Genomic DNA, 57,671 nt, shown 5'->3' on the forward strand with positions numbered 1-57,671 from the left:
TACAGCCTGAAGGCGGGAGCGGACGCGGCGCTGTTCAGCATCGATGCCACCACAGGTGCCGTGACCCTGACGGGCAACCCGGACTACGAAACCAAGGAAAGCTACAGCTTCACCGTGGTGGCCACCGATACGGCGGGCAATGCCAGCGAGCAGGTGGTCACCTTGGGTATCAATAACCTGGATGACACAGCCCCGACCATTACCTCCGCTGCTACCGCAACAGCTATCAGCGAGAACAGTGGAGCAGGCCAAGTCGTTTACACCGTCACCAGCACCGACAGCGGTGACGTCTCGACCGGTAGCACCAGCTACAGCCTCAAGACGGGTGCCGATGCTGCGCTATTCAGCATCAACGCCAGCACGGGCGCGGTGACCCTGACGGACAACCCGGACTACGAGACCAAGGCCAGCTACAGCTTCACCGTGGTGGCGACCGATGCGGCGGGCAATGCCAGCGAGCAGGTGGTCACCTTGGGGATCAACAACCTGGATGACACAGCCCCGACCATTACCTCCGCTGCTACCGCAACAGCTATCAGCGAGAACAGTGGGGCAGGCCAAGTCGTTTACACCGTCACGAGCACTGACACCGACGACGTCGTGACCGGCAGTACCAGCTACAGCCTGAAGGCGGGAGCGGACGCGGCGCTGTTCAGCATCAATGCCGCCACGGGTGCCGTGACCCTGACGGGCAATCCGGACTACGAGACCAAGGCCAGCTACAGCTTCACCGTGGTGGCCACCGATGCGGCAGGCAATGCCAGCGAGCAAACCGTCACCCTGGCTATCAACGACTTGGTGGATGAAACCGCACCGACAGTCAGCAGCATCGCCATCAGCGGTGCAAGCGGTGCACAGAGCGGGCGCCTGAATGCAGGCGATGTGGTCAGCGTCACCGTGACCATGGATGAAGCAACCGTGGTCGATACCACTGGCGGCACACCCCGTGTGGCGCTGAATGTCGGTGGTAGCACCGTCTACGCCGATTACGTTTCGGGCAATGGTACGGCCTCATTGCTGTTCCAATACACCATTCTGGCGGGTCAGAACGATGCCAACGGCATCAGTCTGGATGCCAATGCACTGCAAGCAAACGGCGGCACCCTGCGCGATGCGGCGGGCAATGCCGCTACCCTGACTCATGGTGCGGTAGGTGATAACGCCAGCTACCTGGTAGACACCACGGCCCCGGCTGTCAGCAGTGTGGGTATCACCGGGGCCAGCGGTGCACAGAGCAACACCCTGAATGCCGGTGACGTGGTCAGCATCACCGTGACCATGGATGAAGCGACCGTGATCGATACCTCAGGTGGCACACCCCGTGTGGCGCTGAATATCGGGAGCAGCACCGTCTACGCCAATTACGTCTCGGGCAGTGGCACGGCCTCATTGCTCTTCCAATACACCATTCTGGCGGGTCAGGCCGATGCTAACGGCATCTCGATCGTTGCCAATGGCCTGGAGGCCAACGGTGGCACCCTGAGCGATGCCGCGGGTAATGATGCGAACCTGAGCCATTCCCTGGTGGCCGACAACGCCAGCTACCTGGTGGATACCTCGGCGCCTGTGGTGAGCGGGGTCAGCAGCACCACGGCGGCGGGCACCTATGGCGTGGGGAGTGTGATCAGCATCCAGGTCAGTTTCAGCGAGGCGGTCACCGTCTCTGGCACGCCGCAACTGACTCTGGAGACCGGTGCCACGGATCGGACCATCAATTACGTCAGTGGTTCAGGCTCCAATACCCTGACCTTCAACTACACGGTGCAGGCGGGGGACACCAGCGCCGATCTGGATTACCTGAGCGCGGCGGCACTCGGCCTCAATGGCGGCACCATCCGCGACGCCGCTGGCAACAACGCCACGCTGACCTTGCCGACCCCGGGCGGGGCCGGTTCACTCGGGGCAAATGAAGCCATCGTGATCGACACATCCGGGCCTGTGGTCGACACCAGCATAGTGGTGTTTGACCTGGTGCAGGGGGTCAGTTCCGACCACAGCAGCCGTACTTTTGATGCAAATACCAGCTACACCATTTATGTCCGGGTAAACAGTAACTCATACCAATTGAGTACAGATGGCACATCGACCAACCCCGGTGCGACATGGGACGAGTGGAAAGGGGCCAGCAATTTGGGTGCAGATGACAAGATCGTTCTTGTGGGCACTGGTACTCCTGTGCGTGGAAGTACCTTCTTGAATAATTTTGTCACCCGCCTCCAGGTAGGCGTCAACGCAGGTGGTGGAACTCATTATGTAGGGTGGTACGACGCTACAGCTTTAGGCGCCACTGCGTATGCCAACGGTATCTTTAATCGAGCAATAAATTGGAGCGATCAGGGGCAAGCACGACTGTGGACAAGCGGTTACTGGGCCAACTTGGATGCGGGCAAGGCACTCAATGATGTATATCTGTTACAGATGCCAAACGGTGTCCTGACCTCTCAAGGGCTGGTTTGACCCGGCTTTAATTCTCCACCCTTATCGCCCCTCATGGAGGGGCGATCCAGTCCCAGGATCCCGCGGTTCCCATGAGTTCACTCTCCCTATTGCGCACGCTGGCCTTGCAGCAACAATTTGTGCTGTTGCAGGAGGCCTGCAGCGCCCCACAACACCCCGCCGAACAGGTATTGCTGGCGCTGGCCTGTGCCCAGCTTGGCGAGCTGGATGCCGCACGCCACGCGCTGGCAGGGCTGGATCTTGCCGCTCTTGACGTCGACGGACGTGTCGACCTGGCTGCCGTCCAACTGCTCTTGGGTGATCTTGATATGGCGCAGGCGCTGCTCGAGACAGCCCGGCATGACGCACCGGATCATGCGCTGCTGTTGGCGCGGCTGGCGACCTGCCAGCTCAGGCGCCAGCAGACGGCGGCGGCGCGGCAGCTGTATGAGCGCAGCCTTTTCCTGGCGCCCAATATCCTGTTCTATCAACAACTGCTGCGCCTCTATTTGCAGGACGGCGCCATCGCACTGGGCGAGCAACTGCTGACCCGGGCCGAGGCCTTCTGGGAGGGGGAGCAGGAGCACTGGCCCGAGCCACAGGCGGCCTGGCATGGCCAGCAACTGCGAGGTCTGCGTCTGGAGTTGTGGCTGGCGGCAGAGGAATATGCCGCCGCCGATGCCTGGCTGGACGAGCAGCAACGCTTGCTGGACGAAGAGGATTATTGCGGCCTGGTCAGGGGGTACGCCCAGCGGCTGGCCGAGCAAGGTCGCCATGCCCAGGCCGAGGATGCCTTGTGCCGGGGAGGAAGAGAGTATCCCGACCATCCCGGCTTGCATCAGCATCGCGCCGAGCTGGCTGAGCTGCAAGGGCGCTCGTCCCAGGCCATTGCCTTGCTGCAGCGGGCCATCCATCTGGCGGGCCAGCAGCAACAGCCCGTGCTGGCATTGCGCCTCAAGCTGGTTGCCGTCGCGACCCAGGGGCAGACGGCGCTGGCCAGAGAGATGGCCACTCAGGCTCTCGAAGAGGCGCAGGCATTGCCGCCGTCAGAGCGTCTCGACGGGGCTCCCCGATCCCACTGGCTGGCCGAAGCACAGGTGGCGCTGGCCGGGGTCGAGGCGCAGGAGCAGCAGTATGACGAAGCCGACGCGCGCTACAGCCAGGTGCTGCAAGCGCATCCGCAACAGGTGTCGGCCTTGCTGGGGCTGGGGCAGTTGTACCTGCAACTGGGACGTATTGAGGAGGCGGTGGCGCTGTTTGAACGGGTTAAGGTGCTCGACCCGGTGCGCGGATATGCCTCGCTTATCAATGCGCGGCGCTTCCCGGAGGATGACGCCACCCTGCACCATCTGGAGGCGCTGGCCCGCCGCCCCGGTCCAGAGGGGCTGGTAAAACCCGGTCTGCTGTTGCAGTTGGCGGCCTCCTGGGAGAAACGCCAGAACTATGCCAAGGCCTTTGCCCTGGCCGATGAGGCCAACAGCGCCAGCCGCGCCTTGCTCGGCTATGATCCGGCGGCGCACCGGCAAGCTTGCGCACGCATCCGTCATGCCTTCAGCAGATCGCTCTATGAACATCGCCGGGGTATTGGCAATGACTCGACGCTGCCGGTGTTCGTGCTGGGCATGCCGCGCTCCGGCACCACGTTGATCGAGCAGATGCTGGCCAGCCACAGCCAGGTCCACGGTGCGGGCGAGCTGGGGCTCATCCCCGGCGTGATTGCGGGCCTTGAACGGTGGGAGCGCCGGGTCGGTTCCGGCCGACATTACCCCGACTGTGTGGACGATCTGGACGCCAAGGTGATCGCGGGCATCACGGGCAATCTTCTCAAAGAGCTGCAGGAGTATGCTCCCGGGGCGCGGCATGTGGTGGACAAGCTGCCCCACAACTTCGAGAACATCGGTCTCATCAAGCTGCTCTTCCCCCATGCGCGGATCATCTCGGTGCGGCGGGATCCCCGCGATATCGCCATCTCCAACTACTTTACCGATTACGCGGCCAAACACGGCGGCATGGGCTTTGCCTATGACCTGACCTGGATAGGGGAACAGCTCGCCGACCATAACCTGCTGATGCACCACTGGAACCAGCTCTTCCCCGGGGAGATCCTGGAGGTGAGCTACGAGGATGTGCTGGCGGACCCCGAACGCGAGGCGCGGCGCATGCTGGATTACGTCGGGGTGGTCTGGGAGCCTCAGGTCCTCAATTTCAGCGAGTTGCAACGGCCGGTGAAAACAGCCAGCGTCTGGCAGGTGCGCCAGCCGCTGTACAAGAGCTCCATGGCCAGATGGGCGCGTTACGAGGCCCATCTTGCCCCGCTGCTGCGCGGCACCAATGGGCGCATCCAATGGCAACCGATCGACGACATGGTGGCGCTACCCGTGCCCGGCTTGCTGGAAACGGGCGTGGCGCGCTACCGGGAAGAGAAGCTGGACGAAGCCGAGCACTGCTTCAAGCAGTTGCTGCATCACCTGCCCGAGCACGCTGCCGCCACCTTCATGGTGGGGCTTGTCTATGTGCGCAAGGGCCATCTGGCCGAGGGCATCGCCCTGATGCACAAGGCCCACGAACAGTGCCCCTGGCATGGGCAATGGCGCGAGGATCTGGCGCAGGCATATACGCTATCGGGCGAGCCGGAAAAGGCGGCGCAGCTGATGCGCAAGGCGCCGCCTGTGGCACAGACAGCCTTGCCCCACAACGAACAGGAAATCGACGAAGAATGTTCATGGTAACTAGCTTGCCGCAGTTGAGGCGGCATGGCCTGCTGCTCCTGAGCCTGGCCGTGTTGACCCTGCCCGCGAATGCACAACAGGCCGATGGCTTGCAGGCGGCGTTGCAGGCGGCCCTGAGCCAGCACCCTGCCGTGAGTGGCAAACGGGCACAAATCGAGGCAAGGGAATATTCTGCCGATGCAGCCCGCAGTCAGCGCTACCCCAGCGTGACTGCCCAGGTGCAGCAGGATGCTGAAGCCACCACGGGGGAGGATCGCGCTACGCCGGTGACGTTGCGCGCTCGCCAACCTTTGTGGGCATTCGGGCGCATCGACAACAGCATTGCGTTTGCCGATGCCGACACAGAGGTCGAGCGTGTCGACCTGCTGCGAGTGCGGCGCCAGTTGCTGGAGCAGACCGCGGTGGCTTACTCCAATGTCCTTGGCAGCCGTCAGCGCCTGGAGGTGGTTCAAGCCAGTCTGGCTGCCCATCAGTCGCTGTTCGAGCAGATCAGCCGCCGGGAGCAGGGTCAGCTGGCATCGACGGCCGATGTTCGCCTGGCGGCCACTCGCCTCGCGCAAGCCAGGGCGAGGGTGGAACGATACGAAGGGGAGCTGGCCATTGCGAGAAGCGATCTGCTGGCCCTGACCCAGACGCCCGTGCCTGCCCGACAACCGGTGACACCGGATCTGCTGCAGGTCAGCGAGGGCGAGGCATTGCACCAGGCCGCCCTGCAGGGCAGCGCCGAAGTGCGTTACAAGAAACAGGAGATCGAGCGGGCCAGGGCGAGTGTGGAGCAGGTCAGAACGGCCTCCATGCCCACGCTCTACCTGCAAGCAGAGCAGGATTACGATCAGCCATCCTACCGGGATGATACCCGGGTCAGTTTGGTGCTGGAGGGCACGCTGGAGGGGATGGGCTTTGCGACCCGTGGCAGGACAGACGCTGCGGTGGCGCAGCAGAGCGCGGCCGAAGATGACCTGGCCTATGCCGTCAGCGAGCTGGAGCGCAGCGTGCGTCGCCTGCAACGCAGCCGTGAGCTGCAGGCCGGGCTGGTGCGGGTACAGACTGAGTCGCTGGCGGAGTTGGGGGCCGTGCTGGGATCCTATCAACGCCAGTATGTGGCAGGGACCAAGAGCTGGCTCGATGTGCTGAATATCCAGCGCGAATTCAGTGAACAGCAGTTGCAACTGGTCCAGGCAAAGAGTGACTGGGAGATTTACTCCTTGCAATTGGCTGCCCTGACAGGGGGGCTGGATCCCCTGGTGACCTTGAACGGTGAGGAGTTACAACCCCATGGATAGGCAAACCGCCGAGCAGGCGCCGCACGGCATGTCATCTGCGTTGGTGACACACTTGTTGGCTACGTTACAGATCCCGTTCGACCGCGATGCACTGGCACAGGCGTGGGAGCAGGCGGCGCCAGCCACTGCCACCCTCGGGCCCGCACAGTGGTTGAGGCAGGTACTGATCCAGGCCGGATTGAAGAACCTTGCACCCGTGCAACTCGCCTGGCGTCGTCTTGATCAGCGCCGCTTGCCGGCACTGGTCTGTTCCCAGGGGGAGTGGGTGCTGGCGGAGCGGGATGCCACGGGTCGCCTGACCCTGCTCGATGGGGCAGGGATGCGCCGTGAGGCCGATGAGAGCGAGCTGCAGGATGCCCTGGTGGTCTGGCTGCGGGCACCGGTGAGCAGACGTGCCGATGCCGACAGTGTCTTCTCCGGCAACCTGGCGTCTCGCCTGGTGTGGCGAGAACTCTTTCGAGAGCGGGGCTGGCTGTGGAAAGTCATCGTGGCCACCGTGCTGGTGAACCTGCTGGCCGTCGGCACGTCCATTTTCGCCATGCAGGTCTATGACCGTGTGGTGCCGACCCTGGCCTATTCGACCCTGACCACCCTGGTAACCGGCATGGGATTGATCATCCTGCTGGACTGGATGTTGAAGATCACCCGGGCCAGGATCCTGGACAGCCTCTCCTGTGCCGTCGACAAGCGGGTTTCGCAGCAGGTCTTCGAGCATGTACTGCATCTGCGCCTGGATCAGCAGCCGCGCAGCCTGGGCACTCTGGCGGCCCAGGTTGGCGGGCTGGATGCCGTGCGTCAGTTCTTCAGTGCCGGCGTGGTGTTTGCACTGGTGGATCTGCCCTTTGCCGCCCTGTTTCTGGCATTTATCGCCATCATCGGCGGCGCGGTGGGCTGGGTGTACACCCTGCTGCTGCCAGTGGCATTGCTGCTGGGATATGTCAGCCAGTGGCGCCTTCGCGCCTTGCTGTCACAGCAGATGCTGCGCAGCAACGAGCGCCAGGGGTTGCTGGTCGACACGATCCGGGGCGCAGAGACGATTCGCGCCAACAATGCCGGCTGGCGTTTTGCACAGGAGTGGCAAGACGTGACGGCGACCATCGATGGCTACAACATCCAGCAGAAGGCGGTCAGCAGTTTCTCCAGCGTCAGCACCAGCAGCCTGTCAACCCTGGCCTATGTGGCCGCCGTGGTTGTCGGGGTATGGCAGATCGAGGCTGGCCTCCTGACGATGGGGGGGATGATCGCGTGCAGCATCCTGGGAGGGCGGGTGATCGCCCCCATCGCCCAGAGCGTCCAGTATCTTGCGCAGTGGCAGCAAGTCAGACAGGCGTTGCAGATGGTGCACCAGGTCTTGTCCCTGTCGCGGGATCGGCGCCCGGAGCAGCAACTGCTGCTGCCGGACGAACTCCCCAGGGAGGTGGCCCTGGAGCGCGTGCGTTTCGCTTATCCCGAATCGCCCATCTGCCAGCTCGACATCGAGCGCCTGCAGTTCAAATCCGGTGAGCGGGTATTGCTGGTCGGGCCGATCGGGTGTGGCAAGTCGACGCTGCTCAAGATGCTGGCCGGCCTGTATTGCCCCAGCGAAGGCCGCATCCGTCTGGGAGACGCCGATCTGTGGGAAATCGATCCCCAACTGGTGGCAAGCCAGGTGGGGTATCTGCCGCAAGCCGTACAGCTGTTCAAGGGCACCCTGCGCAGCAATCTGGCCCTGACCGGCGTGACCAGCGACTCTCGCCTGCTGCAGATCACCCGCGAGCTTGGCATCGACGGCATTGCGGCATCCAGCCCTCAGGGGATGGATCTCGTGATCAGCGAGGGAGGAGAGGGGCTCTCTGGCGGCCAGAGGCAGCTGGTTGCGCTTGCTCGCGTCCTGATCAACCAGCCCAGGGTATGGCTGCTGGACGAACCGACGGCGGCCCTTGACGGCGAATCCGAGCAGCGTGTCTGGACGGCCTTGCAAGGGGCGATACAGCCCGAGGATATCGTGATCGTGGCGACCCACAGGCCCATGGCGGCCGCCCGGCTGGCGACGAGGGTCATCGCCATGCAACAGGGGCGGGTGGTAAAAGATGGCACGCCGGATCGGGTGCTGACACAGATGCTCGCCCGACCGGCGGCATCTTCGCACCCTGGCAAAGGAGGAATGCTTGATGTGGTCTGATCGTTTCCTGCAAGACGATGATGCGCGTACCCAGGCTCGGATCCGCAAGTTGCAGAACTCTCACCGGGGCCGTCAGGGCTGGTTGTGGATGACGGCGCTCCTGATGGCGATCTTTGTTGCCTGGGCCTCATGGTTTCGGGTGGACGAAGTCGCCCGTGCCACGGGCGAGGTCATTGCCAGCAGCCGGGTGCAGATCATCCAGTCGGTGGATGGCGGCGTGCTGGAGCAGTTGCTGGTCAAGGAGGGGGACAGGGTGGCCCCCGGTCAGTTGCTCGCCCGTCTGGAGCAGACCAGAGTGGGGGCGTCGGTCGGAGAAGTGGAGGCCCGCCTGTTTGCGCTGGAGGCGAGGGCCACCCGGCTGCGGGCGGAAGTCATCGGTGAACCGCGACTCACCTTCTCACCTGACCTGCTGGCACGCTCTCCCGAGACGGCCCGTGTCGAGGAGGCGCTGTTCAAGCAGCGCCAGACCGGCCTCAGGGAAGAGCTGAGAACCATGCGAGTGGCGGTGTCACTGGCCCAGAAGGAGCTGCGTCTGGTGGAGCAGCTCTATGCTGATGGCGATGCCAGCGGCTCCGAACTGCTGCGGGTGCAGCGTGGGCTCAACGAGGCCGAGGCCCGGCTGGTGAACCGGCGCAACCAGTTCCTTGAGGAGGCCAGACTGGAGCTGGCCAAGGCGGAGGATGACATGGCGCAGGGCGCGCAGACCCTGACCCTGCGCAAGCAGGAGCAGCAGGACAGCATGTTTACCGCCATGGTGCCTGGCATCGTCAAGAACATCCGGGTCACCACGGTGGGCGGTGTGCTCAGGGCCGGGGAGGAGCTGATGCAGATCATCCCGGTCGACGACGATCTGATGATTGAGGCCAAGGTGAGCACCGCGGACATTGCCCGTGTGGTGCCGGGTCTGGAAGCGACGATCCGTTTCGACACCTTTGACTACACCATCTTTGGCGGCGTGAAGGGGGAGGTGGCCTATGTCAGTGCTGACAGCCTCAAGGAAGAGACCAGTCGCGGCATGGACATCTATTATCGCGTGCGGATCAAGCCTGCCAGCTACCCCGTGACCTCCACGACGGGCAGGGAGATCGACGTGTTGCCGGGGATGACGGCCCAGGTGGATATCCGCACCGGTGATCGTACCGTGATGGACTACCTGCTCAAGCCCCTGCGCAAGACCCTGAGCGAGTCATTCGGAGAGCGCTAGATGGGATTGAGGGGACCTGACCTCGTCCCCGAGCTGATGCCTGCCTGATCTGGCGGGCATGGCGCACAGGCCGTGGCGAGGGGTGTCGCTCCCCGAGGCCCGCCATGTGGCGCCCGGGATGAGGGGGAAATGGCGCAGAAACGCACAAGGGGCTGGCATCATGACGATGCCAGCCCCTTGCTGTGTATGGCGTTCCCGACTGGAGTCGAACCAGTGGCCTGTCCCTTAGGAGGGGACCGCTCTATCCTGCTGAGCTACGGGAACCTTGTGGCGGGCATTATACAAGAAGCATTGTGCTTTTAAACCCTTGATTCCTATTCCAATACGGCCAGGTCACCGATTTGGACATTGAACGGCGAATATTTGTTCTGACTGCTGATGATGGCGCCATCCTCGAACACCTGCACCACCTCGAACAGACCGTCTGCGGGGTTGCGCATCACCCTGGACTTGCCATAGGGGTCGACGAAGTCGGCGCTGTGCTGGACGCGGAACTGGTCCCCGAGTTTGACCCCGTTGCGACGGCCCAGGTTGATGTGGGGGCCGCGCTCGTGCTGGGCCACGATCCGGGCGGTGACGGGGGCACAGGCGAGTTCGGCGGCGATGTCCTGGGCCGCCTCCTTCAACTGGTAGCCAACCTCCTGGCCAAAGCTCGACTGCCAGAACTGGCCGCCGCTGCTGCCCACCTGCTCCCGCTTGGAGAAGGTCCAGTTGGCGCGGCCCTTGTACTCCTTGCGGCCGAGCAGGCTGCCGTTGATGCCGTCGAACAGGTAGAGCTGCATGGAGAAGTTGCGCACGGGATCCTCATACCAGCTGGTGAGGGCGTTGCCCTGGGGCTCGAGGGAGAGGTCGTCGATGCTGCCGAGCACCAGATACTGGCTGTCGGTGCGCAGGCTCAGGGCCTTGATCTCCTCGAGGGCGCTGCGATCCCCCTGTTGCAGATGGAGAGGGTCGATGCGCAGGTTCTCGTCCAGCCACTGGCGTGCGACCACCTGGGGCGTCGTCGCCAGGGTTTCAAACAGCCGGCGGGAGAGATCGGCGGGCATGTCGTCCAGGGCACCGGTGCTCGCCTGGTCCGGGTAGCGCATGCGCAGACGCACCAGCGTCAAATCCTTGGCGTAGTGCTGGGTCTGACAGATCTGCCGCTCCGCCTGGATGTCGGCCACGAGGGTGATGTACATGCGGCCGTTGCGCACCTCTTCGCGCTTGAGGCGGTACTGGCGGATGTCGCCGCCGGAGCGGATCTGGATCTGCTCGGAGCGCAGGCTGCCGTTTTCCAGACGCTGGATGCTGGAGACGGAGGCACCGCTGGCCAGCAGCGCCTGGCGCAGGGCATCCCGGGTCGCCTGCTCGCGGGCGTAGACCTCGTCGCCCCCCAGAATGGCGGCACTGCCCTGGGCCTCGATAAGTTCGGCCCTGGCCGACAGGCTGGCCAGCAGCAGGGTGAACAGCAGCGAAACTTTCATAACAAATACCTTGAGTGGGCGACCCCGCTGCCGCCGGTGAGGCGGGTCAGGGATCCTGGACACAGATCCGGTCTGCACCGGAGCGGGTGACCAAATAAAAGCAAGAACCATGCCTTCTTCCCTGGCCGGAGCCCGTACGGTGGGCTCCGGTGGCACAGTGCGCGCCTCTGCCCGGGGATCATCGAGGATCCTGCGCGCATTCCCGCCTCAAGTGTTGGCGGTTGCGACCGATAACAGGTCAGGTGCAGATACAGGAAAGGTATCCATGAAGAGAGTTATCACGGTGCTGGCGGTGGCGCTGGCATTGGTCGGTTGCGGGTCGGCCGACCCCATCAATCGGGAGCTGGGAGACCCCCGCCAGGCGGCGAAGGGGATGGAGCTCAACTGGCTGGTGGCCCGCATGACGGATCAGCTGATGGAGCGCAAGTCCCTCACGACCCTGACCGAGCCCATTGCGGTCGCCTCCTTTGTCGATCTCGACACCCTGAAGGACACCAACTGGATGGGGCAGCAGATCGAGGAGAGCTTCATCTACGAGCTGAACCGGCGCGGTGAGGTGGTGGTGGACTTCAAGACCACGGGCAACATCCAGGTGACCCCGCAGGGGGATTTCGTGATGAGCCGCAACTACAAGGATCTCTCGTCCCGGCTGCCCATCTCCCGCATCCTGACCGGCACCTTCAGCCGCAATCAGCAGGGGATCCTGGTCAACGCCCGCATCATCGATCTGCGCACCAAGATGGTGGAGACCACGGCCCAGAGCCTGATCCCGAAACAATATTTGTCCGGTGCCAGCAACTCCTTTGGCCGGGCCTCCATCAATCGCGGTTACCTGATGCGGGGGGGCCAGAGCCCGTCCGGCCATCTGGTCAACCTGACCCCTTGAGGTGGCGCGTCATGAAGCGTGAAGCGGGCTGGCTGACATTGAGCCGTGAAACATCGGGTGTGGTGAACAGGAAAACGGGGAAACAGCGATGAAAATCTTGTTGGGTTGCCTGATGGCCATGTTGCTGACGGCGTGCAGTGGCAACCGGGTGGTGAACTATGACGTGGGCGAGAAGCCCGATGATTTCCCGGTGCTCAAGGCGGTGGGGTATGCGGTGATCGACATCCAGCCCGGTCCCTCCCAGTCCGAGAAGATGTTGCAGGCGATCCGCGCCTCCAAGATGGACGCCTACCGGGAGCTGGCGGAGCAGCTCAACGGCCAGCAGGTGCGCGGCCAGAGCAGCTACAAGGACCTGACCCAGACCTCCAACTCCCTGGATGTGTCGGTGGCGGGCATGGTGCGCGGTGCCCGGGTGGTGGCGACCTATCCCCGTGGCAACACCTATGCCACCGAGCTGGAGCTCGACACCCGCAACCTCTATCACCTGAACCAGCTGATGGCGGGCCAGTTCTAGGGCGGGTCCGGGGGGCGCCGGCATGAGCCCGGCGATCATCACGGTACAGACAAAGGCGAGCGCAGGCTCGCCTTTTTGTTTGGCCGGGAAAGAGCTCGGATCTGCGGGGAATAACCGGGGCTGGCGCCTTGGACGGATAGGGCCTGCGGTGAGGATAACCGTGGTTGAGGGGCCGGGCGGGATCCGGCCTGTGGCGAGGAAAAAGGGGGCTGAGATCGAACAAGAGGTGCCCGGGCGCCGGAATGGCAGCCTTTTTTGTTTAGGGAAATCTAACGATATCATCATGTCGTTAAATAAAGCCAAACGATAGAAAGGCCCGGCAGGCGGCAAAAGGAGGCCGCAACGGGAGGAAGATGGCCTGATGGTGAGTGGAAAGACAGCAGCGCTAGGATCCCGGGTCCGCGAGGAAGGGGGTGGAGGGCGGTTTAATGCCGGAAGGGAAGGGCGGGACTGGGCAGCGTCTCACGGGGAGGGCGCAGAGAGCACAAAGGCGAGCCGGGGCTCGCCTTTGTGTGGCAGGGGCGGGATCCGCTCCCCATCAGCTTCCCATCAAGACGGGCGGCACGGCGGTCGGCTTGACGTCTTCGCTCGGGTAGCAGCCCAGCACCTTGATGTAGCGGGTGATCTTGGTCAGCTCCAGCAGGGCGGCCTGCATGGCCGGGGTCTGCAGGTTGGCGGAGACATCCAGGTAGAACATCTCCTCCCAGGGGTTGCCCTGCACCGGACGGGATTCGAGCTTGGTCATGTTGATCTCGTGGCTGCGCAGCACCAGCAGCGCCTCCACCAGGGAGCCCGGCTTCTGGGAGGTGGACATGATGAGGGTGGTCTTGGCCGGGATCTGGGGAGCCACGTCGATGGGCTTGCGCGCCACCACGATGAAGCGGCTGTAGTTCTCCTTCTGGTTGGCGAGCTGCTCGGCCAATACGTCTAGGCCGTAGAGCTCGCCGCCGGCGGCGCTGCCGATGGCCGCCGCTTCCGGGCTTGCCAGCTCCTTGACCTTCATCATGGCGCTGGAGGAGGAGTCGCAGATCTCGTGGCGTGCCCCTTCCAGCTTGCTGAGGTAATGGGAGCACTGCTGGAACACCTGGGGATGGGCGTAGAAGGTCTTGATGCGGGACAGCTCGGTGGGCACGGCGGTGAGGATGCAGTGCTCGATGGGATAGGTGAGTTCACCCACGATGGAGAGGGTGGTGTGCTGCATCACGTCGTATACCTCGTTGATGGAGCCCGAGCTGGTGTTCTCGATAGGCAGCACCCCGAAGGCGGCACGGCCCGACTCCACGGTGTCCAGCACCTCGCGGAAGTTCTGGCAGTTCACCTCGATCACCTGATCCTTGTAGCGGGCCAGGTACTTGCGGGCGGCCAGGCTCGAGTAGGAGCCGCGCGGTCCCAGGTAGGCGACGCTGGTCATGGGCTCCTGCTGCTGGGGGTTGAGCAGGCTCTGCAGGTAGGCCTGCTGGGAGAGCACGGAATCTTCGATGATGGTGTGGTAGATGCGGGTGATGTACTGGGCATCCAGTCCGAGGGCGCGCCCTTTCTGGATCAGGGCGACCAGCAAGTCCTGTTCGCGCTGGTGGTCACGGATGGGGCGGGGATTGGCCTGCTTGGCGCGGGCGACCTCGATGCTGAGGGTCTTGCGTTTGGCCAGCAGGGCGAGCAGCTCCTGATCCAACTGGGTGATGTCGTGTCTGATCTCGTCGAGCGTTGCCATGGTGGTTCCCTATCCAGTGATTCTGTGGTGTGTGGTGCAAAAAAAAGCCTCCGCTGGGGAGGCTCGATTCGTCTTTGGTTTCTGTTTACGCGAATGGTTCACGTGACGACGGGCCTTCCCTCATGTGGGCCGGGTAAACGAGAAAACAAAGAAGAATGGTGTGTTCATGGGCGTGTCCTGAATGTAACGCCATAACCATTAAGGGATTTGGCGGTGCGATGCAAGTAAAACTTGCCCGGGGGCGTTGAACGGGGCAGGGTGGTGGCTCGGGTTGCCGAGGGGGAGTGAGCGTCGTTCTGCTCCCTGTTTGTGGCAACCGCCGTGACCACATCCGTGGCAACAACACATAGAGGGGACGAGACGATGGCGGTGATCTTCGATCTGGGCAGGGTGGTGGTGCGCTGGGATCCGGTGGCCATAGTGAGTGGGGTGCGCGGACCCGAGGGGGCGACAGCGATCGCGGATCAGCTGTTCAACCACCCGGACTGGCTGGAGGTGGACAGGGGGACCCTCTCCCTGCACACCATGGCCCGTCAGGCGCAGGGGCGCACCGGCCTGTCGATGGCGGAGAATCTGGCCATCTTGCAGGCGGTGCCGCCCTCCCTTGTGCCGGATCCCGCCATGGTGGCGCTCATCGAAGAACTGCACGGTGCAGGCCACACCCTCTATGCCCTCTCCAACATGGGGCACGCCAGCATCGACTGGCTGGAGCAGCATCAGTCCTTCTGGCGCTTCTTCAGCGGCAAGGTGGTGTCGGCCCGGGTGCGGATGCTCAAACCCGAGCCCGACATCTACCGCTATCTGCTGGTGTCGTTCGACCTCAAGGCTGGGGAGTGCCTCTTTATCGACGACAGCCCGGCCAACGTGGCGGCGGCCGAGGCGCTCGGTCTGCGGGGGCTGATCTTCACCGATCCGACCCGGTGCCGGGCGCATCTGATCGCTCAGGGGTTGTTGCCTGCCTGAGGGGAGCCAGTTTCGCTTCGCAGCGAAAAAAGTGGGCAAAACCTTGATTCAGGGCAAATAATGTACAGCTTTATCCATGCTCTTTAAGTGTATATTCAGCTTGGGGCGGGCAAAATGGTATCCAGTTCATCATCCGGAGTTGTTGTTATGGATGCCAATGTCGTTGCGCTGCATCGGGGATACGATCAGACCTTTCAAGCCAGGGAACAGAGGCTCATCAACACCCTGGCCGGTTACAGCGAACTGCTTGTCTCCTTCTCCGGCCGACTGGAATCCTGCTACAGCATGGATCTGTGCCGGGCCAGCGGGGTGCGATTTCGCGCCATCACCCTGGACAACCCCACCCTCAGCCGCCAGTCGGTGGCCAGGGCACAGCGCTACTGCCGGCACTACGGCATCCCCCATCAGGTGCTCAAGACCGACGAGATGATCTTCAGCGCGCACCTGGGCCACCTCGCCGAGGTGACCGACCCGGTGCGCTACCTCTGCCAGCAGCTCGAACATGAAGAGGGCCCGCCGCTGCTGATGTCGGCCTCGGTGGAGGAGAAGCGGGAGTACCTGCGCCGATTCCACAGCCTGCCCGCCAACACCCTCTGGATCTTTGCCGAGCAGGGGATGACCAACCGGGATTTTCGCTACGGCTTTCACAAGCGGCAACTGGCGCTCTGGGGAGACGTGGGGGAGGCCTGCCTGAGCCGGCGGTTTGTCGATATGACCTCCCTGGACAGGCGGCACCTGCGGATGGTCGACATGGCCGAGCAGATGCTGGTGGACATGGGGCTGGGGGGAGCCCAGGTCTTCTTCCATACCCTGGGTGACAGGGTCACCACCCTTGCGAGGATCCGGGTGCCCGAACGGCTGCGGGCCCTGGTGTTCGACATGCAGCCCACCATCCAGAAGGCCCTCAGGAGTGCCCAGTTCGATCTGGTGACCCTGGATCTGGCCACGCTGGAGGATCCCCACCCCCTGGTCATCTGAGCCGGGGCGTAACGTGAGGGGGGTCATAGGCAAGGAGGGCACGACTCTTTATACTGCCCCCTTCGCATCCTTTATCGAGTGCCTGCCCATGAAACCCCTCTCCCGACTGCTGGTCGCCCTCTGTCTGTGCCCTCTGCTGGCCGAGGCGGCTCCCCTGCACCAGATCACCTTGCCGGATGGTCGCCAGGTGCAACTCAATGACGATTTCACCTGGGAATACCTGCTGGTCAAGCCGGCAGCCACGGTAGCCGGTCAGGCAGTGACGGCGAGTGTCGCGGCCCCGGTGCTGACCGAGCAGGCCATGGCCCATCCCGACTTGCTCTCCCAGGCGACCCGGGACGGCATCACGGTGAAGCTGGACCAGGTGGCGGGGGACGATCCCCTCAGCCTGCAGTTCGTGGTGAGCAACACCGGCAGTCGCAACGTGGTGCGCGTCAACGGCAGCCTGACCCTGTTCAGCGCCGACGGGGTGCAGCTCTCGAGCGAGCCCGTGCGCTTCTGGGTCGGGGAGAACCGCCTGCCTGACTCCTACCTGCGCAAGGGGGAGGCGCGCGCCTCCCGGGCCATCGAGCTGGCACGCCCCGCCGGCCTCACCGGCAAGCCGCTGGTGCGGGTGCAGATCGACGAGGTGGAGTTCCGCTAGGATGACGGCGGGGGAGCCCTGGCTCCCCCGCAGAGTGTTGCACCGGTAACTGCCAGCAATATCCGCTTACATCTGACATGGTTTGGCAACAGCTTGCTCCTCGGCGTTGCCCCCTTTGCCCGTCACAATGGCTCCATTCCAGTTAGGTCCGCCTAACTCAACCCATGGAGTCAACAAAATGCAAAAGATCGCACTGTCTGTTCTGGTTCTGGCCGGTCTCTCTTCCACCTCCGTCCTGGCGCAAGATGCCTTCAGCTATGCCAAGGGCTCTGCCACCTGGGCCCACACCAAGTCTGACTACATCGGTGGCAAGGATGGGGAGAACCGCGACTTTGGCGGCTTGAGCCTGGATCTCTCCAAGAGCTTCACCAGCAATGTCTACGGCCGGATCGGCAGCGAATACACCTCCCGCAGCAGCGGCAACGACAGCATGGCCATCTCCAGCCTGGGGATGGGTGTCTACACCCCCCTCAGCACCGGCCTGAACCTCTACGGTGAAACCGGCCTGATGGGCTATAGCCTGGAACGGGAGCTGGCCTCCGACGTGAACCACTCCGGTTGGGATACCCTGGCCCGCAAGAAGAGCGGCAGCCTCTACGGAGAAGTGGGCCTGCGCTACGACATCGGTGCCGTCGAGCTCTCCACCGGCTATCGCTACGCCAACATGACCGACGACATGCACGACTTCAAGGCGGGGGCGGCGTACAAGCTGACCCAGAACCTGGCGCTCACCGCCGACTACACCTATCGCAACTGGGATCTGCAAAAAGGCTCCATCTCCAGCCTGGGTGTGAAATACAGCTTCTGATCATCCTTCCTGCAGGGTCTTCACCTTTACCCATGACTTCGGTCATGGGTTTTTTTTATGGGGGCTGATCCGCCCGCCGCCCCCTGGCCGTATCAGTTCGCAATAGTTATACAGCTTCCAATTTTTTGTATAACTGCTATAACTTACTCAAGGCTTATACAAGGGGCTTCATCATGTACAAGATCAAGGTCGGTATCAGTGCCTGTCTGCTCGGCCAGGAAGTGCGCTTCGACGGGGGCCACAAACGATCCAGTTTCTGCGAACGGGATCTGGGCGCCCATTTCGACTATCACCCCGTCTGCCCCGAGATGGCCATTGGCCTGGGGGCTCCCCGCGCCGCCATCCGGCTGGTGAAGCGCCAGGGCGAGGTGCGGGCCGAGGCAAGCAACGGCAGCTTCGACGTCACCGACAAGCTGATTGCCTTCAGCGAGCAGAAGGCACGCCAGCTCGACTTCCTCTCCGGCTACATCCTCTGCGCCAAGTCCCCCAGCTGCGGCATGGAGCGGGTGCGCATCTATGGCGCCAACAACGAGGGGAGCGCCAAGGAGGGGGTCGGCCTCTTTGCCAAGGCGCTGATGGAGGCCAACCCCCTGCTGCCGGTGGAGGAAGATGGCCGCCTGTGCGACCCCATCCTGCGGGAGAACTTCGTGCTGCGGGTCTTCGCCTACCACGACTGGCAGCAGCTTTGCGCCCGGGGGATCACCGCCTCAGCCCTGATCCGCTTCCATTCACGCTACAAGTACCTGGTGCTCTCCCACGCCACCACCCACTACCGGGCGCTGGGGCGCCTGCTCGCCAACCTTGGCAAGGCCAACTTGCAGGAGGTGGCCGACAGCTACATCCAGGGGTTGATGGCGGCGCTGACCCTGCGGGCCAACCGCCGCAGCCACACCAATGTGCTGATGCACCTGCAGGGCTACTTCAAGCGGGTGCTGACCCCGGCCCAGAAGCAGGAGCTGTGCGACACCATCGACAAGTACCGCACCGGCGTCTTCCCGTTGCTGGTGCCCCTTACCCTGATCCGCCACTACCTGCGCGAGTACCCGAACCCCTATCTCGCCGAGCAGGTGTACCTCAATCCCCATCCCGACACGCTGAAATTGCGTTACGGGCTGTGAAGGTGTGGCTGGATTTGGCCGATCAGGCCTACCTCGACCTTCATCCCGACACGCTCAAGCTGCGCTACGGGCTCTGAACCCTCTGTGCAGGCCCCGGCGGATGACCGGGGCCTCTTCCCAACGTTTGATGGACTCTCTCATGTCTGATGAATCACAAGCAGCCGCGCCTCTCCCCGACGAGGGCGTCTACCCCATTCGCGAGGTCTCCCGCCTCACCGGCGTCAACGCCGTCACCCTGCGCGCCTGGCAGCGCCGCTACGGGCTGGTGCAACCGGCCCGAACCGAGAAGGGCCATCGCCTCTACAGCGAGCAGGATATCCGCCAGATAGGCGAGATCCTGAGCTGGCTGGAGCGGGGGGTGAGCATAGGTCAGGTGAAGGGGCTGCTGAGCGAGCCCCAGAGTGCGCCGGTGAGCGACCACTGGCAGCAGACCCTGGAGCAGTTCAGCCAGGCGCTGCTCGCCTTCAACCAGCGCAAGGCGGAGGCCGAGCTTGGCGATCTGCTGGCGAGCTACCCCTTCGAGCTGGTGCGCAGCCGGGTGCTGCAGCCCCTGGTGGAGCGGCTGCTGGGGCTGTGGCGCGAGCGCCCCGATGGCGAGCTGCTGCAACAGGTGTGGCTCGGCTGGCTGCATACCCGCTTCGCCCGCCACCTCATCGAGCAGGAGAAGGGCGTGCCCGTCACCCTGGCAAGCTGGGGGCAGGTGGGGCCGCTGGATCTGGTCTGGGCTGCGTATGAGCTCATCGGTCAGGGATATGAGGTGCAACTGCTTGGGGCGGTGGAGCCCCGCCATGCCACCTTGCTGGAGGGGCGCGCCACTCCCCCCTGGCTGATCCTGTTGGGGGCCGGGCTCGGCAAGCAGGACCAGGCAGCCGAATGGCCTGCGGGCACCCGCTTCTTTGGCGAGCTGGGACGCCTCTACGATGAGCCGTGGCGGCGTGCCCGCAACTGGTACGCCACCCTGGCAGAGGTCAGTGCGACGCCCCGCACTGCCAAGGCGAAGGGCAAGGGCGGGAGAACACCGTCATGAGGCTGGTCTGGTTTCGCAACGATCTGCGTCTGGCCGACAACCCGGCCCTGCGCCACGCCTGCGCCGGAGATGAACCGGTCGCCGCACTCTTCATCGTCTCGCCGACCCAGTGGCAGGCGCACAAGCTGGCCCCGGTCCGCCAGCGCTTCATGCTGGCACAGGTGGATGCCATGGGCCGCGAGCTGGCGGCCCTCGGCATTCCGCTTCATCTGCTGCGGGTCGAGACCTTTGCCGAGGTGCCGACGGCGCTGACGGCGCTCTGCCGGGATCTCGGGGTGAGCCAGCTCTACGCCAACCAGGCCATCGAGATTGACGAGCTGCGCCGCGACCACGCCGTCAGCGCCGCGCTGGGGGAGCAGGGCCTGACCAGCCACTGGTTCAACGGCTGCTGCGTGCTGCCGCCCGGTCGGGTGCTGACCGGGTCGGGGGAGATGTTCAAGGTCTTCACCCCCTTCAGCCGCGCCTGGCTCAAGGCTCTCGAGGAGGATGGCTTCGTCATTCACCGTGCCCCCGCACCACGCGGCGAGCCGTTGCCGTGGCTGCCCCTGGCCGAGCGGGAGTGGGTGGACGACGGGCTGGGGAATCTGACGCCGGACACCCGCTGGCCGGTGGGGGAGGCTGAGGCGAGCCGCCGGTTGCACGCTTTTCTGGATCAGGCGGTGCTCGATTACGGCGAGACCCGGGACTTTCCGGCGCTGGCGGGCACCTCCGTGCTCTCCCCCTATCTGGCGGCGGGCATCATCAGTGCCCGCCAGTGCGTTGGGGCGCTGCAGCAGCGTCTCGGCTACCGGCCCCAGTCGAAGGCCCAACCCGGTTTCGTCTGGCTCAACGAGCTCATCTGGCGCGAGTTCTACCGCCACTTGCTGGTGCTGATCCCGAGCCTCTCCATGAACCGCCCCTTCAAGCCGGAGACGGCGGCCCTGCCGTGGAGCTGGGATCCGGATGCCTTCGCCGCCTGGTGCGAGGGGCGCACCGGCTACCCCGTGGTCGATGCGGCCATGCGTTGCCTCAACGCCACCGGCTGGATGCACAACCGGCTGCGGATGATAGTGGCGAGCTTCCTCACCAAGGATCTCCACATCCACTGGCGGCTTGGGGAGGACTACTTCATGAGTCGGCTCATTGACGGGGATCTGGCGGCCAACAATGGCGGCTGGCAGTGGGCGGCGGGGACCGGGGCCGATGCGGCGCCCTATTTCCGGGTCTTCAACCCCACCACCCAGGGGCAACGATTTGATCCACAAGGGGAGTTCATTCGTACCTGGGTCACTGAGCTGGCGGATGTGCCTGCTGCCTATCTCCACGAGCCCCACGACTGGTTGCGGCTCAAGGGGCGGCAGGATTATCCGGCCCCCATGGTGGATCATGCCGTTGCACGGGTGAGGGCCATCGAGATGTTCCGCGAACTGGAGAAAAAACTAGCATGAATGACGCGCTGGCCCGCTTTGTCATCCTCTACCTGCAATTGGACAAGCATCAGTTGCACCGCTTGCCGGAGGTCTATGCCGATGAGGTGCTCTTCATCGATCCTGCGCACCGGATAGAGGGGCTGGCCGCGCTCACCCGTTACTTTTCCTCCCTTTATGAGCGCCTTGCCCAGTGCAGTTTCGAGATAACGAGTCAGCAGCAGTCGGGCAACGAAGCCTGGCTCGCCTGGGTCATGACCTTCTCCCACCCCAGGATTGCCGGTGGCCGGGCTGTCAGGGTCGAGGGTGCCACCCGGCTGACGTTCGACTCCTGGGGCAAGGTGTGCCTGCACCGGGACTACTTCGATCTCGGGGCCATGCTCTACGAGCAGTTGCCGCTGCTGGGGCCCGTGGTACGTGCCATCAAGGGGAGGCTGGGGACATGAGCGGCCGGGTGCTGATCACCGGGGCCACCTCGGGCATCGGCCGCCAGCTGGCGCTGGATTATCGGCGCGCCGGCTGGCAGGTGTGGGGTTGTGGCCGGGACGAGGTGCGCTTGCAGGCACTGGCCGACCTGGGGATCACCCCTTTGCGATTCGATGCGCGCGACAGCGCCGCCATGGCCGGGGTGGCCGCGAGTCTGCCCGCCCTCGACCTGCTCATTCTCAATGCGGGCAACTGTGAATACATGGATCCGGCAGAAGGCTTTGACGGCGCCCTGTTTGCCCGGGTCATCGAGACCAACCTCATTGCCACCGGCAACGCCCTGGCCGCCTTGCTGCCGCGGTTGGGGGTGGGTGGACGGCTTGCCATCGTCAGCTCCTCGGTGAGCTGGCTGCCCCTGCCACGGGCGGAGGCCTATGGCGCCTCCAAGGCGGCCCTCGATTATCTGGCGGATACGTTGCGCCTGGATCTGGCCAGCAAGGGCATCGGGGTGACCCTGATCCGCCCGGGCTTCGTGCAGACGCCGCTCACCGACAAGAATGATTTTCCCATGCCCTGCCTGGTGACGGTGGAAGAGGCTTCCCGCGCCATCATGACGGGGCTTGCCGCCGGTCGCCACCAGATCCACTTTCCCCGTCGCTTCATCTGGCTGCTGCGCCTGCTCGGCGCCCTGCCGACAGGGCTCTGGCTGCGCCTTGGCCGCACACTCGTTTCGAAAGGACGCCCTTCATGAAGAAAAAGATCGCCATCGTCGGCTCCGGTATCTCCGGTCTCACCGCCGGTTTTCTGCTCCACAAGCTGCATGACATCACCCTGTTCGAGGCGGCGCCGACCCTGGGAGGCCACACCGCCACCGTGGAGGTGGAACAGGCTGGGCGCCACTATGCCATCGACACCGGCTTCATCGTCTTCAATGACCGCACCTATCCCAACTTCCTCAAATTGCTGGAGCGCATCGGGGTGGGGCGCCAACCCGCCGAGATGAGCTTCTCGGTCAAGAGTCCCGAGGGGATGGAGTACAACGGTCACAACCTCGATACCCTGTTCGCCCGGCGCCGCAATCTGCTGAGCCCGCGCTTCTATCGCTTCGTCGCCGAGATCCTGCGCTTCAACCGGGAGGCGCGGGCCTGGCTGGCCGCGCATCGCCAGCGGGAGCTGACCCCCGAGCTGACCCTGGGGGACTTCCTGCAGGCGGGGAAATTCAGCGACTATTTCGCCCGCCACTACATCCTGCCCATGGGAGCGGCCATCTGGTCCTCCACCCTGGCGGACATGCGTGTCTTCCCCTTGAGCTTCTTCCTGCGGTTTTTCGCCAACCACGGGCTGCTGGAGGTGGCGAACCGGCCCCAGTGGTATGTGATCCCGGGTGGCTCGCGAGAGTACATAGGGCCGCTCACGGCGGGCTGGCAGTCGCGCATCCGCCTCGCTACCCCGGTGGAGGCGGTGCGCCGGGTGGCGGATGGCGTCGTGGTCACCAGCCAGGGGCAGGAGGCCCATTTTGACGAGGTGATCTTCGCCTGTCACAGCGATCAGGCCCTGGCCCTGCTGGTGGATGCGAGCGAGGGAGAGAGGGCCATCCTCGGGAACATGCCCTATCAGGCCAACGACGTCTGGCTGCACACCGACGCCTCCTGCCTGCCGATGCGCCGCAAGGCGTGGGCGAGCTGGAACTACCAGCTCGGTGAGGATGACGGGGCGCGCCCCCTGGTGAGCTACAACATGAACATCCTGCAGGGGGTGAGATCCCCAGCGCCCTTCTGCGTCAGCCTCAATCCCCGTGGACGGGTGGACGAGAGCAAGGTGTTACGCCGTTTCGTCTATCATCATCCGGTATTCAATCAGGGCTCCATCGCCGCCCAGCAGCGACGGGGCGAGATCTGTGGCCATCAGCATACCCACTTCTGCGGGGCTTACTGGTACAACGGTTTTCACGAGGACGGGGTGCGCAGCGCCCTGGACGTGGCCAGACGCTTCGGGGCCGAGCTATGAGCGGCGCCGCGGCCTTGACGCAGGGGGGCGAGGGAATGGGGGAGGGGATCAGCGCCATCTGGCAAGGCTCGGTGCGCCATCGCCGCTTCGCCCCCAGGGCCCACGCTTTTTCATACAGCCTCTTCATGCTGGGGCTGGATCTGGACGAACTGCCCGGGCTTGAGCAGGGGCGCTGGTTTGCCGTGGAGCGGGCCGGACTGCTCTCGTTTCGCCGCGAGGACTATATGCGGGGCAGCGAAGGGCCCCTCAAGCAGGCGGTCTGGGACAAGGTGGCGGCCCTTGGGGGGGATGCGGAGCCCGGCGGGCGGGTGCTGCTCCTTGGCAACGTGCGCTGCCTCGGGTTTTATTTCAGCCCGGTCAATTTCTATTTCTGCGATCGGGCGGGGGAGACCCGCTACCTGCTGGCGGAGGTCTCCAATACCCCCTGGAACGAGCGCCACTACTACCTGCTGGATCTGGCGGCGCTCTCCCCCCATGACAAGGATTTTCATGTCTCCCCCTTCATGGGGCTGGGGATGCGCTACCACTGGCGCATCCGGGCGCCGAAAGAGGAGGCGCTGATCCATATCGAGAGCCACCCCGTATCCGGTGAGAGCAAGCTGTTTGACGCCACCCTGGCCCTGCGCCGCGCGCCGCTGTCGCGCAAGGGGCTGGCGGCGCTGCTGGCTCGCTGGCCCTGGATGACCCTGAAGGTGCTGCTCGGGATCTACTGGCAGGCCCTGCGCCTTTTTATCAAACGCACCCCCGTCTTCACCCATCCGGAGAGCCGCCCGTGACGCCGACACACCCGTTTAACTCCGCTTCGTGGTGTTGTCAGCAGCCCATGGTGCGGGTTCATCCCAACCGAACGACCCCACTCTTGACCCATTCGGAGAGCCGCTAATGGAACTTGCTCAATCAACCCTCTCTGCCTCTTTCATCGACAAGGGGGCCAAGCAACTGCTGCTCAAATTGCTGGCGCGCCTTGAGCAGGGCCAGCTGGTGCTCCACGACGGCAGCGAGTGCCACCGTTTCGGCAAGGCGGGCAGCGACCTGCATGCCGAGCTGGTGGTGCAGGATCCGGCGTTTTATCGCCGCCTGCTGCTGGGGGGCAGCATCGCCGCAGGAGAGACCTGGGTGGAGGGTCTCTGGACCAGCCCGGAGCCGGTGGCACTGGTGCGCTTGCTGGCCCGCAATCTGCCGCTGCTCGACGCCCTGGAACGGCGCCTCGGCTGGCTCAGCTTCCCGTTCAACAAGGTGCGCCACTGGTTCAATCGCAATACCCTGACCGGTTCGCGCGCCAACATCGCCGCCCACTATGACCTTGGCAACACCCTCTATCAGGGCTTTCTCGACGATCACATGCAGTATTCGAGCGCCATCTATCCCCACTCGGATGCCACCCTGGAGGAGGGGCAGCAGGCCAAGCTGCGCACCATCTGCGAGCGGCTTGAGCTTGGGCCGGACGACCACCTGCTGGAGATAGGCACCGGCTGGGGCGGTCTCGCCGTCTATGCGGCCCGTCACTACGGCTGCCGGGTCACCACCACTACCATCTCCCGGGCCCAGCACGACTATGCCAAGGCGTGGATCGAGCGGGAGGGGCTGGGGGATCGCATCACCTTGCTGCTGGAGGATTACCGCAAGCTGGAGGGACGCTATGACAAGCTGGTCTCCATCGAGATGATCGAGGCGGTGGGGCACGCCTTCCTGCCCGACTATTTCCGCCAGTTGTCGCGCCTGCTCAAGCCCGGCGGACGCCTGCTGATCCAGGCCATCACCATCGCCGATCAGCGTCACGCCCAGTATCTGCGCGGGGTGGACTTCATCCAGCGCTACATCTTCCCGGGAGGCTGCCTGCCCTGCGTCTCCCAGATGGCGGGTCTGCTGGCGCGGGAGACCGACATGCAGCTGGTACGGCTGCACGATCACGGCCACCACTATGCCCGTACCCTGGCCCACTGGTGCGAACGCTTCCTGGCGCTGGCCCCGGAGCTGCCCAAGCTCGGTTACAGCCAGGATTTCATCCGGCTCTGGCACTTCTATTTCGCCTACTGTGAAGGGGGATTCTGGGAGCGGGCCATCAGCCTGGTGCAACTGGAGGCTGCCAAGCCGGGGCCCCATGGCTGGTCCGGGGACTTGCCGGCAAGCGGTCGCTGATCATGTGGCAGTGGGCCCACCTGCTGGGATTCAACCTCTACTGGTTGCTGGCGGTGACATGGCAGCAACCGGGCCCGCTGCTCGGGATGCTGCTGCTCCATTTCATCTTCTCCCCCTGCCGTGGGCAGGACTGGCGCCTCATCCCGGTCGCCCTGGCAGGCTGCCTGCTCGACATCCTGCTCTGGCGCCTCGGCCTGTTTCACTTTCCGTCCGGTTTTCCGCTCTGGCTGTTGCTGCTCTGGTGCGGTTTCGCCCTGACCCTCTCCCACGGCCTTCCCTGGCTTCGCCCCTTGCCGCGCTGGCAACAGGGGCTGTTCGGCATGGTGGGGGGCGCCTCCTCCTATATGGCGGGGGCCGCCATGGGGGCAGTAAACTTACCCTGGGGCATCTGGACAAGCGCAGTGCTGCTGGCGGTGATCTGGATGTGGTGGTTACCCGTACTCCTGTGGGTAACGGTCAAGCTGGAGGGTGAGACGAGATGAACACCTTTTCGACCGACACCTTGTTGTTTTCCAAGTGGACCAGGGATGGCCAGTGCGAGCTGGCCGAGCGTTTCTACCTGGTGGTGGCCTGCCAGCGCGATGCCCAGGGGCATCTGGCGAGCGTGGTGATGCAGGATATCAACACCCTGCAGGAACAGGAGATGGACTGGCATGAACTGGAGGATCCCGCCCGTTGGCACATGGGGTGGAACTAGCCTGCTGCTGGCGGCCTTGAGCCTGCCACTGTTTGCGACCGCCCAGAGCGTTGCCGCCCCCTGGCAGGGGCTGCGCACCGTGGGACAGGGGGAGATGCGCTGGCTCTGGTTCAAGCTCTATGACGCCACCCTCTACAGCGAGAGCGGCCGCTATCAGCCGGGGCGCTACCCGCAGGCCCTCAGCATTACCTACGCGAGGGCCATCGAGCGCCAGGATTTGCTGGAGGCGACCGCCGCCGAGTGGCAGCGGCTCGGCCTTGGCAGCGAGAGTGAGCGCCAACGCTGGCTGGCTCGACTGGCCACGCTCTGGCCGGATGTCGCCCCCGGCGACAAGCTGGTTTTTTATGTGGACGAGCAGGGAGCGGGCCACTTCTGGTTGCGAGATCGCCTCCTTGGCTCTCTCGATGATCCCCCCTTCGCCCCCGCGTTTCTTGCTATCTGGCTGACTGACGACAGCCGAGATCCCGCCCTGACCCGCCGCCTGCGCGGCCAATCCTGATGGAGTATTCCATGAAATTCTCTTCCTGGTGGCGTCTTGCCTGGTTGCTGCCCCTGCTGTGGCTCTCTGGTTGCGGCGCGGGTCTTGACGATTATCGCGGCTCCCGGCCGGGTTGGGATCTCGCCCGTTTCTTCAATGGCAAGCTGGTGGCCCACGGCCTGGTGACGGACCGCAGCGGCGAAGTGACCAGTCGCTTTCGGGTCGAGATGCAGGGGCACTGGCGAGAGGGCAAGGGAGAGCTGTTCGAGCAGTTCTACTTCGATGATGGCCGTCGGCAGACCCGCACCTGGTTTTTGAGCAAGGGGGCGGATGGCCACTGGCGCGGCACGGCTTCAGACGTGGTGGGGGAGGCGGTAGGCAAGACAGAGGGCTTTGCCCTCAACTGGCGTTATCAACTCGATCTGGCTCTGCCGGATGAGAGCGTGGTGAGGGTGAGCTTTGATGACTGGATGTATCTGCTGGACGACGACCGCCTGATCAACCGCGCGAAGATCAGCAAGTTCGGCATTCATCTCGGCGAGGTGATCCTCTATATCGAACGGCTTGAGCAATGAAAGCCGGTGCATTTTTTTGCCGACGATAGCCATTGGCTATTGATCGGCAAGGCACGGACGATTGTCTTTTGAGTCTGCTTCTGGATAAGCTGACTCCGTTCCCGATAATGCTTACCACCTGGAGGTGAATCATGAAGAGCCCCATTGGTCTTGATACCGTGCAATCACAAGCCCTGGCCGCCGAGCTCAACAAGCTGCTGGCCAGCTACCAGATCCTCTACATGAACGTCCGTGGCTTCCACTGGAACATCCGCGGCAACCAGTTCTTCGAGCTGCACCTGAAATTCGAAGAGATCTACAACGACCTGCTGCTGAAAGTCGATGCCCTGGCCGAACGCATTCTGACCCTGGATGGGGTGCCCCTGCACAGCTTCAGCGACTACATCCAGGTGTCCGCCATCCCCGAGCAGAAGGGGTTGCATGACGGTCGTGCCTGCGTGGAATCCCTGCTGGCGAGCTTCCGCGAACTGCTGGTTGCCCAGCGCCGCATCCTGGGTCAGGCCGCCGATGCCGGTGATGAAGGGACTGCGTCCATCCTCTCCGACTATGTGCAGCAGCAGGAGAAACTGGTCTGGATGCTGCGCGCCTATCTGGCCTGATGAACCTGGGGCCGGCTGCCCATGCCCCGGCCCGTATCATTGCCCCTGTTGTTGCAAACCCGAGTTGTCTCTCCTTGATTTCCCACCCGCTTGCCGCCCGATTTGGGCGGCTTTTTTCTATTTGATCTGCATCAATGAAATGTTAATTGGTAAATTGAATGCCTATTAAGTTTTCCAAGAGGGGAATAGAATCGCCACAAAACAGATAACTGAAATGTCCAATTAGGAGAGACATGATGTTTTGTGTGCAATGTGAACAGACTATTCGTACCCCGGCAGGCAACGGCTGCGCCTATGCACAAGGCATGTGCGGCAAGACGGCGGAAACTTCTGATCTGCAAGATGTGCTGATCTATACCCTGCAAGGGCTCAGCGCCTGGGCCCTGGCGGCCCGCGAGCACGGCATCGTCGACAGCGAAATAGACGCTTTCGTGCCCAAGGCGTTCTTTGCCACCCTCACCAACGTCAACTTCGACTCCGCTCGCATCGTCGCCTACGTCAACCAGGCGCTGGCCTATCGCCAGCAACTGGCCGCCAAGCTGGCACCGCTGGCGGTGCAGGCCGACACACTGCCCGCCGCGGCCAGCTTCGAGCCGGGTGCCGATCTGCTGGCCCAGCTTGCCCAGGCGCCGCAGACCGCGGTCAACCGGGGCAAGAACGAGGTCAACGAAGACATCATGGGGCTGCGCCTGCTCTGCCTCTATGGCCTCAAGGGTGCCGCCGCCTACATGGAACACGCCCGGGTGCTGGATCAGCAGGATGCCGGGGTCGCCGCCGAATTCCATCGCATCATGAGATGGCTCGGAACGGATCCCTGCGATCTGGATCCGCTGTTCAAGTGCGCCATGGATATTGGTCTGCTGAACTTCAAGATCATGGAGATGCTGGATCTCGGTGAAACCACCGCCTTCGGCCACCCCGAGCCGACCCAGGTACGCGTCACTCCGGTACCGGGCAAGTGCATTCTGGTCTCCGGTCACGACATGGTGGATCTCAAGCTCATCCTGGAGCAGACCAGGGGCACTGGCATTAACGTCTACACCCATGGCGAGATGCTGCCGGCCCTGGCCTACCCCTTCTTCAAGCAGTACCCGCACCTGGTGGGCAACTACGGCTCTGCCTGGCAGAACCAGCAGAAGGAGTTCGCAAACTTCCCTGGCGCCGTTGTGATGACCTCCAACTGCATCATCGACCCGAACGTGGGCAACTACAGCGATCGCATCTTCACCCGATCCATCGTCGGCTGGCCTGGGGTCACCCATCTGGAAGGGGAGGACTTCTCTGCGGTCATCGCGAAGGCCCAGGCGCTGGAAGGTTTCAAGCACGTTGAGCTCGAGCACTTCATCACCATCGGTTTTGCCCGCAACGCCCTGATGCAGGCGGCTCCAGCAGTGATCGACAAGGTCAAGGCTGGCGAAATCAGCCACTTCTTCCTGGTGGGGGGATGTGACGGTGACCGTGCCGAGCGCGCTTACTACACCGAGTTTGCCAAGGCGATCCCGCAGGACAGCCTGCTGCTGACCCTGGGCTGCGGCAAGTACAAGTTCAACAAGCTCGATTTCGGCGATATCGGCGGCATTCCGCGCCTGCTGGACGTGGGTCAGTGCAATGATGCCTACTCCGCCATCCAGCTGGCGCTGGCGCTCGCCGACGCGTTCGAGTGCGGCGTCAACGATCTGCCCCTGACCCTGGTGCTCTCCTGGTTCGAGCAAAAAGCCATCGTCATTTTGCTCACCCTGCTGGCGCTCGGTGTGAAGGACATCCGCACCGGCCCGACCGCCCCGGCCTTCCTCACCCCGGCCCTGCTCAAGGTGCTGGAGGAGCAGTTCGGCCTGAAAGGAACCACCACGGCAGACGCGGATCTCGCCGAGATCCTGGCGGCCTGAGCAAAGATACAGCCTTACACGCTCAGCATGTTGTAAGCCTTTGGCGAGCCTGATGGCTCGCCTTTTTTCAACGCTATTTCCGAGCAAGAGGAGCCTTGCGATGACCTCCACCTCTTTGAGCCTGCGCTGTATAGCCCGCCGGGCAGAGACCCACGACGTGGCGAGCTGGCAATTTGAACCCCTGGCTGGCGACCTGCCCTCCGTGCTGGCTGGCCAGTGCGTCACCCTGCACACGATGATTGACGGCCAGCCCCACTGCCGCGCCTACACCCTCTCCTCCAGCCCGCAGGATCCTTTCTGGCAGGTCACCATCAAGGATGTGGGGCTGGTCTCTCACCATCTGCACCAGAGCCTGCAAGTGGGGGACGAGATCCGGGTAGACGGCCCCTTCGGCGATTTTCACCTGACCGCGCTCCCCTGCGAGCGGCCGCTGCTGCTCAGCGCCGGCTCCGGCATCACCCCCATGTGGGCCATGCTGCGGGACGAGCTGGCCGAACGGCCGGATGCAGACATCCGCTTTATTCACAGCGCCAGAACCCCCGGGGATGTGATCTTCGCAAGGGAACTGGCTTCGCTGGCTGAGGCTCATGCCGGTGTGCGCCATGCTTTAGTGCTGGAGAAAGTAGGGGAAGAGGCGCCAACGGCTCATCCCTGGGTTGGCCGGCTCACACCGGGGATGCTCAAGGAACTGGCGCCAGACCTGCTGGCGCGCCACGTCTATCTGTGCGGGCCTGCCCCCTACATGACCGCAGTCTGCACCATGCTGGCGGAGCTGGGACTGCCGGCAGCGCAGTTGCACCAGGAGTCGTTCGGCCTGCCTGGGGTGGCCTCAAGCGCGGCGCCAGTTGCGGCCGGCAGCGACCACTTCTGGCTGACCCTCAAAAAGAGCGGCAAGAAGGTGAAGATACTGCCGGGTCAGACCCTGCTGGCAGCGCTGGAGGGGGCGGGGGAGACCATGATGGCCGCTTGCCGCGCCGGGGTGTGCGGCGCCTGTCGCTGCACCACGGAAGGCGAAATCGAGCGCCAGAGCGTGATGACCTTGAGCGCGCAGGACCTCGAGAACGGGGTGGCGCTGGCCTGTTCCTGCACCGCCAGAGGGGATGTGAGTCTGGAGTACTGACGGGCGTCATTGGTATCCCGAGCTTTTCCCGGGCGGGTCGTGCGGGTAGACTCAACCCCAGTTTCAGCAAAGTACGGGATAAAAAATGACAATTCTGGTGACGGGGGGAGCCGGTTACATCGGTTCCCACACCCTGGTCGAGCTGCTTGGTACCGGGCAGCAGGTCGTAGTACTGGACAACCTCTCCAACGCTTCCCCCGAATCGCTCAAGCGGGTCGAGCGGATCACCGGCAAGGCCGTCACCTTCGTCGAGGGGGACATCCTGGACAGGGGCTGCCTGCAGCGGCTGTTCGCCACCCACAAGATTGAGTCGGTGATCCACTTCGCCGGCCTCAAGGCTGTGGGGGAATCCGGCCAGATCCCGCTCACCTACTATCAGAACAACGTGACCGGCACCCTGGTGCTGTGCGAAGAGATGGCCAGGGCCGGCGTGTTCCGGCTGGTGTTCAGCTCCTCGGCCACCGTCTATGGGGATCCGGCCTCGGTACCCCTGCGGGAAGATTTCCCCACCAGCGCCACCAACCCCTATGGCCGCTCCAAGCTGATGGTTGAAGAGATCCTGCGTGACCTCTCCAAATCCGATCCTCGCTGGGCCATCGTGCTGCTGCGCTACTTCAACCCGGTGGGGGCTCACGAGAGCGGCCTCATCGGTGAAGATCCCAACGGCATCCCCAACAACCTGCTGCCTTACATCAGTCAGGTCGGCGTGGGCAAGCTCAAGGAGCTGGGGGTCTTTGGCAACGACTATCCGACCCCGGACGGCACCGGGGTGCGCGACTATATCCACGTGGTGGATCTCGCCATCGGTCACCTCAAAGCGTTGGCCCGCATCAAGAGTGATACCGGCGTCTTCACCTATAACCTCGGCACCGGTCAGGGCTATTCCGTGCTGGAGATGGTCAAGGCGTTCGAGGCAGCCAGTGGCCGTGCCATTCCCTACCAGATCAAGCCCCGTCGCCCCGGCGATATTGCCGAGTGCTGGGCTGAACCGGCTCTGGCCCGTGACGAGCTGGGCTGGCAGGCTGAGCGGGGTCTGGAGCAGATGATGATCGATACCTGGCGCTGGCAAAGCCAGAATCCGAACGGTTATGGCCCTGCTGCGAAGCCGTGATCACGGGTCATGCGTTGCTCGGGAGCCTCATTTATTCATATAGACTCGGGTCCCAGCGCTGCTCTTCGCCTTGCTGACAGCGTCTTGCGACGGCCCATCAGGCCTGATGGTTTGCAGCCTGAATAGCAAAACGCCCCGGCATGCCGGGGCGTTTTTTCATGAACAACGCGCGGTTACTGAATGCTCTTGCCGGCGCGGACATCCTTGATGATAGCCTTGAGGCTGGCCAGATCCCGCGGTGCGCCGCGCAGGATCTGATCGCCGATGATAAAGGCCGGGGTACCGGAAATGGCCATGGCTTCGGCCAGCGCCCGGTTGGTACCCAGATTCTGATCGATGCTGCCGTCCTTGATCTTCGCCTCGACCTTGCTCCAGTCCACGCCGGCGGCCCTGGCGACGTCTTTCACCTGGGCTTCGTCGGAGAGGGGTCCCTGATGGGCGTACAGCTTGTCGTGGAAGGCCTGGTATTTGTCGGGCTGGCCGAGCTTCACCGCCAGCGCCGCGCGGGCGGCGTAGTAGGAAGTTTCGCTCAGGATGGGGAACTGCTTGTAGATGTAGCGGATCTCCTTGTCCTCAGAGAGCAGTTGCTGAATGAGGGGATGAGCGCGCTTGCAGTAGCCGCAGTTGTAGTCGAAGAACTCCACCACCGTCAGGCTGCCCTTGGGATTGCCGCTCTCGGGATCCTGGTTGGCGAAGAGCTGCTTGGCATGGGCTTCTATCAGCGTCTTGTCGTTCTCGGCCTGCTGGCTCTCCTGCTTGGCACGCAGGGCGTTGGACATCTCGACCAGGATCTCCGGATTCTTGACCAGATAGTCGCGCACGATCTGCTCGACATCGCTCTTGGTCAGCTCGCTCGCCTGCACGGGCGCCGCAAGCAGGGTCGCGCCGGTCAGGGCGGCGAACAGGGCATGTTTGATTCTCATAAGTCCATCTTGCTGGGGATGTGGTAGTGGCCCCTATAGTGGGTGAGTCTGTTTTCAAGTCAAGCCATCCGCTTGAAAAAGCACGGTTTGCAGCGGTTTTGCCGGTTTTGTGCGCCAGATAGCCCAATAAATGGGCAAACAAACGGAGTGGGGATTTACAAGGGCTGGGGGCATGGGTAATATGCGTCGCACTGCTGCGGAGGGGTGGCAGAGCGGCTGAATGCACCGGTCTTGAAAACCGGCGATGGGCGACCATCCGTGGGTTCAAATCCCACCTCCTCCGCCATCTATATAGCCCAACTGATTTATTCAGTTGGGCTTTTTTGTGTCTTCGGTTTTGGGTATGCCGCCGTGTGCCCGGATTTAGTTGACCATCGCGATCACTCCCAGGGCGTCACATTGGCGTACTTGTATTTGGCGTAGACGGGCTGGCCGTTGTAGGAACTGGGCGGGAAGCTCGGGTTGGCGCTGATCCAGTTATTCACAAACGTCTGCATCCAGCTGGTGACGGGGCGGCTCTCGCGGCGCACGCTCACCCATTTGTTCTGGGTGCGGCTGAAGACCTGCCAGGTGACTCCCGCCTCGTCGATGTTGAAGGCGTAGCGCTCCATGTTCCAGATGGAGATACCGTACTTGCCCAGGTCGATGTCCTGGGGATACTGACGCCCCTGGATCCAGACGTTGGTATGGAGCAGGTTGGTGCCCCCCATCAGCTCGATGTCGACTTCATAGTGAGAGCTGGTGCCTGCATCTCCGGTATAGGTAAAGAAGGAGCTGATGGTGCCGGGCACCGATCCTGCCTGCATCTGCACCTCATAACGACCCTTGCGGGTGTAGTTGTAGGTTCGCAGCTCAGCACAGCTCTTGTTCCCTTTGTCGGATTTCGCATGGAGGATGGCCGTGCCGGACTCCATCCAGATGTTGGCGGCGCGCCAGGTGCAGTCGAATTCTGACCCGCCATTGCGCCAACCATCAGAGACCTGCCAATCCTGATTGCTCCACCACCATGCCGATGCCTGAGTGGAATATAATCCTCCCGCCATCAGCAATACTGACATCAGTCCAAGTTTACGCATATTATCCACATTCCTGTGTGTTTATTAATGAGTGTTTTATTGATGACTACAAGCAGCATCAGAATAGCCATAAACAGATATTGAAACTTATACTGGTATCGCGTCATGACAGTTTCATACTTTTGAGATTGCCTGAAAAAGGTATGAAAGACATGACGGCTGGCTGGTATAACCAGAATAAAAAAAGCCACCGTATATAACGGTGGCAAAAGCACGGACTCCCGATCCGATGAGTTAAAATCAGCTGGCTTGGCGGCGATAGATCTCGACCAGTTCGGTGGCCAGTTCGCGGCACAGAATGGAGGTCATCAGGTGATCCTGGGCATGTACCATGACCAGTGTCATCTTGGTCTTGCCTTCGCCCTCATCGGCTTCAATCAGTTTGGTTTGTACGGCATGGGCAGCCTTCCCCGCGTCGGTGGCCTGGAGCAGCAAGGCATCCGCTTCGCTGAACTGGCCAGCACGAGCCTGACGCAGGGCTTCGAAACAGAGACTGCGAGATTGGCCGGCATTGACGATGATGCCCATGACTGCTTCTTCAAGATCCATCATTTATGACTCCTTAAAATCCATTATTACGAGAGACGTTGGCGAACCATTCACCACTTTTCTTGACGGTGCGCTGCTGGCTTTCCAAATCAAGGCTGATGAATCCATAACGGTTCTTGTAGGCATTCATCCAGGACCAGTTGTCAATAAAGGTCCACAGGTGATAACCACGGCAATGACTTCCTTCAGCAATGGCGGTATGAATCCACTGGAGGTGGCCGCGAATGAAGTCGATACGATAATCGTCTTTTACCTGACCATCTTCACCAATGAATCTGTGCTCCCCTTCGACACCCATACCATTTTCGGAGATATAGCTTGGGATATTTCCATAGTTGTCGCGCAGGTTGATCAATATGTCATAAATACCGCGCTCATATATTTCCCAGCCGCGATAAGGGTTCATTTTGCGGCCTGGCATCTCGTAATTCTCGAAGAACCAGTCAGGCAGGAAAGGGGAGTCCGGGTTGATGGCCGTCATGCGTGCCTTCACTCGCCGCGGCTGGTAGTAGTTGATGCCGAGCAGATCGATCTTGCCGGCGGCCAGCAGTTCGCAGTCGCCGCTTTGCACCACGGGCATCTGATCGTGCTCGCGCAGGATATCGATCAGCTCCTGGGGATAAACCCCCTTCACCGCAGGATCGAGGAAGGCGCGGTTGAAGAACAGGTCGGCAATGAACGAGGCCTTCAAGTCTGCCGGGTTTGAAGAGCGCGGATAGGAGGGGGTCAGGTTCAGGACGATGCCGATCTGGCCGGGCAGGGAGAGTGTGCGATAACGCTTCACCGCCAGACTGTGGGCCAGCATCATGTGATAGGCCACCTGGGCTGCCCGTTTGAAGTCCATCTGGTTCGGGTAATGGAAGTCATACAGATACCCTCCTTCCACTACTACAACGGGTTCATTGAAGGTCATCCAGCAGGCGACGCGATCACCGAACAGTTTGAAGCAGAGCGCTGCGTACTCGGCATAAGCCGCCACGGTTTCGCGGCTCTCCCAGCCCCCCTGCTCCTGCCAGTACATCGGCATGTCGAAGTGGAACAGGCCGATGAAGGGTTTGATCCCCTTGGCCAGCAGCTCATCGATAACCTTGTTGTAGAAGTCGACGGCCTCCTGGTTGACGGTGTGGCCATCCGGCAGCAACCGGGCCCAGGAGATGGATGTGCGGAAGCTGTTGTGGCCAATCTGTTCCATCAATGCGATGTCTTCACGATAACGATCGTAGAAGGTGGAGGTGTTGGCCGGGCCAACCTGACCATGGAAACGGTGTGGCTCCGTCTCGAACCAGTGATCCCAGATGGTTGGTGCCTTGCCGCCCACATTGGCAGCCCCTTCCGATTGTGCGGCCGACGAGGCGCTACCCCACCAGAAGCCTTCGGGGAATGTATATTGCATTGCAGTTTCCTCTTGATGACCGGCGTGCAGGCGGCGTGGCGCCCGCACGCCTGGCGCTTACGCCTGACTCTGAATCGGTGTGATTGTGTCTGCTTTTTCTGATCTGGCCGCTTCTTCCGCTTCAGCCGTCTCGGCTTCCTGCTTGAGCAGGGTGCGTTCGTAAGCCCGCACGAAGGGGTAATACATCAGGGCGGAGATCCCCATGCAGATGAAGCACATGATGACCGGACTGAAGGCCCAGTTGGTCGCCCAAGAGGCGCCGATGGGGGCCGGCGTGGTCCATGCGGTCAGCATCACGACCCTCTCAACCAGACCCAGATCCACCGCGAACCAGGCCAGGATGGCGTTGATCACAGGTACAAAGATGAATGGCAGGAAGAAGACCGGGTTCATGATGATGGGAGCACCAAACAGGATCGGCTCGTTGATGTTAAAGAACCCGGGGACAACACCCATTCGCCCTATGGTGCGCAGGTGCACGGCGCGGCTGCGCATCAGCAGGAATGCCAGTGGCAAGGTGGAGCCCACGCCGCCGATAAAGAGGAAATGCTCCCAGAAACCGGGCAGGAAGGTGTGGGGAATAGCTTGGCCGGCGGCCATGGCTGCCTGGTTGCTGGCCAGGTTTGCCATCCAGAAGGGGTTCATGATACCGGTGACGATCATGGAGCCATGGATGCCAGCAAACCAGAGGATCTGGCACAACAGCACCGCCAGCAAGACGGCAGGCAGGCTGTCGGAAGCCGCTACCAGCGGTTTGAGCATGGACATGATCGCCTCGGGCAGGATCATGCCTGTGGTTTCCTGCAGCAGCATGTTGAAGGGGTGCAGGGTCAGGATAATCGCCAGGACCGGGATCAGCACCTCGAAGGAGCGCGCCACCCCCATCGGCACCTGCTCGGGCAGACGGATGGTGATGTTGTTGCGCTTGAGCCAGGCATAGACCTCGGTCGAATAGATGGCGCAAATAAGAGCGGTAAAGATACCCTGACCGGAGAAATACTGGGTGGAAATGGTGCCGTCTTTATATTGCGCCGCCACCAGCATGAACGACATCAGCGACAGCAGGCCCGTGATGATGGGGTCCAGGGAGTACTGCTTGGCCAGGCTGGATGCGACGCCCACCGAGATGAAGACCGTCATCAGCCCCATGCTCATGTTGAAGGGCAACATGAGTTCGGCACGATAGGTGTTGGAGAAGTCCAGCCAGGCTCTGGCAAAGCCCCAGGTGGTTTCGCTGGAGATGGGTGGGAAAATGAAGACCAGCATGAAGCTGCCGACGATCATGAACGGCAGCGCGGCAATAAAACCGTCACGGATTGCCAGAACATAGCGTTGCTGGCCCAGTTTTCCTGCCAATGGGCCGATCCGTTGTTCGATCAACTTGACCAGCATCCCATAGAGTGAACTCATAGTGTGTGTCCTTCCTTGTGAGCACGCTTAACCAATCAGGGACAGGGCGTAGTCCAGCACCTTGTCGCCGCGCTGCATGCCGTAATCCATCATGTCGATAGGTTGTACCTTGATGCCGTGAGCCGCCGCCTTGGCTTGCAACTCCGGTTGCATGTACTTGATCTGCGGTCCCAGCAAGACCACCTGGTAATGGGGCATCTGGTCATCGAACTCCGATGCGCCAAAAGCCTTGATCTCGGCAGCCAGGCCCCGTTTTTCGGCTTCTACCAGCATTTTTTTCACCAGCAGGCTGGTGGACATCCCGGCAGAGCAGCACAACATGATTTTTTTCATGATCATTCCTCAGTTATTAAGCTGGGCTCACTATAGATCGATGCAACAATGTGGGAAATCGATTTCACAAATCGGGTTTTGTAATTGTGATCGCGATCACTTGGTGGATATTCCATATAAGATAACCAAAATAAAATATCGTTATTTATCAGTATTTTGGTGTTATTTTTGTGATGTGGTTTACGCCATGTTTATTCGACTTGGCATTTTGAAATATCGATTTCAAGTCTGTCGTGGTTTTCATGCTGCTCCTGCACTCCTGCACTCCTGCACTCCTGCACTCCTGCACTCCTGCACTCCTGCACCCCTGCATGATGCAGGGGGCGCTTTCGGCATGGTGCCGATCCGGCGCCCATGCCAGCAATCCTGGATAACCGAGCCCATCGCCGTGCTCCTTCACCCTCTGGTGGCAGGGCGTCATGGTGGCGGCTAAGGGGCTCTGTACAGTGTCTTGCTCAGATGGCGGGCTCAGCCTGGGGTTTCCTTGTGGTTCTCGCTGAGGGTCACGAGACCCGATTCAGGAGCCGGGTATCCTGCTTTCCCGCCTTCTTCGCGCGCGGGGCACTGTAGAAGAGGCGGGGGGCGGGTGATGCCCAGTTGGCGTCAGCAGATCTGATGGCAAATGAGGGATCAAGTGGATGCGCAAATAAGGTGGCCAAGAGACGGACATGTAAATGACAGGGTTGCGAAGGTGCGGTCAGATGAAATGATCGATAAGAGAGGGTTCTGCTGCCGTCAGCCTCTGAATGATGATGGAAAAGGGAAAAGGGAAAAGGGAAAAGGAAAACGTAAAGCTGAGGGTGGCGACCGGTGCGGGAGCTGTCCTGGGCAAGAATGGCAGGGGAGTAAAACAATGCTCCGTCACGGGGACGGAGCATTGGAAGGGTGATCAGCGGGTCAATCCACCTTCATCCAGTACGCTGACCGTCCAGAAGAAGGGGGCATTCCAGTTGACGGTGACCTCGTTCAGCGTCCAGGCACCAATCTCATCTTTCCAGCAGGTCTGGCCGGTACACTTGCCCTTGAGGGTGGAGGCAACGGGATCGCTGAAGTTGATGGAGTTCGGCCCGCCCGAGAGTACACCTGGCGGAACCAGGGGAGACGCGGGGTCGATGGGGTGAGCCCAGAACCTGTGGTGCGGATTCTTCAGCGGACGGCTGCCGTAGCCCGACACATAGGACTGGTCGAGGGGGTTGCGGCCGAGCACATAGTCCATGGCATCGGACATGGCCTGCAGGTATTTGCGCTCTCCCGTGAAGTCATGGGCCAACCCGAGGAAGATGCTGCGGTTCATCAGGTTGGAGTTGGAGCCCCAGGGGTATTCGGTCGCCTGATAGGGGATAAGGTAACCCTCCGTCGCCACGCTCTTCTGGTAGCCGTCAGCTGCGGCGATGATAGCGGCGCGCGCCTTCTCCACTTCCTGTTTGCCCAGTTTGTTAGGCACCATGGCCAGCGTGATGGTCCCTGCGCTGCTGAGATCCTGCCAGTAGAGATCACCACTTGCGCTGCGATCCCCCTTGGGGGCAGCCAGATAGAGAGGGGACTGCTGGACGGCCTGCTTGTACTCGGCTTTGCCGGTGGTGGCAAACAGCTCGGCGGCAGCCCAGTAGAATTCGTCCTTCAGGTTGGTGTCATCATAGGGACCGGATCCCACAAAGTTGTCATAGGCATAGACGTCCGGATGGCGGTTGGCCGCCTTCCAGGCTCGTTCCGCTGCCTGCAGGCTGCGCTGTGCGAAGGCCGGATCCAGATCCTTCCATACGCGAGCGGACTGGGCGGCGGTGGCCGCCAGGTTCAGAGTCGCAGCCGTGCTGGGGTGGCTCAGGAAACGGGGTTGTGGATCCTTGTGGGGCGGGAGCGGCATCCCGGTCCAGGCTTCGTCGGCGACCTTGTGGAAGACCATGCCGGAGGCATCGATCTCGGTCAGTTTCAGGCTGTCGAGCTGCTTGGACTGATCGCCTACCGGCACCCAGGCCTTCTTGCCTTCGGGCACCTGCATGGCGAGGAAGAACTCCATCATCCAGCGGGACTCGTCCAGCAGATCGTTGTAGCCGTTGTGCTGTTCCGGGATCTTGACCTTGCCGTCGGCAAAGGCGCTCTTGTCACCCTCTTTCGCCAGCTGCTCCCGTTCATAAAGGTTCATCAAGGTCCATACCGAGATCCCCCCGTTGACCACGTACTTGCCCTGATCGCCGGCGTCGTACCAGCCGCCGGTCACATCCAGCGTGAAGTCACAGCCAGGCCACTGGTTGCCCTTGGCGTCCTGCTTGTTGAAGCAGGTTACGTTCTCGGGCTTGTGTCCTGCCGGGCGAGCAAGGTCGGGGCGCTGGACATATTTGGCTTCGATGTCGATGCCGCTACGCTGCTGATAGAAGAAGGAGAGGGCATCGAATTTCATGGTGTGATAGATGTCATCGCCGATGCTGAACGGATGACTCTTCTGGCCGGCGACCTCCAGTACCAGGCCGGTGCCCGGGGTGGTGACCTGACTGAAGTCGGCAATCTGTACGTTCTCGCCGGATGCGGCATTCAGGCCAAAGGGCGTGGTCTTGCCTTCCGCGATGGTCTCACCCTGGGCATTGCGCAAGGTCCAGGGGAGCGCGTCCTTGCTGTCGGTGGCGATGGTCGCCCGTTTCAGAGCCTTGCTCAGATAGCCGACCTGGTTGACGCGCACGCCGCCCAGCTCCGATTTCTTGATCAAGGAGGGGCCCGATAGCGTGGCTTCACCGATACAGACAGTGGTCGGTGTCTGGGTGCCCATCTGAAGTTGGAACTGGGTCTTCTCGTCAGTGGCAGAAGGTGTGAACTGGATATCGAACGGTTTGGGCGTGCTGCCGAGGGCGAGGTCCTGCACCATGTAGTTGGTGTAGGGGGCGCCATCATGCTGGATCAGGGCCTTGACGTTGATGTCGCTCTTGGCCATGGCAGTGAAATGGAGTTTGTAGGTTTGCCCCTGCACCAGGCCGAGATTGGACTGACCCAGGATGACATCCCAGGGATTGGAGCCCGGCTCGGTGAAGGTGATACAGCCCATCTGGTTCTCGGCGTTCAGGGTACCCCCGGCCGTCCACCATCCATCGGTTCCCTGGAAGCCCCCATTGGTCAGCAATTCACCCACAGGTCCGGCAGATGCCGAGGAGGTAGCTGAACCAGATGCCCCTGCGCTGGGCAGTGAGCAGCCATGCAAGCCAATGACGCAAGACATGGCAAGCGTCAGGGCACTAAGCCGAGATGTTTTCATTGTTACCCCTTTGATCACAGACGGAAATAATGGCGTCGATTTTCGCACTCACGCAGAAAATGACCGAGTCATCCTGCGGCCCGCATTTCACTGTCAAGATTCACACACAATCCTTGAGTAGAAATCGATTTCACGACTCAGGTAACAGTAAATTTTTTGGCAGATCAAGTTTGCTTTTATGAAATGTGATGGAGACGGCAAATTTTCGTTTATTGATATATTCATGCACTTGAATTGAATTCCATTGAATCCTTTCAACATTCCTCTGACTCCCGAGCCGTTTGGCCATATCGGTGTCGTTCCAGACAGCTCATGCGGCAAATCAATGTGATGGATTGCATTTAACTTATTGTTTTGATTTTATTTTATTGGCCTTCCTGCCATGAGTCTACCTGTTCTCTTTGTTCCTTCCTGGGTATTCTGCTGATGAGACACGCCCCCGAGTTTGTGAGTTGCATCACTATTTTCTCTTTCAGCGGGATCTTTGTCATGGCATGACAAAGATACTGCTGGAATGACGAAGAGATTTCTGTTTACCATTTAATATTATTGCAATCGATTTCAAATTTGACTGTTTTTCAAGACGGCTCGCCATGAACGATGAGTCCAGGCGATGAACGAGAACATCCGGAGAGTCATAAGGAAAATGCGTAAAACTACAGGTCTCACCAGGTCTATGACCTGCCTATTCGTGGGGTGCGGCATCTGGAGTGCCGGGATGGCGGATGAGTTGTCGACCATGCCCTATTTTTCCACCTGGCCGCAGATCCACAGCGCCATTGCCAGGGACGAGGGGATGGAGCGCCAGATCCAGGCTCTGCTCTCCCGGATGACCCTGGAGGAGAAGGTTGGCCAGATGATCCAGCCCGACTTTCGTGAAGTGACACCTGAGGAGGTGACGCGCTACAAGATTGGCTCCGTCCTCAACGGGGGAGGTGGCTGGCCCGGCAACAACAAACACGCGTCGGCCCAGGACTGGGCACACCAGGCCGACACCTATTGGCAGGCGGCGGAAGCGGGCTTTGAGGGCAGGGGGTATCGCATCCCCTTCATGTGGGCGACCGATGCGGTGCACGGCCACAACAATGTCTTCGCGGCGACCCTGTTCCCGCACAATATCGGCCTGGGGGCGGCGCGGGATCCGGATCTCATCTACCGTATCGGCCAGATGACGGCGCGGGAAGTGGCCGCCACGGGGCTGGATTGGACCTTCGCCCCGACGGTGGCGGTGCCGAGGGATGATCGCTGGGGCCGGACCTATGAGGGCTATTCCGAAGATCCCGCCATCGTCTATCACTATGCCGGCGAGATGGTGCGTGGCCTGCAAGGTTCCGCGACGGATCTGCGCGGCCAGCGCCATGTCATCTCGAACGTGAAACACTTCGTGGGGGACGGCGGTACCCTGAACGGGGTCGACCGGGGTCAGAACTTCTATTCGGAAGAGGACCTGCGCAACCTGCACGCGGTGGGCTACTTCTCGGGGCTGGATGCCGGTGCCCAGGTGGTCATGGCTTCGTTCAACAGCTGGCACAACGAGCTCAACCGCGACGTGCTGTCAGAAGACGGGGTGGAGTACAACGGCAAGCTGCACGGCAGCCGCTATCTGCTGACCGACGTGCTCAAGGGCAAGATGGGCTTTGATGGTCTTGTCGTCTCTGATTGGAACGGTCACAGCGAGATCGCCGGTTGCACCATGGGGAGCTGCCTGCCTGCGGTGCTGGCCGGGGTCGACATCTTCATGGTCACGGCGCGCAAGGACTGGATGGAGTTTCGCCAGAGCCTGCTCGATGGCGTGGCGAGCCGGCAGATCCCGATAAGCCGGATCGACGATGCCGTGACGCGTATCCTGCGGGTCAAGATGCGGGCCGGGCTGTGGGAGAAACCCATGCCGTCGGCCCGTGAGCTGGCGGGCAAGCAGGGTGAACTTAGTGCCGTGACGCACAAGGCGCTGGCCCGGGAGGCGGTACGCAAGTCGCTGGTGCTGCTCAAGAACGAGGGCAGGATCCTGCCCCTGAGCCGGCAGAGCCGGGTGCTGGTGGCTGGGAGCGCCGCCAATGATCTGGGCAAGCAGGTGGGGGGCTGGAGCCTGACCTGGCAAGGCAGCGAAAACGGGCGCGGTGATTTCCCCGGTGCCCAGAGCGTGCTGGATGCGGTGACCGCCACCGTTGGTGCGGATCATGTGCAGGTGAGCACGGGATCCGGTGAGTTTGCGGGAGCCAAGCCCGATGTCGCCATCCTGGTCATGGGGGAGGATCCCTATGCCGAGTGGTTCGGCGACATTCCTGACAACAAGACCCTTGCCTATGGGGATCTCAAGAGCAGCTATCACGAGGATCTGTTGACCCTCAAGCGGCTGAAGGCGGCCGGCATCCCCGTGGTGACCGTGCTTTTCTCCGGACGTCCGCTCTACGTCAATGAGGAGATCAATCTCTCTTCCGCCTTTGTCGCCGCCTGGCTGCCGGGCACCGAGGGGGAGGGGATCACCGATCTGCTGTTCAGGGATGCCAAGGGCAAGGTGGCCCATGACTTCCAGGGACGCCTCTCCTTCTCGTGGCCCTTTGGCAAGTGCGCCACCACCATCAATCGCACGCCCACCCATATCCCGGGCTGGCAGCGTCCAGCCTTCGAGCAGGATCCAGCGGGTGAGTACGCACCGCTCTTCCCCTATGGCTACGGGCTCAGCTACGGCAAGCCTTCCCCTGTGGCGGCCCGGGTCAGCAACCTCAATACCCTGACCCTGGATAATCGTACCTTCGGCTGCAACGAGAGCGACCCCGCCAAACTGAGCGCCGCTGACAAGGTGCTCGAGCTGTTCGGGCCAAAGGCGGGTGAAGAACACCGTCTGCGCATGGGGGATGCCAGCAACTGGACGGGGACTGAAGTCTCCGGCAACAGCGTGACCGAGATGACCTTCATCAAGGTTCAGCCCATCGACTACCTGCGCCAGCAGGATGCGCGAGCGGTCACCTTCCTCGGGGCGGACAAGCCGGGTGTCGACTCCGGAGCCACGATCCAGTTGCAGACCACCCAGGTCAAGGGGGCGGACCGTCGCACCTACCTGAAGGGAGAGAGCGAGCTGCAGGTGACGCTGCGGGTGCAGCAGGCGCCAGCGGGGGACATGACGCTGGGGCTGCAGTGTGGCTGGCCCTGCGGCAAGTCTATCGAGATTGCTCCGGCCTTGCGCCAGTTGCCCCCGCAGAAGTGGGTGACCCTGAGTCTGCCCCTGCGCTGCCTCGAAGAGGGCATGGACTTCGCGAAGGTCAATACCCCCTTCATCCTGGGCACCAGTGGACAGGCGCGTATCGACATGGCGACCGTACGCTGGGTACCGGCTTCTCTGCTGGGGGCCTCAGGGGAAGTGGTCAGGCTCGATTGCCAGGGCAGGTTGAGTCGATAAGCCGTCAGCCAGATGCACCAGGATGCCTGTCGGGCTCCTGGTGCCTTGATAACCGGCTCCGCCCCGATGCGGAGGGAGAGGTGGGAGAGAAGGATGTCGATCGTACAGCGGATCAGATTGGGCTTTACGCTGCTGCTGGTCCTGTTGCTATTGCTCGGGGCCATCAGTTACCTGAAGACGACCTCCATTCACGGTCGTTTCCAGCAGGTGACCGAGGAGGCGACGCCTCAGGCCCTGACCGCCAGCCGGCTGCGCGCCGCGCTGCTGATGGCTGACAGGGACAGCCTGGCGCATCTCGCCATCCGGGAGACGTCGGCGTTTCCCGAGTCCCGTCAGCGTGTTGCCCATGACAAGGTCCGCTATGAGCAGCACATCAAGGCATTCGCGGCCCTGACACTCGATACCGAGAGTGAGCGGCAACTCGCCCGGGTCACCGACCAGGCCCCCCGGCTGTTTACCCTCTCTGAGCAGTTGATGAGCCTGCACGAAGAGTCGGTCGAGCTGGAGCGGGTGCTCTCACGGATGCGGAGCGAGCTGCTGCACCTGGACGACAACTACCGTTCGGCGGCTGACCTGCTGGTGCGTTACACGGCGGGGCGGCGCTCTTTGCAGAACAAGGCGGAGCTCATCACCAGCGGTATTGCACGGGATCTCAAGCTGATCCTGCGTGCCGACGGCAACACGGATCTGGTGGCGCTACAGGGGGTGCTGGCCAAAGACATCGACATTGCGAACCAGCGTCTGGAGCGGATTGTTGTCCCCGATGACGTCAAGGCCAGGTTCACCCGCCATGTGGCGCGCATTCCCCAACTGGTATTTGGCGACAAGGGGCTGATTGCCACCCTGGTGCGCCGTCAGCAAATCAGCCAGCAACTCCATGGCTTGCGTGAACAGCAGGAGGCGCAGAGCCAGCAACTGGGGGAGGTCCTGGACAGGCTTATCGCCATCAGCAACCAGAGCATGCAGGAGGACAGGCTGAGTGCCGACGTCGCGGTTGACAGCGCCCGCACCTGGATCGTGATGGTGGCCCTGTGTTCCGTGCTCATCGCCCTCATTGTTGCCTGGAGTACGGCCCGCAGCATCCAGGTGCCGCTGGTGCGGATCAATCGGGTTCTCGGTCTGATGGCACAAGGGGACATGACGCTGCGGGTTCGCTACCCCGCCAGGAATGAGCTTGGTGAGGTTGCGAACTCCATCGACCAGCTAGCCCACCACACCAAGACGCTTCTGATGGAGGTCCAGACCGGCTCTGAGTACCTGGTGAGCGAGACGCGCAAGACCGCGGAGATCGGCGAGCAGGTGATGTCGCAGGTGCAGGCGCAGAAGGCTCAGACCGATCAGGTGGCGGCCGCCATCTTCGAGCTGGAGACCAGTGCGACCGAAGTGGCGCGCTCGAGCGATCATGTTCGTCGGGAGGTGGGGGAGGCCAATGACGAGAGCCGGCTCGGACGTCATCTGATGCAGGCCAATCGGGATGGCATCGAACAACTGGCGACCGACATCGCCGGGGCCATGGCGATCACCCGCAAGCTCGAAGGCTACAGCAGCAACATTGGCAACATTCTCGAGGTGATCCGTGGCATGGCTGAACAGACCAACCTGCTTGCCCTCAATGCGGCCATCGAAGCGGCCCGTGCCGGGGAGGCCGGGCGGGGCTTTGCGGTGGTGGCCGAGGAGGTGCGGGCGCTGGCTACCCGTTCACAAGGGGCGACCCAGGAGATCCAGGTGATGATCGACAACCTGCAGGGATGCGCCCGCGATGTGGCGAGCGTGATGGCCCAGAGCCATGAGCAGACCCAGCAGAGTGTGCAGCAGACCCGGGATGTCGAGAGTGCCCTGGCGGGGATCGCCTCGCGCATGGAGGCCATCAAGGAGATTGCGGATCACATGGCTTATGCCGCAGTGGAGCAGATTTCGGTGAGTCAGGGAGTGGCCCAGCACGTGGCGGCCATCGCAGACGTGGCTCACGAGACCGAGCAGGCGTCCCGGGTATCGGCGAGCAGTGGTGAGGTGTTGTCGGGGCTGGCCAGCCAGCAGCAGAGTCTGGTGGCCCGTTTCAAGGTGTAGGAGAGAGGCGATGTGGAAATCTGTGAGTGCCCTGCTGGTCTGGGGGCTGAGTACGGCGGCGGTATCCCAGGAGCTGGTGCTGGAAACCTGGCGCGTGGATGACGAGGCGCTCTGGAAGGAGCAGTTTCTGCCCCGTTTTCAGGCGATCCATCCCGAGATCACCCTTAAGCTGCATTCGCAGCGCTCGGCGGATTACGATCGGGAGCTTGCCGAGCGGCTGGCGGCGGGGAAGGCAGGGGATCTCATCACTTGCCGTCCTTATGATCAGTCCCTGCGGCTGTTCCAGCAGGGGCATCTGCTGGATCTGACGGACCTGCCCGGGATGGAGAACTTCCCGAGCTTTGCCAAGGCCGCCTGGCAGACCGACTCCGGGGCCCAGACCTTCTGCCTGCCCATTGCCTCCGTGATCCAGGGTTTCTACTTCAATGTCGATATCTTCAACGCCCTTGGGCTGACACCGCCGCGAACCCGTGCCGACTTCTTCGCCGTGCTGGAGAAGGTGAAGCAGGATGGCCGCTATATGCCGCTGGCACTGGCGGCTCACGACAGCTGGGTGGTCTCCGAGCTTGGTTATCAGAACATCGGTCCCAATTACTGGCATGGGGAAGATGGCCGCCTGGCGCTGATCAACGGTCAGGCGCGAGTGACCGATGCCTCTTATGTGGCGGCGTTTCGTGAGCTGGCGAGCTGGCGGCCCTACATAGGGGACCATCCTGCCGATGCCACCGAAGCACAGGCGGTGGATGCCTTTGCTGCGGGCAAGGCCGCCATGATAGTGGCGGGCTCCTGGTCGCTGGCCCAGTTCACCGGCAAGGTCAATTTTGGTGCCTTCCCGCCCCCCGTCGCGCGGGAGGGGGACACCTGCTATTTCACCGATCACACCGACATGGGGATCGGCATCAATGCCGCCAGCCCGAACAAGGAGGCCGCCCTGAAACTGGTGGAGTGGATGGCAAGCGCCGACTTTGCCGAGCGTTTCTCCAATTCGGTGCCCGGTTTTTTCTCCCTCTCTAACCACTTCTTCGAGCTCAAGGATCCGGTGGCGAGCACCATGATGGGCTGGCGGGATACCTGCGATTCCACCTTGCGTCTGGGGGCGCAGTTCCTCACCCGGGGTGAGCCATCGCTTACCACAGAGCTTGCGGAGGTATCGCAATCCGTGGTGCTCGGCACCATGACGCCGGAAGCCGCCGCCGCGCGCATCCAGCAGGGGTTGGCAAGCTGGTATCCCCCCCAGAAGGCGGCCACGAGAAGAGCCAGTCTGTGTGAAGCGGACGAGCCTCTCCCCACGCTGGCAACCAGCGCGGCCACCGGGACGGAATCCCCCTTCGCAGCGCCTTGACGGTGGCCACGCTCCCGCAGGGATCTGCACACTCCCCAAGGCGCCTTCAGGCGCCTTGTTTCATTCAGGTCGACCGGGGTCATCGGGTTGTGATTGCCAGGCTTTGGCTGGTGTCATCGGGCCAGGCCGAATTGAGGGCCGGCAGAAGAGGGACGCCTAGTTGTGTGCAGTCTCTGTGCTATGTCAGAGAGTCAAGGTGGAGGACACTGCAGGGGCAAGTCATTCGCTGGGCAGGCGGCTGACAAAAGAAAAACGGCCCGAAGGCCGCTTTGCGCTGATGCTGTGCTGGGATCTGATGCTGCGCAGGGAACCGCCCCGGTCTGTGTTCACCCCTTGTAGGGCAGTGTGGTATCACGCACCACAATGCTCAACTCGGGCAGTTCGTCCGAGTTCAGCTCCGTGTTCTCGATCAAACCCAACAGAGTCTTGACCATCTTGACACCCATCTCGTAGATGGGCTGACGTACCGTGGTCAATGGCGGGTTGGAATAAGTAGAGAAGGGCAGGTCGTCAAAACCGATGAGAGAGACATCCTCAGGCACCCGCAAGCCGCACTGCTTGAGCCCCAGAATGGCACCGTAACAGGTCTGATCGTTGGCGCAGAAGATGGCGGAGAATTTCCGGCCGCTCTCCACCAGCTTCTTGACGGCATTGAGCCCGCCGACTTCGGCGAAATCCCCCTGGATGACCAGGGAGGGGTCATATTCGATACCTGCGCTCACCAGGGCCTGGCGATAGCCATGATGACGCTCGATGGCATCGTTATGATCCGGTAAACCGACGATATGGGCGATGTCACGATGACCCAGATCCAATAAATAGCGAGTCGCCATGTAGCCACCCAGCCGGTTATTGATGCTGAAGGAGTGTACCCGCTCGGTCATGATATTGTGACCTGTGGCCACAATCGGTATTTGCTGGGAAAACTCGAGCAGTGTTTGCTGATTGACGTGGCCGGTCAAAATAATAAGGCCATCAACCCGCCGGGCCACCAGCAGGCGCAACCGCTCAACTTCTTCTTCCGCATTCCAGTGACCGCTGACAATCAGCGGCACATACTCCATGCCCTGAAGAGTGTGTTCAACACCCCGCAACATTTCGTTGGAAAATGGACTCTCCACATGTTGGGTCAAAACACCCAGGGTCATGGACTGACCCGTTTTCAAATATTGCGCCATCAGGTTGGGACGAAAATTCAATTCCTGAATGGCATCTTCCACCGCCTGACGTTTATCTGCGGCCACTTTGGCCGAGCCGTTCAATATCCGGGATACAGTGCTTGCCGAGACACCGGCTCGGCGGGCGATATCATAGACAGTGGCTTTTTTCTCCTGAGCTGACTTCGACATCCCCCCTCCGTACTCGACTGTGAAAACCCCTGGTCATGGCCAGTGTTATATGAATATCTTCTTAATAAATCAGCAAGTTAGGATACCCGTTTCCCCTGGTGGTGACAAGCGATGATGCGCCTTGCCAGGGGAGGGAATGCTACTGTTGGGCGGCAAAAAAGACCTCTTTTGCCTTGGTAAAACCGGCTTGCTCGGCGGCTTTGACCCAGGCGAGCGCCTGCTCATAGTTTTTGCTCTGAACGGCAGTGCGAATATGCTGATAATAATCCAGTTCACCCAACGATTTATCTGGTGAGACCATTACGGGTGATATGGTTTTTGCGATCTGCGTCGCATTCTCAGCAGGCTCTGCGTCCAGCGTCAAATATAGGCGTCCGGTAGCAGAGTGAGGCACTTCCACATTGATGAGGCGGGCGACATCCGTGGTGCGATCATATTGCATGGCGCGCTGGAGATCGTCCGGGTTGAGCCGGGTACTGCCCTGCATGTCCTTCGCCGTGGAATAGATCACCATATAGGCGGCCCGAGCGCTGCCGATGGGGGCCGGAATGGTGAATTCCCCCTGAATGTTCTGCCCTGAAATTAACGAACGACCGTCATAACTGAATGTGGAACCGGGAATGGTTTGAACGGCGTTGTATTGCTCGTCCAGCAACAGGATGCTGGGCAGGAAGACGGTATAGTCGACCGGAATGGTTATTTTGACGCGAGTTGCCTGGCTGACTTCGGGCAGCGAGAAGGCCATTACATAGCTTTTGCCTGAATCAAATGCATAGACCTGGCTGTCGGTGCTCACATCGACCCAGCGGCTCTCCTGCCCGAGGGACTGGAAGCGAAGTTCCTTGAACGACTCGACCGCCACCTTGTTCGACAATTGTTCCCGACCTTGCTCAACCTGTTGCTGCAGGGCGGAGACTGCCGATCCTGGCGAATGCTCCGGGCCCATGCCGGCGCATCCGGCCATCAGCAGACTGACCAGGAAAGGCAGACACTGCTTCGTTCCCTTCATCGTGTTTCCTCGTATGCAATGCGGGCCCCCCAAGGGACCCGAGATTATAGTGCAGATAAGTATCGCGACCTAACCTACCACCACATGTCCGCCTGTACACCGACCAGGAAATCTTCCCGGTCTTCCTGCCAGGGGGTCTCGTTGTTGTGATCGACATAGGTCGTCAGAATGCGGATCTCCGGTGAGGGCCCCATGCCGGTATTGACGGTGAAGGTCGGCACTATGCTGACCTTGTGAGAGGTGCCACCCCGTTCGACGTTGTCGATGATCAGGTTGTTTTTCACATATCCGACTTCCGTCTGGATGGAGAAGAACTCATTGATCGGGAATACCGGGCGCAGAGATGCGGCATACCAGGAGTCATGGCCACCCAGCTCGTAATCGTTGTACTGGTAGGAGAGGGTCGGCAGCAGATGAATATTGGCGCCATACCAGCCACCCCAGAGGAAGAGGCGGTAGGATTGATCGCCTTCCATCACCTTGGACTGGTAGGGTTTATAGCCATCCGCCTTGTCCTGCAGTGTCTTCTGATACAGGGAGCCCTTGCGATACATGGCGGTATTGGTCAGGTTGGCACCCAGCAAGTCCCCTGAACCCAGCCCACGTCCTGCCTGGGCGATGAACTTGGAGAAGCCGCCCGGCATGAAGAAGAAGTCGTCGCGGGAATAGATGACGGTTCCTTCTGCCCCCTTGGTCGCATATTGCTTGTTGTCGCCGGTGAACTCGTTGCTGGGCATCTGCTTGAGTGCGATCTCCATGTCCCAGGCACCGTAGAGGGCGCTGGTGTGGAGGGTGTGCATGGTGGCTTCAGTGCCATTGGCGCGGTCGGAGTGGCTGGTGTCGTTGCTGTTGATATAGGCAAAGTCCCACTTGCCACCCGCCATCTCCATGGCTTTGATGCCGACGCCGGTTCCCGAGTAGTCCGTGTAGAAATAGTCGGTGGTCCAGATGTAGTTCTCGCGGTCGTAATAGCGCAGGCCGCCCCACATGGTCCCGGTCGGGGTGATGCCACCCAGCTCCACATAGGTTTCTGACACACCGCTTTCGCGAGGCGCGGCACGGGTTTGCAGGCCGTCGGCATCGGACTCCACCTTGAAGTGGATGTTGACCGACTTGTTGCTGCCCAGATCCCACAACTTGTTCAGGCCCGCTTCCCAGCTGTTGTCCAGCTCGGAGCCCAGGCGCCCCATGGTCTTGTCCATCTCATATTCGTACCCCGCCTTGGCGAAGTTGTCCTTGGCGTCAAACATCGAGCCGGCACGAATATAACCGTGGAAGCCAAAACTCTCGGCGGCATTCGATACTGCGGGCACTGCCAGCCCGCAACATGCCCCGACAAACAAGGCGAGTGACTTCAATTTCATCTTATTGCTCCAATCCGTAGAAAATTATTTTCAATCGATTTCTCGAAGATTCAATGCCTTGTCACTTGATCTGCTGGCAGGGCTGATTGCTGTCAAAGTCTGCCGGGATGGCTGTTTTCAGGGCCACGTTGGTGAAGGCGAAGCGCAGACCGGCCATGGAGTCCCAGGCCCCGCTCAGGTAGAGCGCCTTTTGCACCGAGCCTGTGTTGGCCGCCGGAATGAGAGAGGCGACCGGCAGGATGCAGCGGTACCAGGTGTCGTCATCGGGCACGATGTTGCTGTCCATGGTGAAGAAGGTGCCAAAGTCCGGGCCTGCGGTACCGTCCATGCGGATCTGGATGTTGGGGGAGTCACCGTAGCTGGAGACTTTCAGGTCGAGCAGCATGGCGCCGTCCTGATAGGCGGAGAGATCCCCATTGGCGCTGTCGGTCCCGAGGAAGGCGGCGCCATTGCCTGGCAGGTCCATGGTGATGACCTGGTTTTCATCGGTCAGGGTGCCGCCGAAGCTGGCTGCCGGGTAATCGGCGCTGCGGTCCTGGGCCTGGCTCTTGTCACCGGAGTAGTAGAGTGCGGCATCGGTGGCCACCAGCGCGGGGGCATTGTTGACGCCGGAGCCTGTGTCCGGATTGGTACCTGGATCGGTGCCAGGATCGGTACCGGGATCGGTTCCCGGGTCTGTGCCCGGTTCGGTAGCGCCGCCAGGCGCTTCACAGGTGACCGGGTCGACAACGGGCTTGGCCGAGGTGGTGAGCAGGTACTTGATGTTGGTGATTTCGTAGTTGAAGGCTTCTTTGGTGGCCAGGTGGAACGGTGTGCCCACAGTGGCGAGGTTGATGGCCGTGGCACCGGGGAAGGGCTTCATGCAGTTGATGGGCAGCGTGAGCGTTTCCCAGTCGCCGGAACCGGTCAGGGCGCTGGCAATGGGCAGGCTGCTGCGGTTGGGATACTCGTTGTCGATGGAGGCATTGAGCACTTCCGGCACCTTGCTCTTGGTCCGCAACTGGAACTCGATGAAACCGGAGGCGTATTTGCTCAGGTTCAGAGGGGTGGCGGATTTGAGCATGAAGGTGCCATCTCCGTCACCGGCTACCTGCACATCGGCGGTGTCATCGGTACCGGCATTGTTGATGAGCACGGCGCTGATGCTGGTCATGGCGACGGGAGAAGCGGTGACCGGTTGCAAGCTCCAGTTGTCCTTCTCTGACTGGATGCTGGGGGTTGTACCCCCATTGGCACCGACCCCGAACAGGATCAGGGTGCTGTCGCCAGGGGGCGTGGTGCCACCGTTGTCGCCACCGTTATTACCACCGGTGTTGCCACTATTCGAGTCGATATTATCGGCCCCACCACACCCGCCAAGCAGGGCAGCGGCGATCAACGACGCCAAAAGTCCTTTTTTTGATGCATTCATACTGACCACTCCAATCAATGGGAAAAATATCCACCGCGATGAACCGTCAAGACTCAAACAGACGCTATGCAATCGATGCCAAGACAAATCATGCTGGCTTCATTTTCTTGAAATCGATTTCCAATGCAATGCTTATCCCCTGTGATGATCAAAGTTTGTGTTTCAAATCACAGAAAACGTGTCCTGATGACCAGCTGATGGGATGTGCAAGAAAGAGTTATTTTTAAATAAAAAGAGTTCATGGTGTTGTTTTTAATGGTTTATTTTATTTTTCTCTTGAGGCTGACGATCAGAGGGAAAGTATCGGAGTAGATCTGCAATGTATCGGAGGTGATTGCGATGTGTCGATTTCTGAGCAACACTTAAATTGACTTCGATTTCATGGTGTATTGAATGAGACTCAGGCTGTCATCAACCTTGCGGGACCTCTCCAGCGGTTCAGGCACCAGGAGTGTCCAGCCTTGACTGGTGATGGCAGACAGCATGCAGTCGATGAGGCCAAGGGAGTCGGTCGTCAGAGCGATGCTGAGGCCGGGTTCCGGCAGGGTCGGCACCGACCCGGGATGGTGCAAGCCCCCTGTGCCAGATAGCAGATCGCCATCTTGGAGAAGACCAAGGATGCACCGGCGACGGAGGGCGGGTCACAAATCCTGGAGAGGTTACCCGCGATAAGGCCGTCCCCGCAGCACCGGCCATGAACCACAGGCCCGGCACCATGGCGCACTCATCCTCTTCGAAGGAACGCAAAATGGTGCCAGGCATGCATTGCATGCTAATCACCTCCCCAGGGCCAGCAAACCCGCGCAGTGGTCAGCATGATCGGTGCAGTATTCGCTGTGCCCGCCAGGCCTGAATGCGCGCCTGGGTACCGATGACGAAGACAAAAAAGACCGGCACGAAGAAGATGGCCAGCAGGGTGCCGCTGATCATGCCGCCGAACACGCCGGTGCCGATGGCATGCTGGGTCTCCGCGCTGGCACCGCTGGCAAGCATCAGCGGCACCACGCCGAGGGTGAAGGCGAGCGACGTCATCAGGATGGGGCGCAGACGCAGGCGTGCGGCGGTCACCGCAGCGTCAAGTAGCGAGCGCCCTTCGCCGTGCAACTGGCGGGCAAACTCCACGATGAGGATGGCGTTCTTGGCCGACAGACCGATGATGGTGATCATGCCCACCTTGAAGAAGACGTCGTTGGGCATGCCGCGCAGCATCACCGCCGCCACGGCGCCGAGCAGGCCCAGGGGGACCACCAGCATCACGGAGAGCGGAATGGACCAGCTCTCGTAGAGCGCGGCCAACACCAGGAAGACCACCAGCGCCGACAGCAGCATCAGCAGGGGGGCCTCGGCCGCCGACTGACGCTCCTGCAGCGACTGTCCCGTCCAGGCCAGGGCGAAGCCTGGCGGCAATTGCGCCACCAGGCGATCCATTTCCGCCATCGCGGCGCCACTGGAAACCCCGGGGGCGGCACTCCCGGAGAGACGCACGGCGGGGAAGCCCTCGAAGCGCATCATCTGTTGCGGCGACTGGCGCCAGGTCGGCGTCACCACCTCCCGCAGGGGCACCATGCCGCCACTGGCATTGCGCACCCGTAGGCCGAGTACGTCATCGAGCTGCATGCGCGCCGACGCGTCGGCCTGCAGGATGACCTGTTGCATGTGCCCGCCGTTAGGGAAGTCGTTGATGTAGAGCGACCCCATCGCCGCCGACAGGGTGCCGCTCACGCTGGTGAACGAGAGTCCCATGGCCTCGGCCTTCTGCCGGTTGATCTCGAGGTGAATGCTCTCGCCGGGGGGCAGGCTGTCGGGATAGACATCGCTCACCACCTCGCTTTGGGCCGCCAGTGCCAGCAGTTGCGCCTGGGCGGCCTGCAGCGCGGCCTCCCCCTGGTTGGCCCTGTCTTGCAGGAAGAGCGTGAAACCCGAAGAGGTGCCCAGTTCGTCGATGGCGGGCGGCAACAGGCTCATCACAGTACCTTCCTTGCTGTTGGCCATGGCGGCCTGTGCCAGCTCCGCCTCTTCGGCAGCCGTGGCACCATGGCGCTGGTCCCACTCTTTGAGCATGGTGAAGGCCATGGCTGCATTGGGGCCGGCGCCGGAGAAGCTGAAGCCTTGCACCACCAGGTTGGTGTCGAGCGCCTCGCGAGAGGCTACATGGGCCTCGAACTCCTTGATGACGGCCAGGGTGCGCTCGCTGGTGGCGCCGGTCGGTAACTGGATGGAGGTCATGAAGTAGCCCTGATCCTCGTCCGGCAGAAAGGAGGAGGGCAGCTGGGTGGCCGCAATGGCCAGCACGGCGCAGAGGGCGGCGAAGGTAGCCATCACGCGTCCGCTGCGCCCGACCAGCCGGGTGACCCGAACGCCGTAGCCTGCGGTGAGCCGCTCGACGCCCCGGTTGAAGGCGCCGAAGAAGCCGCGCTTCTCATGGTGATCCGGGCTGACCGGACGCAGCAGGGTGGCGCAGAGCGCCGGCGTCAGGGTCAGGGCGAGGAAGGCGGAAATCAGGATCGACACCGCCATCGACAGGGTGAACTGCTGGTAGATGACCCCCACGGAGCCGCTGCCGAACGCCATGGGGATGAACACCGCCGTGAGCACCAGAGTGATGCCGATCACCGCCCCGGTGATCTCCTTCATGGCCCGCGATGTCGCCTCTCGGGGCGATAGCCCCTGGGTGGCCATCAGGCGCTCGACGTTCTCCACCACCACGATGGCGTCGTCGACGATGATGCCGATGGCCAGCACCATGCCGAACATGGTCAGGGAGTTGATCGAAAAACCGGCCAGCAGCATCACCACGAAGGTGCCAAGCAGGGCGATGGGGGCGACGATGGCCGGGATCAGGGTGTAGCGCAGGTTCTGCAGGAAGAGGAACATCACCAGAAACACCAGCACCATGGCTTCCAGCAGGGTGTGGATCACCTTGTCGATGGAGACCTTGACGAAGGGGGCCGAGTCGAACGGGATGGAGTAAGCCATGCCCGCCGGCAGGGTTGGCGAGAGCTGGGCAAGGCGAGTGCGTACCGCATCGGCGGTGCGCACGGCGTTGGCGCCGGGGGAGAGCTGGATGGCGGCGCTGGTGGCAGCCACCCCGTTCTCGCGGTTGGAAAAGGCGTAGGATTGCGCCCCCAGCTCGATCCGGGCGACGTCACCCAGCACCAGCTTGGCGCCATCACTACCGGCCCGCAGCACGATGGCGGCGAACGCCTCGGGAGTGGTCAGCTGCCCCTGTACCGTGAGGGGAACCGTCAGTCGCTGGCCAGGCAGGGCGGGTTCGTCGCCGAGGCGCCCCGGTGCAATCTGCACGTTCTGCTGCTCGATGGCCTGCGCCACCTCGCTGATGGTCAACCCGTAGGCGGCGAGCTTGCCCGGATCTACCCAGATGCGCATGGCCTGCTCGGCGCCGAACAGCTGCACTCGCCCCACCCCGTCGATGCGGCGTAGCTCCTGCACGATATTGCGCGCCATGTAGTCGTTCAGCGCGACCTCATCGAAACGGCCATCCGGTGAAGTCATGCCGACCATCATCAGAAAGCCGGACGAGGCGGACTCCACCTGCAGGCCGGTTTGCCGCACCGCCTGTGGCAAGCGAGGCTCGACCGCCTTGATGCGGTTTTGCACGTCCATCTGGGCCAGCTCCGGATCGGTGCCCGGCTTGAAGGTGGCGGTGATCTGCGCGCTGCCGGAGGCATCTACCGATGACTCGAAGTAGAGCAGGTTCTTGACCCCCGACAGCTCGCGCTCGATCAGGCTCACCACCGCATCATTCAGGGTCTGCGGCGTGGCGCCCGGATAGGTGGCATAGAGGGTCACCGACACCGGCGCCACCGAGGGATAGCGGGAGATGGGCAGCTTGGGGATGGCGATGACCCCCGCCAGCACGATGAAGAGGGCGATCACCCAGGCAAACACCGGGCGATGAATGAAAAACTGCGGCATGAAATGTCTCCGATTCAACGGTTACCGGCGTCAGCCTGCTGGCTGACTGCGGGGGATTGCCAGGGATGGGCAATGACTTGCGTCCCCGGGGTCAGGCGGTCGATCCCCTCGATCACCACCCGCTGTCCGGCGTTGAGCCCGGACGTGATGCGGTACTGGCTATTCATCAGCTCAGCGGTGTTGACCGGAACCAGTTGTGCCTGCCCCTGGCCATCCACCACCCACACGCTGGTCTGGCCCGATGTGCGCACCACCGCCTGCTGAGGCACGCTCAGGGCGTTGGCATAGCGGGCACGGGGAATGCGCGCCTGTACGTAGAGGCCGGGCAACAGGCGCCGCTCCGGGTTGTCCACCAGTACCCGCAGCAGTACGTCACCGGTCCCGGCATCCACCTCGATGCCGGAGAAGAGGATGTGCCCCTGCATGCCGAGCGGCTTGCCGTCGCTGCCGAGGATGTCCACCGCCAGTTCCGGTGCCGTCGAGCCAGCCTGTTGGCGCAG

Annotated in this window: 46 protein-coding genes, 2 tRNA genes and 1 other annotated feature (1 of these 49 running past the window's edge); of the genes, 32 read left to right on the forward strand and 16 right to left on the reverse strand. The window is 61.9% G+C overall.

The window, feature by feature from the left end; translation table 11 throughout:
* The 5 genes from AB5Y89_RS08365 to AB5Y89_RS08385 form a co-directional block, all read left to right on the forward strand.
* On the forward strand, window positions 1–2,457 hold a 2,457-nt coding region (locus AB5Y89_RS08365), incomplete at its 5' end, for a cadherin domain-containing protein (protein WP_368223469.1).
* Window positions 2,458–2,528: 71 nt separating this feature from the next.
* Window positions 2,529–5,165 carry a sulfotransferase gene (locus AB5Y89_RS08370; protein ID WP_368223471.1) on the forward strand — a complete coding sequence of 879 codons (2,637 nt, stop codon included), beginning with the start codon at window positions 2,529–2,531 and terminating at the stop codon, window positions 5,163–5,165.
* Window positions 5,153–6,448, forward strand: coding sequence for a TolC family protein (locus AB5Y89_RS08375; RefSeq protein ID WP_319907794.1), 1,296 nt, complete (start codon window positions 5,153–5,155; stop codon window positions 6,446–6,448). Before AB5Y89_RS08370 ends, AB5Y89_RS08375 begins: the two co-directional genes overlap by 13 nt.
* A gap of 52 nt (window positions 6,449–6,500) precedes the next feature.
* On the forward strand, window positions 6,501–8,609 hold the full coding sequence (locus tag AB5Y89_RS08380; RefSeq protein WP_324040794.1) for an ATP-binding cassette domain-containing protein: 2,109 nt from the start codon (window positions 6,501–6,503) through the stop codon (window positions 8,607–8,609).
* Complete coding sequence (locus AB5Y89_RS08385; RefSeq protein WP_052688010.1) at window positions 8,599–9,813, forward strand: HlyD family efflux transporter periplasmic adaptor subunit; 1,215 nt, start codon at window positions 8,599–8,601, stop codon at window positions 9,811–9,813. Before AB5Y89_RS08380 ends, AB5Y89_RS08385 begins: the two co-directional genes overlap by 11 nt.
* 187 nt (window positions 9,814–10,000) lie before the next feature.
* Here AB5Y89_RS08385 and AB5Y89_RS08390 read toward each other — a convergent pair.
* Together AB5Y89_RS08390 and AB5Y89_RS08395 are read right to left on the reverse strand one after the other, a co-directional pair.
* Window positions 10,001–10,077, reverse strand: a tRNA-Arg gene (locus AB5Y89_RS08390).
* 50 nt (window positions 10,078–10,127) lie between these two features.
* On the reverse strand, window positions 10,128–11,279 hold the full coding sequence (locus AB5Y89_RS08395; RefSeq protein WP_039041370.1) for a flagellar assembly protein FlgT: 1,152 nt from the start codon (window positions 11,277–11,279) through the stop codon (window positions 10,128–10,130).
* 265 nt (window positions 11,280–11,544) lie between these two features.
* On the opposite strand from AB5Y89_RS08395, the gene AB5Y89_RS08400 reads away from it, so the two are divergent.
* Together AB5Y89_RS08400 and AB5Y89_RS08405 are read left to right on the forward strand one after the other, a co-directional pair.
* Complete coding sequence (locus AB5Y89_RS08400) at window positions 11,545–12,165, forward strand: FlgO family outer membrane protein (protein WP_010673310.1); 621 nt, start codon at window positions 11,545–11,547, stop codon at window positions 12,163–12,165.
* Window positions 12,166–12,253: 88 nt separating this feature from the next.
* Complete coding sequence (locus AB5Y89_RS08405; RefSeq protein ID WP_010673311.1) at window positions 12,254–12,679, forward strand: LPP20 family lipoprotein; 426 nt, start codon at window positions 12,254–12,256, stop codon at window positions 12,677–12,679.
* A gap of 538 nt (window positions 12,680–13,217) precedes the next feature.
* Here the strand turns inward: AB5Y89_RS08405 and pheA are convergent.
* Window positions 13,218–14,390, reverse strand: coding sequence for a prephenate dehydratase (gene pheA, locus AB5Y89_RS08410; RefSeq protein WP_103244400.1), 1,173 nt, complete (start codon window positions 14,388–14,390; stop codon window positions 13,218–13,220).
* Window positions 14,391–14,428: 38 nt separating this feature from the next.
* Window positions 14,429–14,562: a sequence feature (Phe leader region), on the reverse strand.
* Between the two features lie 191 nt (window positions 14,563–14,753).
* Here pheA and AB5Y89_RS08415 point away from each other — a divergent pair.
* The 20 genes from AB5Y89_RS08415 to galE all read left to right on the forward strand — a co-directional run bounded on the left by AB5Y89_RS08415 (window position 14,754) and on the right by galE (window position 32,371).
* A complete protein-coding gene (locus tag AB5Y89_RS08415; protein WP_316287355.1) occupies window positions 14,754–15,353 on the forward strand; it encodes an HAD family phosphatase in 600 nt (199 codons plus the stop codon).
* A gap of 114 nt (window positions 15,354–15,467) precedes the next feature.
* Window positions 15,468–16,331 carry a hypothetical protein gene (locus tag AB5Y89_RS08420; RefSeq protein WP_162540653.1) on the forward strand — a complete coding sequence of 288 codons (864 nt, stop codon included), beginning with the start codon at window positions 15,468–15,470 and terminating at the stop codon, window positions 16,329–16,331.
* 88 nt (window positions 16,332–16,419) lie between these two features.
* Window positions 16,420–16,974 carry a DUF3157 family protein gene (locus AB5Y89_RS08425; RefSeq protein WP_039041373.1) on the forward strand — a complete coding sequence of 185 codons (555 nt, stop codon included), beginning with the start codon at window positions 16,420–16,422 and terminating at the stop codon, window positions 16,972–16,974.
* A 178-nt stretch (window positions 16,975–17,152) separates the two neighbouring features.
* A complete protein-coding gene (locus AB5Y89_RS08430; protein ID WP_039041374.1) occupies window positions 17,153–17,782 on the forward strand; it encodes an outer membrane beta-barrel protein in 630 nt (209 codons plus the stop codon).
* Window positions 17,783–17,955: 173 nt separating this feature from the next.
* Window positions 17,956–18,900 carry a DUF523 and DUF1722 domain-containing protein gene (locus AB5Y89_RS08435; RefSeq protein ID WP_010673317.1) on the forward strand — a complete coding sequence of 315 codons (945 nt, stop codon included), beginning with the start codon at window positions 17,956–17,958 and terminating at the stop codon, window positions 18,898–18,900.
* A 139-nt stretch (window positions 18,901–19,039) separates the two neighbouring features.
* Window positions 19,040–19,927, forward strand: a complete 888-nt coding sequence (locus tag AB5Y89_RS08440; protein ID WP_368223476.1) for a MerR family transcriptional regulator — start codon at window positions 19,040–19,042, stop codon at window positions 19,925–19,927.
* A complete protein-coding gene (gene phrB, locus AB5Y89_RS08445; RefSeq protein ID WP_368223479.1) occupies window positions 19,924–21,354 on the forward strand; it encodes a deoxyribodipyrimidine photo-lyase in 1,431 nt (476 codons plus the stop codon). The genes AB5Y89_RS08440 and phrB overlap by 4 nt, the downstream gene beginning before the upstream one ends.
* Window positions 21,351–21,779 (forward strand): nuclear transport factor 2 family protein, encoded by a 429-nt coding sequence (locus tag AB5Y89_RS08450; protein ID WP_010673320.1) that lies wholly within the window; start codon window positions 21,351–21,353, stop codon window positions 21,777–21,779. The genes phrB and AB5Y89_RS08450 overlap by 4 nt, the downstream gene beginning before the upstream one ends.
* Window positions 21,776–22,510, forward strand: coding sequence for an SDR family NAD(P)-dependent oxidoreductase (locus tag AB5Y89_RS08455; protein WP_368223482.1), 735 nt, complete (start codon window positions 21,776–21,778; stop codon window positions 22,508–22,510). Before AB5Y89_RS08450 ends, AB5Y89_RS08455 begins: the two co-directional genes overlap by 4 nt.
* Window positions 22,507–23,766: an NAD(P)/FAD-dependent oxidoreductase gene (locus AB5Y89_RS08460; RefSeq protein ID WP_368223485.1), complete on the forward strand. Its 1,260-nt coding sequence runs from the start codon at window positions 22,507–22,509 to the stop codon at window positions 23,764–23,766. The genes AB5Y89_RS08455 and AB5Y89_RS08460 overlap by 4 nt, the downstream gene beginning before the upstream one ends.
* Complete coding sequence (locus AB5Y89_RS08465) at window positions 23,763–24,542, forward strand: DUF1365 domain-containing protein (RefSeq protein ID WP_368223488.1); 780 nt, start codon at window positions 23,763–23,765, stop codon at window positions 24,540–24,542. The genes AB5Y89_RS08460 and AB5Y89_RS08465 overlap by 4 nt, the downstream gene beginning before the upstream one ends.
* A 106-nt stretch (window positions 24,543–24,648) precedes the next feature.
* Window positions 24,649–25,905: a cyclopropane-fatty-acyl-phospholipid synthase family protein gene (locus tag AB5Y89_RS08470; RefSeq protein WP_113069796.1), complete on the forward strand. Its 1,257-nt coding sequence runs from the start codon at window positions 24,649–24,651 to the stop codon at window positions 25,903–25,905.
* A 2-nt stretch (window positions 25,906–25,907) separates the two neighbouring features.
* Entirely contained in the window at window positions 25,908–26,387 is a 480-nt protein-coding gene (locus AB5Y89_RS08475) for a DUF2878 domain-containing protein (RefSeq protein ID WP_049637024.1), read from the forward strand.
* Complete coding sequence (locus tag AB5Y89_RS08480) at window positions 26,384–26,602, forward strand: TIGR02450 family Trp-rich protein (protein WP_010673326.1); 219 nt, start codon at window positions 26,384–26,386, stop codon at window positions 26,600–26,602. The genes AB5Y89_RS08475 and AB5Y89_RS08480 overlap by 4 nt, the downstream gene beginning before the upstream one ends.
* Complete coding sequence (locus AB5Y89_RS08485; protein WP_368223492.1) at window positions 26,559–27,101, forward strand: chalcone isomerase family protein; 543 nt, start codon at window positions 26,559–26,561, stop codon at window positions 27,099–27,101. The genes AB5Y89_RS08480 and AB5Y89_RS08485 overlap by 44 nt, the downstream gene beginning before the upstream one ends.
* Window positions 27,102–27,112: 11 nt before the next feature.
* Window positions 27,113–27,655 (forward strand): DUF3833 domain-containing protein, encoded by a 543-nt coding sequence (locus tag AB5Y89_RS08490; RefSeq protein WP_080768134.1) that lies wholly within the window; start codon window positions 27,113–27,115, stop codon window positions 27,653–27,655.
* A gap of 131 nt (window positions 27,656–27,786) precedes the next feature.
* The gene (locus AB5Y89_RS08495) at window positions 27,787–28,254 is read left to right on the forward strand and encodes a Dps family protein (protein ID WP_010673329.1); all 468 of its coding nucleotides are present in this window, start codon (window positions 27,787–27,789) and stop codon (window positions 28,252–28,254) included.
* Between the two features lie 236 nt (window positions 28,255–28,490).
* The gene (gene hcp / locus AB5Y89_RS08500) at window positions 28,491–30,140 is read left to right on the forward strand and encodes a hydroxylamine reductase (protein ID WP_368223495.1); all 1,650 of its coding nucleotides are present in this window, start codon (window positions 28,491–28,493) and stop codon (window positions 30,138–30,140) included.
* Between the two features lie 100 nt (window positions 30,141–30,240).
* Window positions 30,241–31,260 (forward strand): FAD-binding oxidoreductase, encoded by a 1,020-nt coding sequence (locus AB5Y89_RS08505; protein WP_368223497.1) that lies wholly within the window; start codon window positions 30,241–30,243, stop codon window positions 31,258–31,260.
* Window positions 31,261–31,345: 85 nt separating this feature from the next.
* Entirely contained in the window at window positions 31,346–32,371 is a 1,026-nt protein-coding gene (gene galE, locus AB5Y89_RS08510) for a UDP-glucose 4-epimerase GalE (protein ID WP_368223500.1), read from the forward strand.
* Window positions 32,372–32,544: 173 nt separating this feature from the next.
* On the opposite strand, the gene AB5Y89_RS08515 is transcribed toward galE, so the two are convergent.
* Window positions 32,545–33,294, reverse strand: coding sequence for a DsbA family protein (locus tag AB5Y89_RS08515; protein ID WP_039041345.1), 750 nt, complete (start codon window positions 33,292–33,294; stop codon window positions 32,545–32,547).
* 198 nt (window positions 33,295–33,492) lie between these two features.
* Here AB5Y89_RS08515 and AB5Y89_RS08520 point away from each other — a divergent pair.
* Window positions 33,493–33,580 (forward strand) — tRNA-Ser (locus AB5Y89_RS08520).
* Window positions 33,581–33,674: 94 nt separating this feature from the next.
* On the opposite strand, the gene AB5Y89_RS08525 is transcribed toward AB5Y89_RS08520, so the two are convergent.
* The 5 genes from AB5Y89_RS08525 to AB5Y89_RS08545 form a co-directional block, all read right to left on the reverse strand.
* Window positions 33,675–34,370: a family 16 glycosylhydrolase gene (locus AB5Y89_RS08525; RefSeq protein WP_368223503.1), complete on the reverse strand. Its 696-nt coding sequence runs from the start codon at window positions 34,368–34,370 to the stop codon at window positions 33,675–33,677.
* Between the two features lie 240 nt (window positions 34,371–34,610).
* The gene (locus tag AB5Y89_RS08530; protein ID WP_010673336.1) at window positions 34,611–34,922 is read right to left on the reverse strand and encodes a PTS lactose/cellobiose transporter subunit IIA; all 312 of its coding nucleotides are present in this window, start codon (window positions 34,920–34,922) and stop codon (window positions 34,611–34,613) included.
* A 10-nt stretch (window positions 34,923–34,932) separates the two neighbouring features.
* Window positions 34,933–36,312 carry a glycoside hydrolase family 1 protein gene (locus AB5Y89_RS08535; protein WP_102948832.1) on the reverse strand — a complete coding sequence of 460 codons (1,380 nt, stop codon included), beginning with the start codon at window positions 36,310–36,312 and terminating at the stop codon, window positions 34,933–34,935.
* A 57-nt stretch (window positions 36,313–36,369) separates the two neighbouring features.
* A complete protein-coding gene (locus AB5Y89_RS08540; protein ID WP_039041343.1) occupies window positions 36,370–37,722 on the reverse strand; it encodes a PTS sugar transporter subunit IIC in 1,353 nt (450 codons plus the stop codon).
* A gap of 27 nt (window positions 37,723–37,749) precedes the next feature.
* Window positions 37,750–38,055: a PTS sugar transporter subunit IIB gene (locus AB5Y89_RS08545; protein WP_010673339.1), complete on the reverse strand. Its 306-nt coding sequence runs from the start codon at window positions 38,053–38,055 to the stop codon at window positions 37,750–37,752.
* On the opposite strand from AB5Y89_RS08545, the gene AB5Y89_RS08550 reads away from it, so the two are divergent.
* A complete protein-coding gene (locus AB5Y89_RS08550) occupies window positions 38,054–38,488 on the forward strand; it encodes a hypothetical protein (RefSeq protein WP_368223506.1) in 435 nt (144 codons plus the stop codon). The two genes, AB5Y89_RS08545 and AB5Y89_RS08550, sit on opposite strands and share 2 nt — an antisense overlap.
* 456 nt (window positions 38,489–38,944) lie before the next feature.
* Here the strand turns inward: AB5Y89_RS08550 and AB5Y89_RS08555 are convergent, their stop codons facing one another.
* On the reverse strand, window positions 38,945–41,296 hold the full coding sequence (locus AB5Y89_RS08555; RefSeq protein WP_368223509.1) for a glycoside hydrolase family 9 protein: 2,352 nt from the start codon (window positions 41,294–41,296) through the stop codon (window positions 38,945–38,947).
* A 718-nt stretch (window positions 41,297–42,014) separates the two neighbouring features.
* On the opposite strand from AB5Y89_RS08555, the gene AB5Y89_RS08560 reads away from it, so the two are divergent.
* The 3 genes from AB5Y89_RS08560 (at window position 42,015) to AB5Y89_RS08570 (ending at window position 48,102) form a co-directional block, all read left to right on the forward strand.
* Window positions 42,015–44,693: a glycoside hydrolase family 3 N-terminal domain-containing protein gene (locus tag AB5Y89_RS08560; protein WP_368223512.1), complete on the forward strand. Its 2,679-nt coding sequence runs from the start codon at window positions 42,015–42,017 to the stop codon at window positions 44,691–44,693.
* 93 nt (window positions 44,694–44,786) lie between these two features.
* The gene (locus AB5Y89_RS08565) at window positions 44,787–46,760 is read left to right on the forward strand and encodes a methyl-accepting chemotaxis protein (protein ID WP_368223514.1); all 1,974 of its coding nucleotides are present in this window, start codon (window positions 44,787–44,789) and stop codon (window positions 46,758–46,760) included.
* A gap of 10 nt (window positions 46,761–46,770) precedes the next feature.
* On the forward strand, window positions 46,771–48,102 hold the full coding sequence (locus AB5Y89_RS08570) for an ABC transporter substrate-binding protein (RefSeq protein WP_368223517.1): 1,332 nt from the start codon (window positions 46,771–46,773) through the stop codon (window positions 48,100–48,102).
* A 326-nt stretch (window positions 48,103–48,428) separates the two neighbouring features.
* Here the strand turns inward: AB5Y89_RS08570 and AB5Y89_RS08575 are convergent, their stop codons facing one another.
* The 6 genes from AB5Y89_RS08575 to AB5Y89_RS08600 form a co-directional block, all read right to left on the reverse strand.
* Window positions 48,429–49,451, reverse strand: a complete 1,023-nt coding sequence (locus tag AB5Y89_RS08575) for a LacI family DNA-binding transcriptional regulator (protein WP_041201452.1) — start codon at window positions 49,449–49,451, stop codon at window positions 48,429–48,431.
* A 139-nt stretch (window positions 49,452–49,590) separates the two neighbouring features.
* On the reverse strand, window positions 49,591–50,460 hold the full coding sequence (locus AB5Y89_RS08580) for a MalM family protein (RefSeq protein WP_216944549.1): 870 nt from the start codon (window positions 50,458–50,460) through the stop codon (window positions 49,591–49,593).
* A 74-nt stretch (window positions 50,461–50,534) separates the two neighbouring features.
* Complete coding sequence (locus AB5Y89_RS08585) at window positions 50,535–51,824, reverse strand: carbohydrate porin (RefSeq protein WP_039041336.1); 1,290 nt, start codon at window positions 51,822–51,824, stop codon at window positions 50,535–50,537.
* Window positions 51,825–51,885: 61 nt separating this feature from the next.
* Window positions 51,886–53,235 carry a putative glycoside hydrolase gene (locus AB5Y89_RS08590; RefSeq protein WP_368223521.1) on the reverse strand — a complete coding sequence of 450 codons (1,350 nt, stop codon included), beginning with the start codon at window positions 53,233–53,235 and terminating at the stop codon, window positions 51,886–51,888.
* An 810-nt stretch (window positions 53,236–54,045) separates the two neighbouring features.
* Window positions 54,046–57,171 (reverse strand): multidrug efflux RND transporter permease subunit, encoded by a 3,126-nt coding sequence (locus AB5Y89_RS08595; protein ID WP_368223524.1) that lies wholly within the window; start codon window positions 57,169–57,171, stop codon window positions 54,046–54,048.
* A gap of 14 nt (window positions 57,172–57,185) precedes the next feature.
* A protein-coding gene (locus tag AB5Y89_RS08600; protein WP_368223527.1) for an efflux RND transporter periplasmic adaptor subunit crosses the window boundary here: on the reverse strand, window positions 57,186–57,671 show its final stretch. 672 nt of this gene lie beyond the right edge of the window; only the last 486 of its 1,158 coding nucleotides appear in the window; its start codon lies off the right edge, out of view; the stop codon is at window positions 57,186–57,188.

The sequence above is a fragment of the Aeromonas sp. s4 genome, from assembly GCF_040907855.1.
Classification (GTDB): Bacteria; Pseudomonadota; Gammaproteobacteria; order Enterobacterales; family Aeromonadaceae; genus Aeromonas; species Aeromonas caviae.

Excerpts from the sequence above, each read along its gene's own strand:
- AB5Y89_RS08370 (WP_368223471.1), top strand. The coding sequence starts at position 2,529 with ATGAGTTCACTCTCCCTATTGCGCACGCTGGCCTTGCAGCAACAATTT.
- AB5Y89_RS08455 (WP_368223482.1), top strand. The coding sequence starts at position 21,776 with ATGAGCGGCCGGGTGCTGATCACCGGGGCCACCTCGGGCATCGGCCGC.
- AB5Y89_RS08425 (WP_039041373.1), top strand. The coding sequence starts at position 16,420 with ATGAAACCCCTCTCCCGACTGCTGGTCGCCCTCTGTCTGTGCCCTCTG.
- AB5Y89_RS08555 (WP_368223509.1), bottom strand. The coding sequence starts at position 41,296 with ATGAAAACATCTCGGCTTAGTGCCCTGACGCTTGCCATGTCTTGCGTC.
- AB5Y89_RS08505 (WP_368223497.1), top strand. The coding sequence starts at position 30,241 with ATGACCTCCACCTCTTTGAGCCTGCGCTGTATAGCCCGCCGGGCAGAG.
- galE (WP_368223500.1), top strand. The coding sequence starts at position 31,346 with ATGACAATTCTGGTGACGGGGGGAGCCGGTTACATCGGTTCCCACACC.
- AB5Y89_RS08450 (WP_010673320.1), top strand. The coding sequence starts at position 21,351 with ATGAATGACGCGCTGGCCCGCTTTGTCATCCTCTACCTGCAATTGGAC.
- AB5Y89_RS08580 (WP_216944549.1), bottom strand. The coding sequence starts at position 50,460 with ATGAAGGGAACGAAGCAGTGTCTGCCTTTCCTGGTCAGTCTGCTGATG.
- pheA (WP_103244400.1), bottom strand. The coding sequence starts at position 14,390 with ATGGCAACGCTCGACGAGATCAGACACGACATCACCCAGTTGGATCAG.
- AB5Y89_RS08435 (WP_010673317.1), top strand. The coding sequence starts at position 17,956 with ATGTACAAGATCAAGGTCGGTATCAGTGCCTGTCTGCTCGGCCAGGAA.
- AB5Y89_RS08475 (WP_049637024.1), top strand. The coding sequence starts at position 25,908 with ATGTGGCAGTGGGCCCACCTGCTGGGATTCAACCTCTACTGGTTGCTG.
- AB5Y89_RS08565 (WP_368223514.1), top strand. The coding sequence starts at position 44,787 with ATGTCGATCGTACAGCGGATCAGATTGGGCTTTACGCTGCTGCTGGTC.
- AB5Y89_RS08485 (WP_368223492.1), top strand. The coding sequence starts at position 26,559 with ATGAACTGGAGGATCCCGCCCGTTGGCACATGGGGTGGAACTAGCCTG.
- AB5Y89_RS08375 (WP_319907794.1), top strand. The coding sequence starts at position 5,153 with ATGTTCATGGTAACTAGCTTGCCGCAGTTGAGGCGGCATGGCCTGCTG.
- AB5Y89_RS08525 (WP_368223503.1), bottom strand. The coding sequence starts at position 34,370 with ATGCGTAAACTTGGACTGATGTCAGTATTGCTGATGGCGGGAGGATTA.
- AB5Y89_RS08470 (WP_113069796.1), top strand. The coding sequence starts at position 24,649 with ATGGAACTTGCTCAATCAACCCTCTCTGCCTCTTTCATCGACAAGGGG.
- AB5Y89_RS08490 (WP_080768134.1), top strand. The coding sequence starts at position 27,113 with ATGAAATTCTCTTCCTGGTGGCGTCTTGCCTGGTTGCTGCCCCTGCTG.
- AB5Y89_RS08585 (WP_039041336.1), bottom strand. The coding sequence starts at position 51,824 with ATGAAATTGAAGTCACTCGCCTTGTTTGTCGGGGCATGTTGCGGGCTG.
- AB5Y89_RS08545 (WP_010673339.1), bottom strand. The coding sequence starts at position 38,055 with ATGAAAAAAATCATGTTGTGCTGCTCTGCCGGGATGTCCACCAGCCTG.
- AB5Y89_RS08465 (WP_368223488.1), top strand. The coding sequence starts at position 23,763 with ATGAGCGGCGCCGCGGCCTTGACGCAGGGGGGCGAGGGAATGGGGGAG.
- AB5Y89_RS08590 (WP_368223521.1), bottom strand. The coding sequence starts at position 53,235 with ATGAATGCATCAAAAAAAGGACTTTTGGCGTCGTTGATCGCCGCTGCC.
- AB5Y89_RS08540 (WP_039041343.1), bottom strand. The coding sequence starts at position 37,722 with ATGAGTTCACTCTATGGGATGCTGGTCAAGTTGATCGAACAACGGATC.
- AB5Y89_RS08420 (WP_162540653.1), top strand. The coding sequence starts at position 15,468 with ATGGTATCCAGTTCATCATCCGGAGTTGTTGTTATGGATGCCAATGTC.
- AB5Y89_RS08385 (WP_052688010.1), top strand. The coding sequence starts at position 8,599 with ATGTGGTCTGATCGTTTCCTGCAAGACGATGATGCGCGTACCCAGGCT.
- AB5Y89_RS08575 (WP_041201452.1), bottom strand. The coding sequence starts at position 49,451 with ATGTCGAAGTCAGCTCAGGAGAAAAAAGCCACTGTCTATGATATCGCC.
- hcp (WP_368223495.1), top strand. The coding sequence starts at position 28,491 with ATGTTTTGTGTGCAATGTGAACAGACTATTCGTACCCCGGCAGGCAAC.
- AB5Y89_RS08515 (WP_039041345.1), bottom strand. The coding sequence starts at position 33,294 with ATGAGAATCAAACATGCCCTGTTCGCCGCCCTGACCGGCGCGACCCTG.
- AB5Y89_RS08495 (WP_010673329.1), top strand. The coding sequence starts at position 27,787 with ATGAAGAGCCCCATTGGTCTTGATACCGTGCAATCACAAGCCCTGGCC.
- AB5Y89_RS08400 (WP_010673310.1), top strand. The coding sequence starts at position 11,545 with ATGAAGAGAGTTATCACGGTGCTGGCGGTGGCGCTGGCATTGGTCGGT.
- AB5Y89_RS08395 (WP_039041370.1), bottom strand. The coding sequence starts at position 11,279 with ATGAAAGTTTCGCTGCTGTTCACCCTGCTGCTGGCCAGCCTGTCGGCC.
- AB5Y89_RS08560 (WP_368223512.1), top strand. The coding sequence starts at position 42,015 with ATGGCGGATGAGTTGTCGACCATGCCCTATTTTTCCACCTGGCCGCAG.
- phrB (WP_368223479.1), top strand. The coding sequence starts at position 19,924 with ATGAGGCTGGTCTGGTTTCGCAACGATCTGCGTCTGGCCGACAACCCG.
- AB5Y89_RS08440 (WP_368223476.1), top strand. The coding sequence starts at position 19,040 with ATGTCTGATGAATCACAAGCAGCCGCGCCTCTCCCCGACGAGGGCGTC.
- AB5Y89_RS08595 (WP_368223524.1), bottom strand. The coding sequence starts at position 57,171 with ATGCCGCAGTTTTTCATTCATCGCCCGGTGTTTGCCTGGGTGATCGCC.
- AB5Y89_RS08570 (WP_368223517.1), top strand. The coding sequence starts at position 46,771 with ATGTGGAAATCTGTGAGTGCCCTGCTGGTCTGGGGGCTGAGTACGGCG.
- AB5Y89_RS08415 (WP_316287355.1), top strand. The coding sequence starts at position 14,754 with ATGGCGGTGATCTTCGATCTGGGCAGGGTGGTGGTGCGCTGGGATCCG.
- AB5Y89_RS08480 (WP_010673326.1), top strand. The coding sequence starts at position 26,384 with ATGAACACCTTTTCGACCGACACCTTGTTGTTTTCCAAGTGGACCAGG.
- AB5Y89_RS08550 (WP_368223506.1), top strand. The coding sequence starts at position 38,054 with ATGATCATTCCTCAGTTATTAAGCTGGGCTCACTATAGATCGATGCAA.
- AB5Y89_RS08430 (WP_039041374.1), top strand. The coding sequence starts at position 17,153 with ATGCAAAAGATCGCACTGTCTGTTCTGGTTCTGGCCGGTCTCTCTTCC.
- AB5Y89_RS08535 (WP_102948832.1), bottom strand. The coding sequence starts at position 36,312 with ATGCAATATACATTCCCCGAAGGCTTCTGGTGGGGTAGCGCCTCGTCG.
- AB5Y89_RS08460 (WP_368223485.1), top strand. The coding sequence starts at position 22,507 with ATGAAGAAAAAGATCGCCATCGTCGGCTCCGGTATCTCCGGTCTCACC.
- AB5Y89_RS08405 (WP_010673311.1), top strand. The coding sequence starts at position 12,254 with ATGAAAATCTTGTTGGGTTGCCTGATGGCCATGTTGCTGACGGCGTGC.
- AB5Y89_RS08530 (WP_010673336.1), bottom strand. The coding sequence starts at position 34,922 with ATGATGGATCTTGAAGAAGCAGTCATGGGCATCATCGTCAATGCCGGC.